The organism is Picosynechococcus sp. PCC 7002 (assembly GCF_963860125.1).
Taxonomy (GTDB): domain Bacteria; phylum Cyanobacteriota; class Cyanobacteriia; order Cyanobacteriales; family MRBY01; genus MRBY01.
Genome location: NZ_CAWLFA010000001.1, coordinates 2,865,573 through 2,922,746, shown reverse-complemented (window position 1 = coordinate 2,922,746; position 57,174 = coordinate 2,865,573). Strand labels below are relative to the sequence as shown.

The 57,174-nt window shown below is 50.5% G+C and carries 53 protein-coding genes, 3 tRNA genes and 3 rRNA genes (2 of these 59 running past the window's edge); 34 read left to right on the top strand and 25 right to left on the bottom strand.

Features of this window, described 5'->3' with window-relative positions:
* The 3 genes from AACQ84_RS14050 to AACQ84_RS14040 form a co-directional block, all read left to right on the top strand.
* A protein-coding gene (locus tag AACQ84_RS14050) for a hypothetical protein (RefSeq protein WP_143589408.1) crosses the window boundary here: on the top strand, positions 1-758 show its final stretch. The gene continues 1,360 nt to the left of window position 1, outside the view; the window shows 758 of its 2,118 coding nt (coding positions 1,361-2,118); its start codon lies beyond the left edge, outside the window; its stop codon occupies positions 756-758.
* Positions 759-1,125: 367 nt separating this feature from the next.
* Entirely contained in the window at positions 1,126-2,901 is a 1,776-nt protein-coding gene (gene ilvB, locus AACQ84_RS14045) for a biosynthetic-type acetolactate synthase large subunit (protein ID WP_012308384.1), read from the top strand.
* A gap of 114 nt (positions 2,902-3,015) precedes the next feature.
* Entirely contained in the window at positions 3,016-4,449 is a 1,434-nt protein-coding gene (locus tag AACQ84_RS14040; RefSeq protein WP_012308383.1) for an FAD-binding domain-containing protein, read from the top strand.
* Here AACQ84_RS14040 and AACQ84_RS14035 read toward each other — a convergent pair.
* Positions 4,446-5,228 (bottom strand): photosystem II S4 domain protein, encoded by a 783-nt coding sequence (locus AACQ84_RS14035; RefSeq protein WP_041444044.1) that lies wholly within the window; start codon positions 5,226-5,228, stop codon positions 4,446-4,448. The two genes, AACQ84_RS14040 and AACQ84_RS14035, sit on opposite strands and share 4 nt — an antisense overlap.
* Before the next feature lie 179 nt (positions 5,229-5,407).
* Here AACQ84_RS14035 and ftsY point away from each other — a divergent pair, with 179 nt between their 5' ends.
* Entirely contained in the window at positions 5,408-7,039 is a 1,632-nt protein-coding gene (gene ftsY, locus AACQ84_RS14030; RefSeq protein WP_012308380.1) for a signal recognition particle-docking protein FtsY, read from the top strand.
* A gap of 124 nt (positions 7,040-7,163) precedes the next feature.
* Here ftsY and AACQ84_RS14025 read toward each other — a convergent pair whose 3' ends face one another.
* A complete protein-coding gene (locus tag AACQ84_RS14025) occupies positions 7,164-7,508 on the bottom strand; it encodes a hypothetical protein (protein WP_012308379.1) in 345 nt (114 codons plus the stop codon).
* 40 nt (positions 7,509-7,548) lie between these two features.
* On the opposite strand from AACQ84_RS14025, the gene AACQ84_RS14020 reads away from it, so the two are divergent.
* Positions 7,549-8,466, top strand: coding sequence for a histone deacetylase family protein (locus tag AACQ84_RS14020; RefSeq protein WP_012308378.1), 918 nt, complete (start codon positions 7,549-7,551; stop codon positions 8,464-8,466).
* Here AACQ84_RS14020 and AACQ84_RS14015 read toward each other — a convergent pair.
* A complete protein-coding gene (locus tag AACQ84_RS14015; protein ID WP_012308377.1) occupies positions 8,460-9,599 on the bottom strand; it encodes an anhydro-N-acetylmuramic acid kinase in 1,140 nt (379 codons plus the stop codon). The genes AACQ84_RS14020 and AACQ84_RS14015 overlap by 7 nt on opposite strands.
* 140 nt (positions 9,600-9,739) lie before the next feature.
* Here AACQ84_RS14015 and AACQ84_RS14010 point away from each other — a divergent pair, with 140 nt between their 5' ends.
* The 7 genes from AACQ84_RS14010 (at position 9,740) to AACQ84_RS13980 (ending at position 17,546) form a co-directional block, all read left to right on the top strand.
* Positions 9,740-11,491: an ABC transporter ATP-binding protein gene (locus AACQ84_RS14010; RefSeq protein ID WP_012308376.1), complete on the top strand. Its 1,752-nt coding sequence runs from the start codon at positions 9,740-9,742 to the stop codon at positions 11,489-11,491.
* A gap of 410 nt (positions 11,492-11,901) precedes the next feature.
* Positions 11,902-13,391 (top strand): 16S ribosomal RNA (locus AACQ84_RS14005).
* A 121-nt stretch (positions 13,392-13,512) separates the two neighbouring features.
* Positions 13,513-13,586 (top strand) — tRNA-Ile (locus tag AACQ84_RS14000).
* A 39-nt stretch (positions 13,587-13,625) separates the two neighbouring features.
* Positions 13,626-13,701, top strand: a tRNA-Ala gene (locus AACQ84_RS13995).
* Positions 13,702-13,908: 207 nt separating this feature from the next.
* Positions 13,909-16,720: ribosomal RNA gene (locus AACQ84_RS13990) — 23S ribosomal RNA — on the top strand.
* A gap of 79 nt (positions 16,721-16,799) precedes the next feature.
* Positions 16,800-16,917 (top strand): 5S ribosomal RNA (rrf, locus tag AACQ84_RS13985).
* Together the 16S, 23S and 5S rRNA genes with 2 tRNA genes alongside form the textbook arrangement of a ribosomal RNA operon.
* A 191-nt stretch (positions 16,918-17,108) precedes the next feature.
* Entirely contained in the window at positions 17,109-17,546 is a 438-nt protein-coding gene (locus AACQ84_RS13980; RefSeq protein ID WP_012308375.1) for a PPC domain-containing protein, read from the top strand.
* Here the strand turns inward: AACQ84_RS13980 and cobS are convergent.
* A complete protein-coding gene (gene cobS / locus AACQ84_RS13975; protein ID WP_012308374.1) occupies positions 17,526-18,314 on the bottom strand; it encodes an adenosylcobinamide-GDP ribazoletransferase in 789 nt (262 codons plus the stop codon). The genes AACQ84_RS13980 and cobS overlap by 21 nt on opposite strands.
* A 306-nt stretch (positions 18,315-18,620) precedes the next feature.
* On the opposite strand from cobS, the gene AACQ84_RS13970 reads away from it, so the two are divergent.
* From AACQ84_RS13970 to AACQ84_RS13960, 3 genes are all read left to right on the top strand, one after another.
* The gene (locus AACQ84_RS13970; protein ID WP_012308373.1) at positions 18,621-19,076 is read left to right on the top strand and encodes a hypothetical protein; all 456 of its coding nucleotides are present in this window, start codon (positions 18,621-18,623) and stop codon (positions 19,074-19,076) included.
* Between the two features lie 81 nt (positions 19,077-19,157).
* The gene (gene tgt / locus AACQ84_RS13965) at positions 19,158-20,294 is read left to right on the top strand and encodes a tRNA guanosine(34) transglycosylase Tgt (protein ID WP_086459451.1); all 1,137 of its coding nucleotides are present in this window, start codon (positions 19,158-19,160) and stop codon (positions 20,292-20,294) included.
* Between the two features lie 26 nt (positions 20,295-20,320).
* Positions 20,321-20,458 (top strand): photosystem II reaction center protein K, encoded by a 138-nt coding sequence (locus AACQ84_RS13960; RefSeq protein WP_012308371.1) that lies wholly within the window; start codon positions 20,321-20,323, stop codon positions 20,456-20,458.
* Between the two features lie 100 nt (positions 20,459-20,558).
* Here the strand turns inward: AACQ84_RS13960 and AACQ84_RS13955 are convergent, their stop codons facing one another.
* Together AACQ84_RS13955 and AACQ84_RS13950 are read right to left on the bottom strand one after the other, a co-directional pair.
* Complete coding sequence (locus tag AACQ84_RS13955; protein WP_012308370.1) at positions 20,559-21,119, bottom strand: glutathione S-transferase family protein; 561 nt, start codon at positions 21,117-21,119, stop codon at positions 20,559-20,561.
* Positions 21,120-21,162: 43 nt separating this feature from the next.
* Positions 21,163-21,627: a hypothetical protein gene (locus AACQ84_RS13950; protein ID WP_012308369.1), complete on the bottom strand. Its 465-nt coding sequence runs from the start codon at positions 21,625-21,627 to the stop codon at positions 21,163-21,165.
* 203 nt (positions 21,628-21,830) lie between these two features.
* Between AACQ84_RS13950 and AACQ84_RS13945 the strand changes: the two genes are divergently transcribed.
* Together AACQ84_RS13945 and AACQ84_RS13940 are read left to right on the top strand one after the other, a co-directional pair.
* Positions 21,831-22,541: a hypothetical protein gene (locus AACQ84_RS13945; protein WP_012308368.1), complete on the top strand. Its 711-nt coding sequence runs from the start codon at positions 21,831-21,833 to the stop codon at positions 22,539-22,541.
* Between the two features lie 148 nt (positions 22,542-22,689).
* Positions 22,690-23,655: a tyrosine-type recombinase/integrase gene (locus AACQ84_RS13940; protein WP_012308367.1), complete on the top strand. Its 966-nt coding sequence runs from the start codon at positions 22,690-22,692 to the stop codon at positions 23,653-23,655.
* Positions 23,656-23,671: 16 nt separating this feature from the next.
* Here the strand turns inward: AACQ84_RS13940 and ald are convergent, their stop codons facing one another.
* Positions 23,672-24,760, bottom strand: a complete 1,089-nt coding sequence (ald, locus tag AACQ84_RS13935; RefSeq protein WP_012308366.1) for an alanine dehydrogenase — start codon at positions 24,758-24,760, stop codon at positions 23,672-23,674.
* A gap of 233 nt (positions 24,761-24,993) precedes the next feature.
* On the opposite strand from ald, the gene AACQ84_RS13930 reads away from it, so the two are divergent.
* The 5 genes from AACQ84_RS13930 to AACQ84_RS13910 all read left to right on the top strand — a co-directional run bounded on the left by AACQ84_RS13930 (position 24,994) and on the right by AACQ84_RS13910 (position 30,780).
* Positions 24,994-26,541 (top strand): bifunctional aminoglycoside phosphotransferase/ATP-binding protein, encoded by a 1,548-nt coding sequence (locus AACQ84_RS13930; protein ID WP_012308365.1) that lies wholly within the window; start codon positions 24,994-24,996, stop codon positions 26,539-26,541.
* A 183-nt stretch (positions 26,542-26,724) separates the two neighbouring features.
* Positions 26,725-26,925 carry a hypothetical protein gene (locus tag AACQ84_RS13925; protein WP_030008230.1) on the top strand — a complete coding sequence of 67 codons (201 nt, stop codon included), beginning with the start codon at positions 26,725-26,727 and terminating at the stop codon, positions 26,923-26,925.
* 111 nt (positions 26,926-27,036) lie between these two features.
* On the top strand, positions 27,037-27,561 hold the full coding sequence (locus tag AACQ84_RS13920) for a phycobiliprotein lyase (RefSeq protein WP_045442612.1): 525 nt from the start codon (positions 27,037-27,039) through the stop codon (positions 27,559-27,561).
* Between the two features lie 167 nt (positions 27,562-27,728).
* The gene (locus AACQ84_RS13915) at positions 27,729-29,093 is read left to right on the top strand and encodes an NAD-dependent succinate-semialdehyde dehydrogenase (RefSeq protein WP_012308363.1); all 1,365 of its coding nucleotides are present in this window, start codon (positions 27,729-27,731) and stop codon (positions 29,091-29,093) included.
* A gap of 49 nt (positions 29,094-29,142) precedes the next feature.
* Positions 29,143-30,780 carry an acetolactate synthase large subunit gene (locus AACQ84_RS13910; RefSeq protein ID WP_012308362.1) on the top strand — a complete coding sequence of 546 codons (1,638 nt, stop codon included), beginning with the start codon at positions 29,143-29,145 and terminating at the stop codon, positions 30,778-30,780.
* Here the strand turns inward: AACQ84_RS13910 and cobA are convergent.
* The gene (gene cobA / locus AACQ84_RS13905) at positions 30,763-31,533 is read right to left on the bottom strand and encodes a uroporphyrinogen-III C-methyltransferase (RefSeq protein ID WP_143589407.1); all 771 of its coding nucleotides are present in this window, start codon (positions 31,531-31,533) and stop codon (positions 30,763-30,765) included. The genes AACQ84_RS13910 and cobA overlap by 18 nt on opposite strands.
* A 248-nt stretch (positions 31,534-31,781) precedes the next feature.
* On the bottom strand, positions 31,782-31,922 hold the full coding sequence (locus AACQ84_RS13900; RefSeq protein ID WP_012308359.1) for a hypothetical protein: 141 nt from the start codon (positions 31,920-31,922) through the stop codon (positions 31,782-31,784).
* 178 nt (positions 31,923-32,100) lie between these two features.
* Between AACQ84_RS13900 and gshA the strand changes: the two genes are divergently transcribed.
* The 5 genes from gshA (at position 32,101) to AACQ84_RS13875 (ending at position 37,592) form a co-directional block, all read left to right on the top strand.
* Complete coding sequence (gene gshA, locus AACQ84_RS13895; RefSeq protein ID WP_012308358.1) at positions 32,101-33,246, top strand: glutamate--cysteine ligase; 1,146 nt, start codon at positions 32,101-32,103, stop codon at positions 33,244-33,246.
* 56 nt (positions 33,247-33,302) lie between these two features.
* Complete coding sequence (locus tag AACQ84_RS13890) at positions 33,303-33,758, top strand: tRNA (cytidine(34)-2'-O)-methyltransferase (RefSeq protein ID WP_012308357.1); 456 nt, start codon at positions 33,303-33,305, stop codon at positions 33,756-33,758.
* 749 nt (positions 33,759-34,507) lie between these two features.
* Complete coding sequence (locus tag AACQ84_RS13885; RefSeq protein WP_012308356.1) at positions 34,508-36,469, top strand: LysM peptidoglycan-binding domain-containing M23 family metallopeptidase; 1,962 nt, start codon at positions 34,508-34,510, stop codon at positions 36,467-36,469.
* A gap of 145 nt (positions 36,470-36,614) precedes the next feature.
* Complete coding sequence (locus AACQ84_RS13880) at positions 36,615-37,352, top strand: dienelactone hydrolase family protein (protein ID WP_012308355.1); 738 nt, start codon at positions 36,615-36,617, stop codon at positions 37,350-37,352.
* Between the two features lie 24 nt (positions 37,353-37,376).
* Positions 37,377-37,592 carry an RNA-binding S4 domain-containing protein gene (locus AACQ84_RS13875; protein WP_012308354.1) on the top strand — a complete coding sequence of 72 codons (216 nt, stop codon included), beginning with the start codon at positions 37,377-37,379 and terminating at the stop codon, positions 37,590-37,592.
* Positions 37,593-37,608: 16 nt separating this feature from the next.
* Here AACQ84_RS13875 and AACQ84_RS13870 read toward each other — a convergent pair whose 3' ends face one another.
* From AACQ84_RS13870 to AACQ84_RS13845, 6 genes are all read right to left on the bottom strand, one after another.
* A complete protein-coding gene (locus AACQ84_RS13870) occupies positions 37,609-38,853 on the bottom strand; it encodes a vWA domain-containing protein (RefSeq protein ID WP_012308353.1) in 1,245 nt (414 codons plus the stop codon).
* Between the two features lie 130 nt (positions 38,854-38,983).
* Complete coding sequence (locus AACQ84_RS13865) at positions 38,984-39,637, bottom strand: cupin domain-containing protein (RefSeq protein ID WP_012308352.1); 654 nt, start codon at positions 39,635-39,637, stop codon at positions 38,984-38,986.
* A gap of 4 nt (positions 39,638-39,641) precedes the next feature.
* Complete coding sequence (locus AACQ84_RS13860) at positions 39,642-40,853, bottom strand: M20 metallopeptidase family protein (protein WP_012308351.1); 1,212 nt, start codon at positions 40,851-40,853, stop codon at positions 39,642-39,644.
* Between the two features lie 92 nt (positions 40,854-40,945).
* A complete protein-coding gene (locus tag AACQ84_RS13855) occupies positions 40,946-41,233 on the bottom strand; it encodes a TMEM165/GDT1 family protein (RefSeq protein WP_030007751.1) in 288 nt (95 codons plus the stop codon).
* 79 nt (positions 41,234-41,312) lie between these two features.
* Positions 41,313-41,630 carry a TMEM165/GDT1 family protein gene (locus AACQ84_RS13850; RefSeq protein ID WP_012308349.1) on the bottom strand — a complete coding sequence of 106 codons (318 nt, stop codon included), beginning with the start codon at positions 41,628-41,630 and terminating at the stop codon, positions 41,313-41,315.
* Between the two features lie 89 nt (positions 41,631-41,719).
* Positions 41,720-41,944, bottom strand: coding sequence for a hypothetical protein (locus tag AACQ84_RS13845; protein WP_045442321.1), 225 nt, complete (start codon positions 41,942-41,944; stop codon positions 41,720-41,722).
* A 53-nt stretch (positions 41,945-41,997) separates the two neighbouring features.
* Here AACQ84_RS13845 and AACQ84_RS13840 point away from each other — a divergent pair, with 53 nt between their 5' ends.
* On the top strand, positions 41,998-43,041 hold the full coding sequence (locus tag AACQ84_RS13840; protein ID WP_012308348.1) for a fatty acid desaturase: 1,044 nt from the start codon (positions 41,998-42,000) through the stop codon (positions 43,039-43,041).
* A 205-nt stretch (positions 43,042-43,246) separates the two neighbouring features.
* Here the strand turns inward: AACQ84_RS13840 and AACQ84_RS13835 are convergent, their stop codons facing one another.
* Complete coding sequence (locus AACQ84_RS13835) at positions 43,247-44,701, bottom strand: ammonium transporter (RefSeq protein ID WP_012308346.1); 1,455 nt, start codon at positions 44,699-44,701, stop codon at positions 43,247-43,249.
* A gap of 296 nt (positions 44,702-44,997) precedes the next feature.
* On the opposite strand from AACQ84_RS13835, the gene AACQ84_RS13830 reads away from it, so the two are divergent.
* Positions 44,998-45,615 (top strand): response regulator, encoded by a 618-nt coding sequence (locus AACQ84_RS13830; RefSeq protein WP_041443677.1) that lies wholly within the window; start codon positions 44,998-45,000, stop codon positions 45,613-45,615.
* A gap of 63 nt (positions 45,616-45,678) precedes the next feature.
* Positions 45,679-46,164 carry a GNAT family N-acetyltransferase gene (locus AACQ84_RS13825; protein WP_012308344.1) on the top strand — a complete coding sequence of 162 codons (486 nt, stop codon included), beginning with the start codon at positions 45,679-45,681 and terminating at the stop codon, positions 46,162-46,164.
* A gap of 16 nt (positions 46,165-46,180) precedes the next feature.
* On the opposite strand, the gene AACQ84_RS13820 is transcribed toward AACQ84_RS13825, so the two are convergent.
* The 5 genes from AACQ84_RS13820 to AACQ84_RS13800 all read right to left on the bottom strand — a co-directional run bounded on the left by AACQ84_RS13820 (position 46,181) and on the right by AACQ84_RS13800 (position 49,460).
* The gene (locus AACQ84_RS13820; RefSeq protein ID WP_012308343.1) at positions 46,181-47,104 is read right to left on the bottom strand and encodes a hypothetical protein; all 924 of its coding nucleotides are present in this window, start codon (positions 47,102-47,104) and stop codon (positions 46,181-46,183) included.
* A 173-nt stretch (positions 47,105-47,277) separates the two neighbouring features.
* A complete protein-coding gene (locus AACQ84_RS13815) occupies positions 47,278-47,802 on the bottom strand; it encodes an NAD(P)H-quinone oxidoreductase subunit J (protein WP_012308342.1) in 525 nt (174 codons plus the stop codon).
* Positions 47,803-47,805: 3 nt separating this feature from the next.
* Positions 47,806-48,537, bottom strand: coding sequence for a photosynthetic/respiratory NAD(P)H-quinone oxidoreductase subunit K (gene ndhK, locus AACQ84_RS13810; RefSeq protein ID WP_012308341.1), 732 nt, complete (start codon positions 48,535-48,537; stop codon positions 47,806-47,808).
* The gene (gene ndhC, locus AACQ84_RS13805; protein WP_012308340.1) at positions 48,528-48,890 is read right to left on the bottom strand and encodes a photosynthetic/respiratory NAD(P)H-quinone oxidoreductase subunit C; all 363 of its coding nucleotides are present in this window, start codon (positions 48,888-48,890) and stop codon (positions 48,528-48,530) included. Before ndhC ends, ndhK begins: the two co-directional genes overlap by 10 nt.
* A 255-nt stretch (positions 48,891-49,145) precedes the next feature.
* Positions 49,146-49,460 carry a GIY-YIG nuclease family protein gene (locus tag AACQ84_RS13800; RefSeq protein WP_012308339.1) on the bottom strand — a complete coding sequence of 105 codons (315 nt, stop codon included), beginning with the start codon at positions 49,458-49,460 and terminating at the stop codon, positions 49,146-49,148.
* 401 nt (positions 49,461-49,861) lie between these two features.
* Between AACQ84_RS13800 and AACQ84_RS13795 the strand changes: the two genes are divergently transcribed.
* Positions 49,862-51,262, top strand: coding sequence for an ABC transporter substrate-binding protein (locus AACQ84_RS13795; RefSeq protein WP_012308337.1), 1,401 nt, complete (start codon positions 49,862-49,864; stop codon positions 51,260-51,262).
* Here the strand turns inward: AACQ84_RS13795 and selD are convergent.
* A complete protein-coding gene (selD, locus tag AACQ84_RS13790; protein ID WP_012308336.1) occupies positions 51,259-53,451 on the bottom strand; it encodes a selenide, water dikinase SelD in 2,193 nt (730 codons plus the stop codon). The genes AACQ84_RS13795 and selD overlap by 4 nt on opposite strands.
* Positions 53,452-53,560: 109 nt before the next feature.
* Between selD and AACQ84_RS13785 the strand changes: the two genes are divergently transcribed.
* Positions 53,561-54,010: a hypothetical protein gene (locus AACQ84_RS13785; protein ID WP_041443675.1), complete on the top strand. Its 450-nt coding sequence runs from the start codon at positions 53,561-53,563 to the stop codon at positions 54,008-54,010.
* Between the two features lie 56 nt (positions 54,011-54,066).
* A complete protein-coding gene (locus AACQ84_RS13780) occupies positions 54,067-54,564 on the top strand; it encodes a YchJ family protein (protein ID WP_041443673.1) in 498 nt (165 codons plus the stop codon).
* On the opposite strand, the gene mutY is transcribed toward AACQ84_RS13780, so the two are convergent.
* The 3 genes from mutY to AACQ84_RS13765 all read right to left on the bottom strand — a co-directional run bounded on the left by mutY (position 54,561) and on the right by AACQ84_RS13765 (position 56,849).
* Entirely contained in the window at positions 54,561-55,607 is a 1,047-nt protein-coding gene (gene mutY / locus AACQ84_RS13775; RefSeq protein WP_012308333.1) for an A/G-specific adenine glycosylase, read from the bottom strand. The two genes, AACQ84_RS13780 and mutY, sit on opposite strands and share 4 nt — an antisense overlap.
* 63 nt (positions 55,608-55,670) lie before the next feature.
* Positions 55,671-55,743, bottom strand: a tRNA-Glu gene (locus tag AACQ84_RS13770).
* Between the two features lie 116 nt (positions 55,744-55,859).
* Positions 55,860-56,849, bottom strand: coding sequence for a methyltransferase domain-containing protein (locus AACQ84_RS13765; RefSeq protein ID WP_012308332.1), 990 nt, complete (start codon positions 56,847-56,849; stop codon positions 55,860-55,862).
* A gap of 237 nt (positions 56,850-57,086) precedes the next feature.
* Here AACQ84_RS13765 and AACQ84_RS13760 point away from each other — a divergent pair, with 237 nt between their 5' ends.
* A protein-coding gene (locus AACQ84_RS13760) for a mechanosensitive ion channel family protein (RefSeq protein ID WP_041444038.1) crosses the window boundary here: on the top strand, positions 57,087-57,174 show its beginning. 1,010 nt of this gene lie beyond the right edge of the window; 88 of the gene's 1,098 nt are visible here — the first part of the coding sequence; its start codon is at positions 57,087-57,089; its stop codon lies beyond the right edge, outside the window.

Below are 57,174 nucleotides of genomic sequence, written 5' to 3'. Positions count from 1 at the left end.
GTTTCCAGCCCGACCCGGAGCGGCCCCAACTGCTCCCAGCAACGACGATGCCTAGGGGCGATCGCCTCGGTTATCAAACCACCCAGGCCTACGAAGCAATCCGCCAGTGGATCGAACAAACCCAGGCCACTCATAATGTCACCCCCCAGGGCATTTTGCAGACCCTGAACCAGGCGATTCAAACCTTTTATCTGCAAAAACTGGCCCCCAGCTACGGCCAACTGGCGACCCTGCGGGAACTCAGCGAGACCGCCCAGCACTTTTGGCAATGTGGCGATCGCCTAGAGCGCCAAAACACAATCACTGCCCAGCTTGCCGACCTGCTGCAACTAATCCAAGCAGAAACTATTACTGCGAATCCCCGTCCCCAGTACAACTTTAACCACCAGCCCCTCAATTCCATTACCCTCGCAACCATCTTTCAATACCGCTCCGCCCGTCGTCACCACTCCTATCAGTTTTGGCTAGATGCGGGCTCACGCCTCTGGGAAAAAGGCGGTGCCGCGACCCTGTTTGGCTATGGCGTTTTTCAACGCAGTTGGCAAGGGGAGCCTTGGTCTCTGGCAATAGAACAACAAGGCGATCGCCAACGGCTCCAAAATATTATCCAAGACCTCCTTGCCCGCACTGATACCCAAATTTATCTGTGCCACAGTGATTTTGGCACCAATGGCAGTGAACAGCTTGGCCCCCTCTATCCCCTCATTCAAGCCACCCAAGAATGCCTCCAATCCTCCCTTGAAGAAGATAGACGTTAGGCCGGAGGGTACCTTCTCCCCTGCGAGGGGAGTTAGAGGGGTGTCCCTTGAGGGAGGTGGCCGCCAGGCCGGAGGGTGCCATTCTCCCCTATGAGGGGAGCTAGATGGGTGTCATTCATGATTGTTCGCTGACATCCATGTAACAAACCCTTTACAGGGGATTGCTTCTCAAAAATAAGCTGATCTAAGTTAAAAGCAGCCTATGATACAGTATCTCGACAGTCTGCATGAATTCTTTTAAAATGTAGGCTTCAATACAACAAAACGCCAAAATAATCTATCCCCCTATCGGAAAAAATTATAGGGAAGCAGAGATCTTATTTCTGGTGTATTCTTCGTCCTTTAAGTTATTCCTTAGGTAACTCCCGTGGTTTCAACAACTTCCCCCGCAGCAACTGAGACTGCTGTCCGTTCAGAGGTTCGTTCCGGTGCATACATTTTGATCGATAGCCTCAAGCGCCATGGTGTCGAATACATTTTTGGCTATCCCGGTGGTGCGATCCTGCCCATCTACGATGCCCTACACCCAGTGGAAGAACGGGGAGAAATTAAGCACATCCTTGTGCGCCACGAACAGGGAGCTTCCCATGCCGCCGATGGCTATGCCCGCGCAACTGGCAAAGTGGGGGTTTGTTTTGGTACCTCTGGCCCTGGGGCAACAAACCTCGTCACAGGGATTGCCACAGCCCATATGGACTCAATTCCGATGGTGGTGATTACAGGCCAAGTCACCCGCGCGGCGATCGGTACAGATGCCTTCCAGGAGACAGATATTTTTGGCATTACCCTACCCGTAGTGAAACATTCCTACGTAGTGCGGGATCCGAAAGATATGGCCCGGATCGTTGCCGAAGCCTTTTACATTGCAAGCACAGGTCGGCCCGGCCCTGTATTAGTAGATGTCCCCAAGGATGTCGGTTTGGAACTGTGTGAATATATTCCCGTTGAACCCGGTGATGTGGATATCCCTGGTTACAAACCTCGCACCGAAGGAGATACCTCCAAAATTGGAGAAGCGGTACGTCTAATTTCTGAATCCCGCAAGCCATTACTTTACGTCGGGGGCGGTGCCATTACCTCTGGTGCCCACGCAGAAATTAAAGAATTAGCTGAACAGTTCCAAATTCCGGTGACTACAACCCTGATGGGCTTGGGCGCTTTTGATGAACATAATCCCCTCTCCGTGGGGATGTTAGGGATGCATGGTTCGGCCTATGCTAATTTCGCCGTGAGTGAATGTGATCTTTTGATTGCGGTGGGTGCCCGTTTCGATGACCGGGTGACTGGCAAATTAGACGAGTTTGCCTCGGAAGCGAAGGTGATTCACATCGATATCGATCCCGCTGAGGTGGGTAAAAATCGTTTACCGGAAGTCGCCATTGTTGGTGATGTGCGCCATGTGTTGATTGAAATGTTGCAACAGCTAGGCGGCAAGGGTTTACCCCTCGGTAATAAGCCCACGGAAGAATGGCTCAATAAAATTCAAGGTTGGAAAGAAAAACATCCTTTGGTCGCGCCTCGCTTTGCGGATTCGATCTCGCCCCAGTCGGTGATTGTGGAGTTAGACCGCCAGGCTCCCCATGCCTACTACACGACGGATGTGGGTCAACACCAGATGTGGGCGGCTCAGTTCTTGAAGAATGGTCCCCGCCGCTGGATTTCTAGTGCAGGCTTGGGCACTATGGGCTTTGGTCTCCCGGCGGCTCTAGGAGCAAAGGTGGCGATCGCCGACGAAGAGGTGATTTGTATCAGTGGCGATGCGAGCTTCCAGATGTGTTTACAGGAGCTGGCAACCCTGGCCCAATATCAAATTAAAGTGAAGACGGTGATCCTAAACAACGGCTGGCAGGGGATGGTGCGCCAGTGGCAGCAGAACTTCTACGGTCAGCGCTATTCTTCCTCCAATATGGAAGCGGGGATGCCGAACTTTGAGCTACTCGCCCAAGCCTTCGGAGTGAAGGGCATGGTGGTGGATCATCCGGATGATCTGTCGGGGGCGATCGCCGAAATGTTGGCCCATGATGGCCCTGTATTGTTGGACGTGCGGGTGAAAAAAGACGAAAACTGTTATCCGATGGTCATCCCCGGCAAGAGCAACGCCCACATGATGGGTTTACAAGAGTCCTCTGGAAAGGCTGAATAATTTTTTCCCAGTGAAATAATAAAGAGATAAATGCCAGGAGTCGGGCTTTGCCTTGCTCCTTTTTTGTGGCTCGATTAGGATATAAGCCGCAGCGAATGGGGCAATTTTTTAAGAATGGCTGAACTGGTTTTACATTGGCATCGGCGAGATTTGCGGCTACAGGATAATGTTGCCTTGGCAGAAGCACGGCAACAGTCGGCCAAGGTGGTCGGCATTTTCTGCCTCGATCCGGCCATTTTAGAAAAAGAAGATGTGGCTCCAGCGCGGGTGAAATATCTGTTAGCGTGCCTGGCAGAATTGGCAGAAAATTACCAAAAAGCGGGCAGTCAACTACTGATTTTCCAGGGGAATCCCTTAGAGGTCTTGCCCAAAGTTGCAGAATCTCTCAAAGTCCATACGGTCTACTGGAATCTGGACGTGGAACCCTATGCCCAACAGCGGGATCACCAGATGGCGATCGCCTTGCGTCAGGTAGGAGCCAAGATAGAAACCTTTTGGGATCAGCTCCTCCATGCACCAGGAAAGGTCTTCACCCAATCTAAAAAGCCCTACAGCGTGTATTCGCCGTTCTGGAAAAACTGGTCGCAAAAGTCGAAAGCCGCCCCCGTTACTGCCCTCAGAGATTGCCAAGGACTGAGTGATGCCGAACAGAAATTAGCGAAAGACCTAGGGGCGATCGCCTTACCGACCTTGGCTGATCTGGGCTTCAGTTGGGACAAACCGTTTACTGTACCTGTGGGGGAAACTGCCAGCCTGGGGCAATTAGATAGATTTACCGAGAATTTTATTGAGAAATACGATGGCGATCGCAACTTCCCGGCGACCGATGGCACCTCCCGCCTTAGTGCCGCGTTGAAATTTGGGGCGATCGGCATTCGGACGGTTTGGCAAGCCACAGAAACTGCCCTAAACCACTGCCGCAGTAAAGAAGCAGAAGCTGGCGTCATCACCTGGCAGCAGGAATTAGCCTGGCGAGAATTTTATCAACACTGTCTCTTTTTCTTTCCGGAACTTGCCCAGGGGCCATACCGGGAAGAGTTTAAAGACTTTCCTTGGGAAAATGACGAAGAAAAATTCCAGGCCTGGTGCGCTGGTCAAACGGGCTATCCGATTATTGATGCAGCGATGCGCCAACTTAATGAAACGGGCTGGATGCATAACCGCTGTCGGATGATTGTCGCCAGTTTTCTCACCAAGGATTTGATTATCGATTGGCGTTGGGGCGAAAAATATTTTATGCAAACCCTGGTTGATGGTGATCTTGCGGCGAATAATGGTGGTTGGCAGTGGAGTGCTTCCAGCGGCATGGATCCTAAACCCCTGCGAATTTTTAACCCTTATACCCAAGCGCAGAAATTTGACCCCGAAGCAGACTACATTCGCCACTGGCTACCAGAGCTCAGTGGTTTGGATACCCAGGTTTTACTCACGGGCCAAATTCCCCGTTTACTCTGTCAGCAACACGATTACCCAGAACCGATTGTGGAACACCGGGTACGCCAGCGGGAATTTAAGCGACTCTACAAATTAGTCAAAGACAAAGCCTAAACAAAACGGGTGAGATTAACGCGATAGCGTTCTTTTTTGGTCATGTTGATCTCGCCAACTTCGACGCGGCCTTTGCCCCTGAGGGAAATCAGATCACCCGCCTTGACGTTGTAGCTGCTTTGGGTAATGGTTTTCCAGTTGACTCGCACATTCCCGCTGGCGATCGCCTCGGCCATTTTTGTCCGGGACATCCCCAACCCTGCTGAACCAATGGCATCCAAACGGAGGGACGCTTCAACGGTGGTGAGTTCTTTCTTTTTCGGCGGGCGTACTTTTAATTCTTCGAGGGGGATCGACCGCGTTTTCACGGGAACAGAGCGCACCTGCACTAAAGAGGTTTCTAAAAACGAGACTAATTCAGGAATGACCAAGGTCTGGGCACCGCGATCGCCTAATACGAGAATGTCACCAACTTTGTCTCGCACGAGCCCGGTACCGAGGAGCGAACCCAAGAAATCCCGGTGGGTCGCCGTATCAAACAAAAAATTACCCGCAATGTCCAAGGCGGCAATTTCCACATGGCTGGCATCGAGGGGAATTTCTTCCCGGGCGATCGCCAACCGTTGCCGTTCCGCTTGGGGGTAGCCACCTCCGTGGACAACCTGGACTTCCGTGAGTTTGCCAAAAATTTCTAAGGCTTCGTAGAGTACCGGCGGCGAGAGAAAATCCGTCTGGACAATTTCCCAAGTGCGAATCGCCTGATCCGCTTGGTCGAGCAGCCGACTGAGTTCTGCACGGTTTTCAACGCCCTTGAGCAAATCATCCTTCGGTAAATTCATAGGCTGGGAAAAGGCGATCGCCAAATAACAAAATAGAATTTCTAGTGGGAAAACACCATCGCTCGATCATACCAAACCACCCCGTCACAAATGCCTAAACGGTCGGGAAACCCTCCGTTTACAAACCCCGATCAAGCCATAATAATGAAAACAGTTCATTTACTCTCCTAGGAATTTCTGTGGCTATCTTTGATTGGTTTCGGCGCAAGACAACTGACAAATCCCAAGACACCTCTGAACCAACCGTTACAGAAGAACAGGTGCCAGAATCCCCCACGGAGGAAGCTGCTGCCCCCGAACCTGAGACGCCATCAACCCCAGAAATTGACTATCTAAACTGGGCGAAATCCGCTTACAAAAATATCCAAGAAAAAAAGGGTATTGAAACAACGGAAGTACCTCAAACTGAGACCGCAGAACCCCAGGAGCCAGAACCAGAAGTTATTGCCGCCGAGACTGAACCAGAAACACCAGCCCCCGAACCCACGGCAACGGCCCTAGAAACTGCGCTAGAAACGGCTCCCGAAACCACCGAAGAGATCGCTCCTCAACCAGAAGCCCCAGCAGAAGCAACTCCTCCAGAACCAGAGAGTGAACCAGCCAAGATTGAAGCAACCGAAACCGTTACACCTGTTGCTCCAGAGCCAGCACCAGAAGTTATTGCGGCCGAAGCAGAGAGTGCCCCAGATAGCGAGACAGTAGCCACACCAGAACCGGAAACCACCCCAGCGACACCCGCTTGGATGAAAAAGTCCGACGGCCTCGAAAAGCTCAAAGAAACGGCGATCGATACCGAAGGGCTAGAGTTTGACGAAAATTTCCTCTGGTCTGCCAAGGTACTTGCGGATCAAGGCCGTGATGCCAGTGATATTTCCCTCGAAGAAATTGAATGGCTCAAAAAGCTCCGGGATGGTCTCGGTAAAACCCGTCGCAGCTTGGTCAATCAACTCAAGGCTGTAGTGGGTCAAGGGCCGCTCAATGATGAAGCCGTACTAGAAATTGAATCACTTCTGCTCCAGGCTGACGTGGGCATTGAGGCCACTGATTACATCATCGAAACCCTCCAGGAACGACTCCGCCAGGAAGCACTGCCCCCCGAAGCGGCGATCGCCTATCTCAAAGAAATCCTCCGGGACATCCTCGATAAACCCTTGGCGAAACTACCCAGCACCGAATTTGCTCCCGAAGCCGACAAGCTTAATGTCTGGATGCTCACTGGCGTCAACGGTGCCGGGAAAACCACCACCATCGGTAAACTGGCCCACCTTGCCAACCAATCGGGTTATCGCTGTGTCATTGCTGCTGCCGATACCTTCCGGGCCGCTGCTGTCGAACAGGTAAAAGTCTGGGGCGAAAGAACTGACACTCCTGTAATCGCCAACCCCGGTAAAAATACTGATCCCGCAGCGGTGGTTTTTGATGGTATTACCGCCGCCCAAGCGCGGCAGGCGCAAATTTTGCTGGTGGATACGGCTGGCCGCTTACAAAATAAGAAAAACTTGATGGATGAACTTGCGAAAATCCGGCGGATTGTCGATAAAAAAGCTCCCGATGCCCAGGTGGAATCCCTCTTAGTCCTAGATGCAACCCTCGGCCAAAATGGTCTACGGCAAGCCCAAGTTTTCTCAGAAGCGGCAAAACTCAGTGGCGTTGTCCTGACAAAACTAGATGGTACGGCCCGGGGTGGGGTAGCACTCGCCGTAAGTCAGCAACTCGGTTTACCAATTCGCTTTATCGGCGCTGGGGAAGGGATTGAAGATCTCCGGCCCTTCTCTAGTTATGAATTTGTTGAAGCGCTGCTGGATGGTTAGACTCCAGTAAAATCAAAAATCTTGAGAGGCGGCTATTTGCATTAAGCAACCGCCCTTTTTTGTGGCTTGTAGAATCCTTAGCTTTTGTCACAAAGGATTTAGGCAGATGAAAAATCCCAGTATGCTAAAGGTTAATTCGGCCAGTGCGCAGCAGTTGGTAACCGGAGGTCATGGAGGCGAGGGAAATAAAGAGTTGCCAGAGACTTACAGGGGTGAGAATCGCACGCCCCCCTGCAAAGATCAAAAGAATTGAGGCCCCAATCAAAATCCAACCCAAGACACGGTTATCTTTGGGGAGAGTGAAGAGGGAAACCACACCACCAGCTAAAGTCATCACCGCTAGATCCGCAGAAATACCGCGCCAAAAAGAGTAACGATAACCACCGGTCGTAAAGAAAATATTTTTACCCAAAAAATAAATGCCCAAGAGGACAAGACCAAGGCCGATCAATTTACCGAGAAATTTCATTGTTTTTTGTTCCTAGCAATGCTTTAGTGTAGCGAATACCATGATTCATCTGATTTATTCTGATCAATTTCTTGACCATGGCACGGGGCGTTCCCACCCAGAAAGCGCACGACGGTTAACGGCGATCGCCCAAGCCCTGAAAGCCGTCTCCTGGGCGAACCAAATTCAGTGGCACGAACCAACAGCGATCGCCTTTCGAGATCCTTTGCCCTGGGTGCGCCAATTGCATGACGACTACTATTTGAAAGAACTGCAAAAATTGGCAGAATCTGGCGGTGGCTATTGGGATCCGGATACTCCTGTTTCACCCCAAAGTTTTGACGTGGCACTTTTGGCGGTCAATGCTTGTTTAGATGGGGTGGATTTAGCGCTTCAAACCAAGGAGCCTGTATTTGCCTTGGTGCGGCCCCCCGGTCATCACGCCACCCGCAGCACAGGGATGGGATTTTGCCTGTTGGGAAATGTGGCGATCGCCGCCCATTATGCCTTGGGTTTAGCGGGCATTAAAAAAGTGGCGATCCTCGATTGGGATGTCCACCACGGCAACGGCACAGAATATTTAGTCGAGGAAAATCCCCAGATTATTTATTGTTCTCTCCATCAGGATCCGGCTTATCCGGGCACTGGCCAGGCTCACCATCATGGTCGCCACCAAAATATTTTAAATATTCCCCTCAAGCCAGGTGCAGATCGAAGGATCTATGTCCAAAAATTCCAGGACGTGGTTTTACCATACTTGCAAGAGTTTCAACCGGATCTGTTAATTGTCAGTGCGGGCTACGATGCCACCGCCAAAGATCCCTTAGCGGGAATGAATCTCCAGCCCCAGGATTACAAAGTTTTTAGCGAATTTTGCCAGCAGTTACCTTGTCCAATCCTGTTTGCCCTAGAAGGGGGCTATCATCTCCAAACCTTGGCAGAATCGGTGGTGGCCACCCTCGAACCCTTTGCTCAGTAAGGACAATGAATTTCTCCCAGCAGAACCGGACATGGCGCCCCCGTCACCTTCGGCAGATTTCCCGGAAATTCTTTGATGCGCCAGTAGGCTAATACCGCAAAGGCGATCGCCTCTTTGGCATCGTGGTTTAAACCCAGGTCGTCGGTACTTCTGACGGGAATCTGATTGCCGAACGCGGCCTGTAAACGTTTTCTAAGATAACTATTGCGGCAGCCACCCCCACAGAGAAAAATTTCATCGGGCAGCTGCGGTAAAAAGAGTTCATAGTTTCGCTGTACCGTTAAGGCTGTAAATTCTGTCAAACTCGCCAACCAATCCGCTTCTGAGAGTTGGAGATCCTGGGCGTCACGCCAGCATTGTTCGAGGAAATCGACACCAAAATATTCCCGACCCGTGGACTTGGGCGGTAGTTGTTCAATGAAAGGATCGGCTAGCCAGCGTTCTACCAAATCTAAATGAGGTGTCCCCTGGGATGCCCAAATGCCATCTTGATCGTAGGCTTGAGCACCGTTGGTTAATTTTTGAATCGCTAAATCTAGGAGTACATTGCCGGGGCCAGTATCCCAACCGATCACGTAATTTTCCCAATCGGTCTGGTTTTTGGGTGGTAAATAAGTAACATTGCCGATGCCCCCCAGGTTTTGAATACAGCGGTGTTTTGTTGGGTCAGCTAGAAGGTAAGCATCAACCTTCGGCACAAGCGGTGCGCCCTGTCCTCCGGCGGCAAGATCGGCCCGACGAAAATTACTGACTGTTTTAAGTTTGGTTTGTTGGGCGATCGCCTCACCACGCCCCAGTTGCCAACTCAAACCCAAGTTGCCGTTGGGGGGACGGTGGAAAATAGTTTGTCCGTGGGAGCCAATTAACTCAGCTTTACCGTAACGTTCCTGGAGTTGCCTCGCCGCAGTGGCAAAACTGTGGGCAATTTCGTCATCGAGGGCCGCAAATTCCAAGGCACTGAGTTTTTCTCCGGCACACACTGCGAGGATTTTTTCCCGGAGTTTAGACGGATAAGAATAGGTTGTAAAGCCGAGTAATTCAATCTCGATGGCGTCAGCTTCCCCTTGAATCTCCACCAGAGCCGCATCAATGCCATCTACCGAAGTGCCGCTCATTAAACCAATTACCCGCATAGATTCTTTCCCCCAAAAGGCGATCGCCACTTTATTATTACCCAACCTTTGAGATGCAGAAATTCTCCATTTCCATGAAGCGTTGGAATCGATCCGTCACAATAGAAGAATTGTCCATGTTTTAGAATCACACACCTGCTATGGCTGCTTCATCTCGCTTGCGCCGACTTCTGGCCTACCTCAAACCCTATCAACGGGACATTTGGCTGGGGATTGGCGCCCTTATCCTCGTTAATGGCCTGGGCGTTTATCTGCCGATTATCCTCAGTAATACAGTAGATTCGCTCCAAACAGATGTCGGTCTAGGCAATTTAACCCGTGCTGTTTTGTTAATGTTGCTCCTCGCCTCAGTCATGTGGGGCATCCGGATGCTCTCCCGCGTGGCGATTTTCGGTGTGGGTCGGCAAGTGGAGTTTGATCTAAAGCAAAAAATTTTCCAACATCTCCTCACCCTAGAGCCCGCATATTTTGCCAGTCAATCCTCCGGAGATTTAATCAACCGGGCCACCAGTGATGTGGATAATGTGCGCCGTCTCCTGGGTTTTTCCGTGCTGAGTTTAGCCAATACGGTGTTTGCCTACGCGATGACCTTACCAGTGATGTTGTCGCTCCATGGCAAGCTCAGTGTGATGGCGATCGCCGTTTATCCAGCCATGTTACTCACGGTACAACTGTTTAGTGGTCGCTTGCGGGACGAACAAAAAGAAGTCCAAGAGGAGCTTTCAGAGCTCAGTCAATTGATCCAAGAAGACATGAGTGGCATTTCTTTGATCAAAATCTATGCCCAGGAAGCCAACGAACGCCAAGCCTTTGACAAGCAAAATCAAAAGTTATTACAAGCCAATCTCGGCCTCGCCCGGATTCGGAATCTCCTCTTTCCAATTATTGAAGGAATTTCCTATATCAGCCTCTTAATCCTGTTGATCTTTGGGACGAGGGCTATTACCGCTGATGAACTGACGGTGGGGAATTTTATCGCCCTCATTTTATTGGTCGAACGATTGGTTGTACCCACAGCTTTATTGGGTTTCACGATTACCTCCTATCAACGGGGTGAGGTGAGTATTGATCGCATTGAAGCCATCCTCGACAATCAACCCCTCATCCAAGACCGCACCACTGCCCATCCTTTGGATCGTCACCAGGTCGAAGGCCAAATTGTTGCTAAGCATCTCTCTTTTACTTACCCCGGTGACAATCGTCCAGCCCTAGATGATCTCAACTTCACCATTAACCCCGGTGAAATTATTGCCATTGTGGGGTCTATTGGGGCAGGGAAATCGACCCTAGCCAATGCTTTGCCCCGTCTAATTGATATCGAACCCGGTCAATTATTCCTCGATGGGCAAGATCTCACTGATATTCGTCTCCAAGATTTACGCCAGGCGATCGCCTATGTTCCCCAAGAAAGCTTTCTCTTCAGCAGCCAAATCCGCGACAACATCGCCTATGGTTTACCCGGTAGTGACCAACCCGAAATTGAATCTTCCGCTCAACAGGCCCAAATTCACCACGAAATTCTGAACTTCCCAAGGCAATACAACACCCTTGTCGGTGAACGCGGCATCACCCTTTCCGGTGGACAACGCCAGCGTAGCTCCCTGGCCCGCGCGTTCATGATTGATGCCCCTGTCCTCATCCTCGATGATGCTCTATCTAGCGTCGATAACAAAACAGCCACCGAAATTCTCGACTACCTCTCCCACTCCCCACAAAACAAAACCGTCATCTTCATCACCCACCAGCTCTCCGCCGCCGCCAAAGGCGATCGCATTTTTGTCATGGATCACGGCAAAATCGTCCAAACTGGCATTCACGAAGAGCTGATTAACCAAGACGGACTATACAAACAACTCTGGGAACAAAACCAACTCGCTGAAATCCTCACCTAATCGAGAGCAAACGTAGGGAGGTGGTTGTCAAATCCAGATTGAGGGGCTTAAGAACTTGAAATTCCAAATTTTTCCAGCCGCCAAACCCCTTGCTCTGAGGGCACTTCAGGAGTTTCCTGTCCAAATACCGAAAAAACTTTCAAAAAAGGTGTTGACATCTCTGGGGAGTGTGGTTAATATAGTTAAGCGCGGTTGAGAGAGACGCACTGAACCGCCGCCCCGAACCGAGACAAAAGAATAGAATTTGAAAGTGACTATCCGCCCCCTTGTTTTAAACAAGATTATAACAAGTGAGCTGGTTGAGATTGAAACAATCGATACCAAGGAACTTAGTTAAGGATAAAGAGAGCCTTAAAAAAACATCTCTTGATAAAGGCGAATGAAAATTCCAAGGAATGAGTAAGGAGTCTAATATGGAGAGTTTGATCCTGGCTCAGGATGAACGCTGGCGGTATGCCTAACACATGCAAGTCGAACGAAGCCTTCGGGCTTAGTGGCGGACGGGTGAGTAACGCGTGAGAATCTGCCTTCAGGACGGGGACAACAGTTGGAAACGACTGCTAATACCCGATATGCCGAGAGGTGAAATCTTTTTTGGCCTGAAGATGAGCTCGCGTCTGATTAGCTAGTTGGTGGTGTAAGGGACCACCAAGGCGACGATCAGTAGCTGGTCTGAGAGGATGAGCAGCCACACTGGGACTGAGACACGGCCCAGACTCCTACGGGAGGCAGCAGTGGGGAATTTTCCGCAATGGGCGAAAGCCTGACGGAGCAATACCGCGTGAGGGAGGAAGGTCTTTGGATTGTAAACCTCTTTTCTCAAGGAAGAATAAATGACGGTACTTGAGGAATAAGCACCGGCTAACTCCGTGCCAGCAGCCGCGGTAATACGGAGGGTGCAAGCGTTATCCGGAATTATTGGGCGTAAAGAGTCCGTAGGTGGTCATGCAAGTCTGCTGTCAAAGCCCACAGCTTAACTGTGGATCGGCGGTGGAAACTGTGTGACTTGAGTACGGTAGGGGTAGAGGGAATTCCCAGTGTAGCGGTGAAATGCGTAGATATTGGGAAGAACACCGGTGGCGAAAGCGCTCTACTGGACCGTAACTGACACTGAGGGACGAAAGCTAAGGTAGCGAAAGGGATTAGATACCCCTGTAGTCTTAGCCGTAAACGATGGATACTAGGCGTTGTCTGTATCGACCCGGACAGTGCCGAAGCTAACGCGTTAAGTATCCCGCCTGGGGAGTACGCACGCAAGTGTGAAACTCAAAGGAATTGACGGGGGCCCGCACAAGCGGTGGAGTATGTGGTTTAATTCGATGCAACGCGAAGAACCTTACCAAGATTTGACATCCCGTGAATCTTGCAGAGATGCGAGAGTGCCTTCGGGAGCACGGAGACAGGTGGTGCATGGCTGTCGTCAGCTCGTGTCGTGAGATGTTGGGTTAAGTCCCGCAACGAGCGCAACCCTCGTCCTTAGTTGCCAGCATTAAGTTGGGCACTCTAGGGAGACTGCCGGGGACAACTCGGAGGAAGGTGGGGATGACGTCAAGTCATCATGCCCCTTACATTTTGGGCTACACACGTACTACAATGGTCGGGACAAAGGGCAGCAACCCCGCGAGGGCAAGCGAATCTCATCAAACCCGGCCTCAGTTCAGATTGCAGGCTGCAACTCGCCTGCATGAAGGAGGAATCGCTAGTAATCGCAGGTCAGCATACTGCGGTGAATCCGTTCCCGGGCCTTGTACACACCGCCCGTCACACCATGGAAGCTGGCAACGCCCGAAGTCGTTACTCTAACCGTTCGCGGAGGAGGGCGCCGAAGGCAGTGCTAGTGACTGGGGTGAAGTCGTAACAAGGTAGCCGTACCGGAAGGTGTGGCTGGATCACCTCCTTTTAGGGAGACCTAACCTACTGAAGTTTGAAAGCAATCAGCAAATAGAACGCAGTAAGGTCATCTCGAAGGTCGTGCGAGGGGGAGAAACGGGAGTCACTTTCAAATTTAGGTTCGTGGACATGGGCTATTAGCTCAGGTGGTTAGAGCGCACCCCTGATAAGGGTGAGGTCCCTGGTTCAAGTCCAGGATGGCCCACTTATCAACCGTTGATAATCATCAATTGTTGATATCAATGGGGGTATAGCTCAGTTGGTAGAGCGCCTGCTTTGCAAGCAGGATGTCAGCGGTTCGAGTCCGCTTACCTCCACCAAAACCACGAAATGATGAAACAAACTCAGCATCAACACCACAGTCTAAAAGAAAAGACAAAAGATGTTGTTGAATGCTGAAAGAAATTTCAGCAAAGCACCTTGAAAACTGCACAAAAAAATATTAGATAGTCGAAATAATAGCTAGGTAGGAAAGTACGAAAGTACAAACAATCCAAAAATAGCCAAGAGTCTGACCTCGAAAAAAAGGTCAAGCTACAAAGGGCTAACGGTGGATACCTAGGCACACAGAGGCGATGAAGGACGTGGTTACCGACGATATACTCCGGGGAGCTGGAAGCAAGCATTGAGCCGGAGGTTTCCGAATGGGGCAACCCTAAATACAGCCATCTGAATATATAGGATGGTATGAGCCAACTCAGCGAATTGAAACATCTTAGTAGCTGAAGGAAGAGAAAGAAAAATCGATTCCCTTAGTAGCGGCGAGCGAAGCGGGAAGAGCCTAAACCAACTGCTTAGGCGGTTGGGGTTGTGGGACAGTGATGTGGACTATAGAGGTTAGACGAAGTAGTTGAAAGCTACACCAAAGAAGGTGAAAGTCCTGTAGTCGAAAATCGAAGTAGCCTAACTGTATCCCGAGTAGGCCGGAGCACGTGAAATTCCGGTTGAATCAGCGAGGACCACCTCGTAAGGCTAAATACTACTGTGTGACCGATAGTGTAAAAGTACCGCGAGGGAAAGGTGAAAAGAACCCCGGGAGGGGAGTGAAATAGAACATGAAACCGTTAGCCTACAAGCAATGGGAGGACGATTTAACGTCTGACCGTGTGCCTGTTGAAGAATGAGCCGGCGACTTACAGGCTGTGGCAGGTTAAGGTGAAAAGCCGAAGCCAAAGTGAAAACGAGTCTGAAAAGGGCGTTAGTCACAGTTTGTAGACCCGAACCCGGGTGATCTAACCATGGCCAGGATGAAGCTTGGGTAATACCAAGTGGAGGTCCGAACCGACTTCTGTTGAAAAAGGAGCGGATGAGCTGTGGTTAGGGGTGAAATGCCAATCGAACCCGGAGCTAGCTGGTTCTCCCCGAAATGTGTTTAGGCGCAGCGGTTGGTTTCCTTGCATGGGGGTAAAGCACTGTTTCGCTGCGGGCTGCGAGAGCGGTACCAAAGTGAGACAAACTAAGAATACCATGTAAAATTCAGCCAGTAAGACGGTGGGGGATAAGCTTCATCGTCGAGAGGGAAACAGCCCAGACCGCCAGCTAAGGTCCCAAAATACTTGCTAAGTGATAAAGGAGGTGGGAGTGCATAGACAACCAGGAGGTTTGCCTAGAAGCAGCAATCCTTGAAAGAGTGCGTAATAGCTCACTGGTCAAGCGCTCCTGCGCCGAAAATGAACGGGGCTAAGCAAGTTACCGAAGCTGCGGACTCGAAAGAGTGGTAGGGGAGCGTTCTATATGGTGTGAAGCATTAGCGGTGAGCAGATGTGGACTGTATAGAAGTGAGAATGTCGGCTTAAGTAGCGAAAATATGTGTGAGAATCACATACCCCGAAACCCTAAGGGTTCCTCCGGAAGGCTCGTCCGCGGAGGGTTAGTCGGGACCTAAGGCGAGGCCGAAAGGCGTAGTCGATGGACATGAGGTTAATATTCCTCAACTCCTGTGTGGGAGCATAACTATGACGCATGAAAGATAGCTACACCCTGAATGGATTGGGAGGAGACTACGGTCTCCGCGTAGTAAAGGATAGTGCCTAGAAAAGCTAGTTATGTGTTGAAAGCACAGGACCCGTACCCGAAACCGACACAGGTAGGGTGGTAGAGTATACCGAGGGGCGCGAGGTAACTCTCTCTAAGGAACTCGGCAAAATTGCTCCGTAACTTTGGGAGAAGGAGTGCCAGCGAGAGCTGGTCGCAGTGAAGAGGCCCAGGCGACTGTTTACCAAAAACACAGGTCTCTGCAAACTCGTAAGAGGACGTATAGGGGCTGACGCCTGCCCAGTGCCGGAAGGTTAAGGAAGTTGGTTAGCTTAGGCGAAGCTGACGACCGAAGCCCCGGTGAACGGCGGCCGTAACTATAACGGTCCTAAGGTAGCGAAATTCCTTGTCGGGTAAGTTCCGACCCGCACGAAAGGCGTAACGATCTGGGCACTGTCTCGGAGAGAGGCTCGGCGAAATAGGATTGTCTGTGAAGATACGGACTACCTGCACCTGGACAGAAAGACCCTATGAAGCTTTACTGTAGCTTGGTATTGGGTTCGGGCTTTGTTTGCGCAGGATAGGTGGGAGACGTTGAGATTACTCTTGTGGGAGTAATGGAGTCACTGGTGAGATACCACTCTAACAAGGCTAGAATTCTAACTTTAAACCGTGAAGCCGGTGAAAGGACAGTATCAGGTGGGCAGTTTGACTGGGGCGGTCGCCTCCTAAATGATAACGGAGGCGCACAAAGGTTCCCTCAGGCTGGTTGGAAATCAGCCATCGAGTGCAAAAGCAGAAGGGAGCTTGACTGCGAGACCTACAAGTCAAGCAGGGACGAAAGTCGGTTTTAGTGATCCGACGGCGCTGCGTGGAAGGGCCGTCGCTCAACGGATAAAAGTTACTCTAGGGATAACAGGCTGATCTCCCCCAAGAGTTCACATCGACGGGGAGGTTTGGCACCTCGATGTCGGCTCATCGCAACCTGGGGCTGAAGTAGGTCCCAAGGGTTGGGCTGTTCGCCCATTAAAGCGGTACGTGAGCTGGGTTCAGAACGTCGTGAGACAGTTCGGTCCATATCCGGTGCAGGCGTAAGAGCATTGAGAGGAGTCTTCCTTAGTACGAGAGGACCGGGAAGGACGCACCGCTGGTGTACCTGTTATCGTGCCAACGGTAAACGCAGGGTAGCCAAGTGCGGAGCGGATAACCGCTGAAAGCATCTAAGTGGGAAGCCCACCTCAAGATGAGTGCTCTCATGGAGTTAATCCAGTAAGGTCACGGGAAGAACACCCGTTAATAGGCATTAGGTGGAAGTGTGGCAACATATGGAGCCGAGATGTCCTAACAGACCGAGGGCTTGTCCTTAAACAGATGGTTAGACTAAGTATTTCGATGAACTAATGAGTATTTTGTGCAGTCTTGAGGGTGTGAGACCACACCACTGCTTGGTGTTTCTAGCATAGTGGGACCACACTGATTCCATCCCGAACTCAGATGTGAAACGCTATAGCGGCGACGATACCTGTGGGGTAGCCTACCGGGAAAATAGCTCAATGCCAAGCTTCTCTCTTTTATGGAAAACTGAATATCTTATTCTTCAACTTTATATTCTAATCAAAGCTCTCAATCTACAGGTTGAGGGCTTTATTTTATTTTGCTTTCTTTCTCCTTTGTAGTGAGTGAAGTCCCATTCCGTTGCTTGGGTAGTGTTGTAGAGTATGAAGAGTAAGCCAATAAGTTGATAGGTATTTGAATGAATCGGATTTACTGGGGTTGTATATTCGGATTTTTTAGTGTTGTAGGGCTGGCAAATCAAGCGATCGCCAATGAGATGATGTATCGACCCCTTGGAATTCGCTCTGGTCAAGAGATTAACCAGCGGCTTTCGGATCAGGATATCCCCACGGGGGAAGGGGGGTTTGCTAGGGATTATGCGATTACTCTCCAAGAGGGCGATCAAGTCGCCATTGACTTGCTTTCGGACGATTTTGATACGATTGTGTTGCTGCTGGCGGCGGATGGTTCGACGATTGCGGAAAATGACGATGCCGCCGACGGTTCAACGAATTCATTACTATTTGTGCGCATTAACGAAACGGGACGCTATATTGTGCGGGTACGGGCCTTTGGGGAAACGGGAAATGGTGATTTTTCGCTCAAAGTAACGCGTCTACAGCCTATTCGCGAGTAAAACGATGCTGACGAGACAAGCGACTTCAGTCCATTCCACAGTGGCACCGTAGGTATCGCCTGCATGACCTTGGAATTTATGACCAAACCAAGTGCTGACAGCGATCGCCACTGCCATAAACCAAAGATTACTGAGCATAACACTCAACCATTGGCTAATCGGCAGGAAAAAGTAGCTCAAAAATATGAATAAGAGCATGGGGCAGATACTCCAGCATAAATCCGGATATAACTGGAACTGTTGCTTGTGGAATGCCCCTTTGCCTTCAGCTTTCAGGTAGGGATAAAAGGCGATCGCCACCACCTGAGACCATCGCCCCCAGGCCGGTATCAACACAAAAAAATACCAAGACTCTAATCCTAAACCTTCGAGGGCAGCGACCTTGAGCAACAGGATTAAGATCCCTGTCATCACCCCAAATGCACCAGAAACACTATCAGCCATCACCGTTAAACGGCGTTTCGGTTCCGTCACCGCTAAACCATCGGCCGCATCCATTGCCCCATCTAAATGTAAGCCTCCCGTCAAACCCAACCAAAAGGCAACTAAAATCGCACTTCTGAGTAAAGTGGGAACCTTTAAACTCTCTAAACCCCAAAAACTCCCCAGTAATATCCCCCCAATAATCAAGCCCACCCAAGGGCACCAACGGGCAATGCGAATAAAACTAGGCTGTACTCCCTTGGGCAGTGGTAACAGCGTGTAAAAAAGAATGGCCCCCAATAGCGATCGCCAAAGCTGTAGCAAGCCTGATAAAAAACGAACCATAAATTGATTGAGATGCTCAGAATTAGATAGATTGTGGGTTTTCAGATGTCAAAATTCAAACCTTAAGTTAAGATTATGGCGAGGCATTGGAAACCGTTAATAAACATCCTCCGCCATAACACCAAGACAATACTGTAAAACCACAGCCTTTGTCCTTGGGTGCTAGCTTTTGTACAAGTAAAATGACAATCGCATATAGGCTCATCCTGATGTGGTGGCGCTCATTTGCTTGCCATGTCTAGGCAGTGTTATGGATGATTTACCTTCAGTCTGTCATATTTTTTTGTTTACCCTTAGTCAATTCCCATGAGTCATCAATGTCATCCCACTTCCTTACCCGCTCCTTGTGTGGTTTCTACCGGTATTCTTGTCAATAAAAGTGACATGAAACGTCTACTCCAAGATCTCGCATGGGTCCGCTATTCCCATTACCTCGATGGCGAAGTGCAAAAACAGGGCGAAGGTTGGATTGTAGAAGTCTTTGATGATGAACAACAGGCTACTTTGGTGGTCAATCAGTCCTTATATCTAAATTTACATAGCTTCGATTACCTTGCCCTGAAACAGGCTGAAACCGATAAGACTTATTTTGAACTCGTGCAGGATAATCGTGTCTTACGTTTGGAGGTGGCAGAAAATCCCCAAACCAATCCTTTCAATACCAAAGCAGTTCCCGAAAGTACTTTAGAAGAGATGGTGACTCAGGTTTTATCGGCCCGCTGGGATGTCCACATGGATGACGATGAAAATTTCAATTTCTAGGTTCTGTTTCCTGAACTCGGTAGAATAAGCGGTGGCTTTTGCTGCCGTTTTTATTTTTTATTGATCTTCGGAACATCATCTGTGAGCCATTTTCATTTTTCGCTGCATAAGGAATGTCGCCATACGAATGCCCGAGTCGGCGTGTTTCATACCCCCCACGGAATTGTGGAAACACCCCGATTTATGCCTGTGGGTACCCTTGCGAATGTAAAAGGCATCACGCCGGATCATTTAGTCCAGGCCCAGGCCCAGATGGTTTTATCAAATACTTACCACCTCCACTTACAACCGGGAGAGGAGATTGTCCAGAAAGCCGGAGGACTGCATCGGTTTATGGCTTGGGAGGGGCCGATCCTCACGGATTCCGGGGGATTCCAGGTTTTTAGTCTCAGTGAAATGCGTAAGATTCGTGAGGAAGGGGTAGTTTTCCGTTCGCCGAAGGATGGACGTTTGATTGATATGACCCCGGAGCGGTCAATCCAGATTCAAAATGCCCTGGGTGCTGATGTGATCATGGCCTTTGATGAATGTCCACCAGGAGATGCGGGCCGGGAGGCAGTGGCGGCGGCAACAGCACGAACCTATCGTTGGCTAGAGCGATGTATTGAAGCCCATGAACGGGACGATCAAGCGTTGTTTGGGATTGTTCAGGGGGGCATTTTCTTAGATTTACGCTCCCAAGCGGTGACAGATTTAACGAAATTAGACCTACCGGGCTATGCCATCGGGGGCGTTAGTGTGGGGGAATCGCCGGAAAATATTCGTAAAGTGGTACAGCATACAGCGCCGCTCCTGCCGAAAAACAAGATTCGTTATTTGATGGGGGTGGGCACCTATCGGGAAATGGCCCAGGCGATCGCCGCGGGGATTGATGTGTTTGATTGTGTGATTCCGACGCGGTTGGGGCGTCATGGTGCGGCCCTGGTGCAAGGCGATCGCTGGAATTTAAAAAATGCCCAGTTTAAAGAAGATTTTCGCCCCTTGGATGAAACTTGTCCTTGTTATACCTGCCAGAATTTCACGCGGGCCTATTTGCACCATTTAATCAAAGCGAAAGAAATGTTAGCCTACATGCTACTTTCTTTACATAACGTTACAGAATTGATTCAATTTACCGTGAGAATTCGTGAATCAATCCTTAGCGATCGCTTCGTGGAAGAATTCGGCGAATGGCTAGAACCCGAACCAACTCATGCTAGGATTGACTGCAAACCATAAGAAAAATCAGTTCAACAAGGAAATATATGGAAGCGGCATTATTACTTGCGAAATTACCTGAGGCCTACTCAATTTTCGATCCCCTCGTGGATGTTTTGCCTCTAATTCCTTTGTTCTTCTTGCTGTTGGCATTTGTATGGCAAGCGGCAGTGGGCTTCAAATAAACACCATTTTTGAATTATTTAAAAAAGAAATTGATTAAGCATCCCCGCAAGGATGCTTTTTTGTTTTTTGCGACTAATTTGTAACTAAATGTAACGAGAATTAACCGCGATTCATAATTGCTTTTTGGAAAGCGGGGCGATCGCCCAATCGTTTTAAGTAGGCTTGTAGGGCTGGGTAGGCGCTGAGATCCACATCTTGAAACATTAAAGGAATGTAGGCGAGGATCGAACCGACGGCCACATCCGCTACCGTAAACGCTTCCCCTAAGAGAAAAGCCGTGTTTTGCAAAATATCATTTAGCGGCTGCAAGTAACGGGCCATAACTTCATTGCGATTTTCAGCCGGGGTGAGTCCCATGGCAAAGGTCGAGTTAGCAAATAACACCCATTGGTAGGCGATCGCCTTATCTGCCGGGGAAGGGCCGAGGTGACCAAATTTTTCTGCGAGGTAGAGCAAAATGGCACCGGATTCAAATAAAGTAACCTCGTCATCGCTTAGGACGGGCACTTTCCCAAAGGGATTTAAGGTAAGGAAATCCGGTTGTTTATGTTCGCCCGCCTGCATATCGAGAAGAACAAATTCATAGTCAGCACCGAGTTCTTCGAGGTACCAACGCACAATTGAGGCACGGCTACGCGCCCCACCGTAGAGTTTTAGCATAGTGTGAGTTTTGTTAGGCCAATAAATTCGTCTACAAATTCATTTAGAGAACTTTGTGGGTATGGGCATGTTGCTTCACATTGTCCTCTGTGTTGACGATATTAACCTGATTAAGGACGCGCTTTTTCGCGGTGGAATGGTTGAACTCCTGGTGGAGTGTCCCTAGGGGGATATGGCCCTGGGCTTCGGGGCGGCGTTTGTAGGTACGGGCGGCGGCGGCGGTGCGTTCTAAAAAGTCATCGGGAATTTGCAGGCGATCGCCTAGGGCTGTGGGTAAGGTGATTTGATCCGCTTGGATAACATCCCCAAGGGGCAGGGCTTGGGCAACTCGATAAGATGTGGGAATTCCTTTTAACAGTGCTTCGAGGGCCGCTGAGGGAATCGGTTCTAGGATAGAAACCGCCTGGGTTTCGCCCTCCTCCCGGACAAAACAACTGGCGACGCCAAAAACACAATAATCGTCACCCGCTAAATGATGGGTCTGAAAAAAATCTTGTAATGTAGGCATAAGAATTTTTACTTACTGAAACTAAATATAAAGATTGAATTTTCCGTTTTGATCCTAACGAGCTTTTGGGGCGTACGAGACAGAAAGAAAGGATTCTTTAATTGCAGCGAGTGATCTCTAATACCCAACCCTTACCTCTGACCATATCCAAGCCTGGGCCAGTATTCTAAGGTGAAACACAAAAAAGTCATGTCTTGATGGTAATGAATTTAAAATTAAACTTTTTTTGGGGATTTTGGCTGCTTTATGTGGGTTCTTTACTCCTTGCCCCTAGTCATTTCCCCTTCGGTGGAGAACCCCTATGGCAACTGCAACCTGAGACTTTGACAGAGGTGAAACAAGAATCGCTTAATTTCTTTTTTGTGCTGCCGATTTTAAATTATTTGGGTTGGCGATCGCCTTTGGCCCCGGTGCTCAATCCTGTAGATGAGGCCCTCTTTAATTTTGCTGTCGCCTGGATGTGGCTTTTTCTGCCAGTAATGGCGAGCGATCGCAAGGGTCAACATCTGCCATACCTCGCCTTCTGGGGTTGCGGGATGTTTCTTACCAATGTTTTTTTGCTGCCCTACATGGCACTCCGACGAGCCATTGCCCCTCAGCCTTTTTTACCTAAACCGTGGTTTACGCGCTTTTTTGCGTGGGTCGGAATCTGCGTCGGCATTATTGCCATTGGTTGGTTTGGTCTAGCTCGTCCTGAATTTGGTCTTCTCGGCGATCGCCTTGATTACTTTCTCTTGCGTCTGGGAGATAGCCGCCTCACCGTCGCCTTCATGGTGGATCTCCTTTGTTTTTGGTTTATCCAAATTTTCCTCATGGGTGATCTCACCGCCAAAGATAGCTTCTGGCAAACCCTACGTTTTGTGCCATTTTTTGGTGTGGCCTGTTGGTTGCTCTTTGACCACCGTTCTTCCTAAAACCTCTTTACTCAGCCCCAATTTGAACGCTTAAGTTGGGGTTGAGACCGCTAATCAATGCTTTTAAAACAAGCTATCGAAAACTGTGATTATCGTAAGCTAAACCGCTAAAATGTAGATTAAATCAAGATTTAAGCGATCGCCGATTATGGAAACATCTCTGGCTAGCCTTGGCCCTTTTTCCGTCCCTGCGGACAATCCGGACATCCTGAGCCAACTCCTTGAAAACCAAAAATCGCCCCACACCTGGCGAGCCTATAAAAAAGATATTCGTGATTTTTTTCGGTTTGTGGCCGATGCCAACGAACCCACACCGCTCCTGGTCGAAGCCTTTCTGAATCTGGAGCAACCCCAGGCCCTCGCCCTCGTCCTGCGCTACAAAAATCATCTACGGGATGTCCGCTGCCTCAAGGAAGCCACCATTAATCGTCGTCTTGCCGCCCTCAAAGCATTGGTTCGTTTGGCGAATCAGTTGGGGCAATGTCGCTATACCCTCGGTGGCATCAAAGGAGAAAAGGTCAGTCGCTATCGGGATACCACTGGGATTTCACAAACTGTTTATCGACAAATTTTAAAAATTCCTAACCAGAAGACCATTAAGGGCAAACGTGATTACGCTATTTTGAGATTGCTTTGGGATAATGCGCTGCGGCGTAATGAAATTGTCCAAACCAACTTAGAAGATTTAGACCTCGAACGGCGATCGCTCGCAATTTTAGGTAAGGGAAAAGGCCGCCAAAAACAATGGGTGACACTCTCTGCCGCAACGATTGCAGCTCTAAAGGCTTGGTTAGCTGTCCGCCCTGGATCTAAAAATAAAATTCAGCCACTATTTGTTGCCCTTGATCGCGCTCACCTGGGCCACCGTCTCACGGGGACAGCTATTTACCAGTTAGTCCGAAACACAGCCAAGGCCGCAGGCGTCACAAAATTATTATCACCCCACCGCATTCGTCACTCTGGGATTACGGCGGCCCTTGATGCGACTAATGGAGACGTGCGTAAGGTGCAAAAATTTTCTCGTCATGCCGACCTCAATACCTTGATGATTTATGATGACAACCGCAGGGATCTCCAAGGGGAAATTACAGATCTCTTGGCAAATCTGATTTAGCAATCCCCCGAAACATTTAGTCGGCTAAATCGGGAAAGACTTCTCGCACCGAAGGGTGGACTAAACGCCGCTCGGCAATATTTAATCCTTGGGCGATCGCCGGATTTTGTTTAATCGCTCCCAAACCTTGATTGGCCAGTTGGAGAACGTAGGGCAAAGTGCTGTTATTGAGGGCTTGGGTTGCTGTCCAGGGTACGGCCCCCGGCATATTGGGCACCCCAAAATGGACAACTCCTTCTTCGAGATAGGTGGGGGCACTGTGACTGGTGGGCCGCAGGGTTTCGATGCAGCCCCCTTGGTCTACAGCCACGTCAATAATGACAGAACCCCGTTTCATCTGTTTGACTGCGGCACGGGACACGAGAATTGGTGCACGTTTGCCCGGTAAAAGCACGGCCCCAATTACCAGATCGGCGAGGGGTAACCAGCGTTGAATTTGGGTCGGTGTGCTGTAGAGTAGCTCCACTCGGGAGCCAAATAGTGCTTCTAAATCACTGAGGCGATCGACGTTAATGTCGAGGATCTGTACCTGGGCCCCAAGACCCACGGCCATTTTTGCTGCTTCGGTGCCGACGGTCCCCCCACCAAGAATCATCACACGACCCGGCCCAACGCCAGGGACACCTCCGAGTAAAACGCCTCTGCCGCCCTGCTGTTTTTCGAGATAGCGCGCCCCAAACTGCACGGCCAAGCGCCCAGCGATAACACTCATCGGCGCAAGGAGTGGTAAATGACCTTTGCCGTCGGTGACCGTTTCGTAGGCGATCGCCGTCACGCCCGATCGCATTAAATTTTCTGTGAGCTGGCGATCAGCCGCTAAATGGAGATAGGTAAATAGGATTTGACCAGGGCGCAACGAGCCATATTCTGAGGGGAGCGGTTCTTTGACTTTAACGACCATGTCTTGTTCCCAGGCGATCGCCGCCGTAGAAACAATTTCGGCTCCGGCCTGTTGGTATTCCGCATCCGTAAATCCAGAACCGAGGCCCGCCCCCGTTTCAATCAAAATATGATGACCCGCACTGGCGAGGACTTGCACACTGCTCGGTGACAAACCAACCCGAAATTCTTGGTCTTTGATTTCCTTGGGGACACCGATTTTCATCCTCAACGCCTCTATGTTTTGTCTTGGGATCTGTGCTTTTCATTTAAGGACTTTTTTGAGGCCCTGTCAGCACCTACTCCCCAAACGACACAAATTCAACTTGAACCAAGCATTGCTTCATAAAAAGACTAAATTAACTTAGACAAAATAGTAGCGATTCAGACTCTGGGCAAAGGTAACCAGAGCAAGATGGCACAATAAACCTCAATATCTTCTACGGTGAAATTTTTTAGATGTCCCATTCGATCTCTGCCTTGATTGAAGCGCTACAACAGCCAGCGCTGTATCCCCACCCGACCCAGGAGGCGATCGCCTTAGTGCAAACCCATGTGTCCTACGTGTTTTTAACTGGGGACTATGCCTACAAACTAAAAAAAGCAGTTAATTTTGGCTTCCTGGATTTTTCGACTCTAGACAAACGTCAACATTTCTGCGAAGTAGAATTGGAGCTAAATCGTGCCCTGGCTGCTGACCTGTACCTAGAAGTGCTGCCCATTACCTATGACGGCCAAACCTACGCCTTTGACGGGGCGGGAGAAGTGGTGGAATATGCCGTGAAAATGCGTCAATTCCCCCAGGAAAATCTGTTGAGTGAGATGTTTACAGCAGGCACTCTTACCGAAGATCACATGGTGCAACTGGGAAAAGCTGTCGCTGATTTCCATCAACAGGCAACTACCAACGACTACATTCTGAGCTTTGGGGAAATTGCCAAAATCCGTCAGGCCATTGATGAAAACTACGCCCAAACGGCCAAATATATTGGCACCGTCCAGACCCAAGACCGCTTCGAGCAAACCAAACAATTTACAGATAATTTCTTTGCTAGCCGGGAGGAAATTTTTGCCAAACGCCGCCGCGAAGCAAAAATCAAAGAATGCCATGGCGATCTGCACCTGCGCAATATTTGTTTTTGGCAAGATCAGATTCAACTATTTGACCGCATCGAATTCAATGAGCCTTTCCGGTTCGTCGATACCATGTATGACGTGGCTTTTACGGTGATGGATTTAGATGCGCGGGGGGCCAGGGAGCTGGGGAATGCTTTTCTCAATACCTATGTCGAACGTACTGGAGATTGGGAAGGACTCCAGGTTTTACCCCTCTACCTGAGTCGCCAGGCCTATGTGCGGGCGAAAGTGACTTCATTTCTTTTGGATGATCCGGCGATCGCCCCTGAAGCAAAAATCCAGGCTGCGGCGATCGCATCAGATTACTACGATCTAGCTTGGCGCTATACCCAACGCCCCCAGGGAAAAGTGATTGTGATGTGTGGTTTATCCGGTGCTGGCAAATCAACGGTGGCCCGGGCGGCAGCTCGCCAATGGAATGGAATTCAACTGCGCTCCGATGCTGTGCGTAAACATTTAGCAGGCTTATCTTTAGAAGCAAAAGGCGATGACCGCCTCTACAGTGAAGCGATGAATGAACAAACCTATGCTCGCCTACAAGAGCTTGGTTTACTGTTGGCAAAACAGGGTTTTACGGTCATCCTCGATGCCAAATATGACAAACTTGTCTATCGTAAAAATGTGATTAAAGTCTGTGCTGACCAGGGTATCCCCTTAGAAATTTTCCACTGTCAGGCACCGTTGCCAATTTTGGCCCAGCGGTTAACGACCCGCACCAACGATATTTCTGATGCGACAGCAGATCTGCTCACGAGCCAACAGGAACATTTTGAATCCTTTATCCTAGAGGAACATCCCCTGGTTAAAAACCTGGATACCACCCAGACTCCCGCCGCAATTATGGCCCAACTGGCTGAGGAACCTGTTTAAGTCAAAGCAACTGCTGAGAGAAAGGAAAAGGCGATCGCCCACTTGGGTTGAAATATTACGAAAAGTTAACACTTCCGCATATTTCTCTCTCACCCCGTAACAAATCCCACGGAAACCCTGGGTTATTTCCCCAAAATAATAGTCATAAATACTCATTGACTATTGCGAGTAAGGAGTAAAACCATGCAAACAGCAGGACAAATGACCTGGAGTCCCAACGGTGGCGCATCGGAAGGGGTACTACATCTTAGGTTGAAAGCCTTTGATCCCTGGCGTCCCTATACGGAGTTTCCGGAATTTTACAAACCCGATTTTCCGTCCACCTCTGCGGGGTACGCCACCTTTCTTTCCCTCATTCGCAATCAGTGGCAGTACGTGAAGTAGGGCCGCGCCTGGGTAAGGCGATCGCCCTTGCCTTGCCCAGGATTACAAGAAAATGTAACAATATATAAACTAAGCATTGACATTTGCCGCAGCTCTCGAAGCTCTTCGCCCATGAATTTACTTGCGACTTCGCCCAGTGCCAGCACCGCCTTTTTTCAGCGCTCTGCCGGTCGGTGGCATTCCCAGCGCCGCTACTACACCCTCAACAGTGACCAGGAACCCCTGGAGGCCATTTCGGCAATCGAAGTCGTCTTTTTACCCGCCGAGCATCCCCACCTCAAACCCTTGGCGATCGCCCACCACCTTTCCCCTGATCAGGCCTTTCAATGTGGGGCGAAAGTTACTTGGGAAAGCACTTATACTAATGTGCAGCGCAAACCCCTAAAGGGAGAGACGATCTTTGGAATTCGGGATCAGTTGATGTACCGCGACCGTGGTTTTTCGACAACAGCCCCGATTGTGGCCGAATTTGAATTGATTCAACCCCACGTGATGCGACTTCAGACTGCCTACGACGGCGCCAGTTTTGAAGAAGAAATTAAATTTGTTGGGGATAAACACCGCACACGCCAAACTATTACTTCCCGTGCGGGACAGGAATTGATGATCGCGCAGTATTTAGAAACGCGTCTTTAGTAATCCTAAATTTGTCGTTTTAAAAAATCTCCCTTGCATAAAAATATCCGTGTCGGGTGTATGTCACGGATTGTTTAGGTTTATCGGTATCGCTAAAAATTGCAAAAATTCCCGCTTACACTGAGAAGAGTGGAGGCCTCAAGCCCGCAGCGGCAAAGGAGAGAGTTATGGCGATCGCCACGATCAATCCCACGACCGGAGAAATATGTCAGCGTTTTAAAGCCCTGACCCCAGCAGAAATTGACGCAAAATTAGCCAAGGCCCAGGAAGCATTTCAAGCATATCGGCGCACCAGCTTTAGCCAACGGCGACAGTGGCTCGAAAATGCAGCGGCCATCCTCGAACGGGATACCAGTAAGTTTGCGGAGATTATGACCACTGAGATGGGAAAAACCCATCAAAGTGCGATCGCCGAAGCCGAAAAATCTGCTTTAGTCTGTCGCTACTATGCCGAACATGGTGAACAGTTTTTGGCCAACGAATACACAGAAACCCAGGCCACAGAAAGTTATGTGTGCTATCAGCCCTTGGGCATTCTGCTCGCGGTGATGCCGTGGAATTTTCCCTTCTGGCAAGTTTTCCGTTTTGCCGCCCCAGCATTAATGGCCGGGAATGTGGCGGTGTTAAAACATGCGTCCAATGTGCCCCAGTGCGCCCTGGCGGTGGAAGCGATTTTAGAGGCGGCAGGATTTCCGGAAGGGGTGTTTCAAACCTTGTTAATTGGCGCGTCCCAGGTGGAGCAGGTGATTAAAGATCCCCGGGTGAAGGCCGCCACCTTAACAGGGAGCGAACCAGCGGGGGCAAGTTTAGCCAGTCTGGCGGGCCAGGAAATTAAACCGACGCTGTTGGAACTGGGTGGCAGTGATCCCTTTGTGGTCTTTCCGTCGGCGGATCTCGATGAAGCAGTCGAGGTCGGTACTGTAGCCCGTACGATGAACAATGGTCAATCTTGTATTGCGGCGAAACGATTTATTCTCCACGAGGCGATCGCCGCCGAATTTCTCGAAAAACTCCACCTCAAATTTGCCAGTCTCAAGATTGGCGATCCCATGGCACCGGAGACGGATATCGGCCCCTTGGCAACGGAGGGCATCTTGCAGGATATCAGCCGCCAAGTGGATCAAGCGGTGGCTGCTGGGGCCAAAATTTTATTGGGCGGGCGACCCCTAGACCGCGCCGGTTATTTTTATCCGCCGACCATTTTGACGGAGATTCCCCCAGGGGCGAAGATTCTCCAGGAGGAACTGTTTGCGCCGGTGGCGATGGTCTTTACGGTTAAAGATCTCGATCAGGCGATCGCCCTCGCCAATGATATTCCCTTTGGTTTAGGAGCCAGCGCCTGGACAAATGATCCGGCAGAACAACAACGCTTTATTCAAGAGCTTGACGCTGGGGCCGTTTTTATCAATGGCATGGTGAAATCTGACCCCCGCCTCCCCTTTGGTGGGACGAAACGCTCTGGTTATGGGCGAGAATTGGGCCTCGCTGGGATTCGCACCTTTGTGAATGCCAAAACGGTGTGGCTGAAATAACCCCCCGACTTTATCCCAACGATTTTGGTGCCTGAGGAGGCGATCGTCCGTGAATACTGCAGAATTATTGATCCGATGTCTAGAAAATGAAGGGGTGGAGTATATTTTTGGGCTGCCGGGGGAAGAAAATCTCCATATCCTCGAAGCCCTTAAGGAGTCTCCCATCCGCTTTATCACCGTCCGCCATGAACAGGGTGCCGCTTTTATGGCCGATGTGTATGGTCGTTTAACCGGGAAAGCAGGGGTTTGTCTGTCTACCCTGGGGCCTGGGGCTACCAATCTAATGACTGGGGTTGCCGATGCGAACCTCGATGGGGCGCCCCTGATTGCGATTACAGGGCAGGTGGGTACCGACCGCATGCACATTGAATCCCACCAATATCTTGATCTGGTGGCGATGTTTGCCCCCGTCACCAAGTGGAATAAACAAATTGTCCGACCGAACACGACCCCGGAGGTGGTACGTCGTGCCTTTAAAATTGCCCAGCAGGAAAAACCAGGGGCAGTACACATCGATCTCCCTGAAAATATTGCGGCGATGCCCGTAGAAGGTCAGCCCCTCCAGCGGGATGGTCGTGAAAAAATCTATGCTTCAAGCCGGAGTTTAAACCGGGCTGCCGAGGCGATCGCCCATGCCAAGAGTCCTTTAATTCTGGTGGGTAATGGCATTATTCGCGCCGATGCCGCCGAAGCCCTCACCGATTTTGCCACCCAGTTGAATATTCCCGTAGTCAACACCTTTATGGGCAAAGGGGCAATTCCCTACACCCATCCCCTGTCCCTGTGGACGGTAGGACTCCAACAGCGGGATTTTGTCACCTGTGCCTTTGAACAGAGCGATTTGGTGATTGCAGTGGGCTACGATCTGATCGAATATTCCCCCAAACGCTGGAACCCAGAGGGAACGACCCCAATTATCCACATTGGTGAAGTGGCCGCCGAAATTGATAGTAGTTATATTCCCCTCACAGAAGTTGTCGGCGACATTGGCGATGCCTTAAATGAAATTCGTAAACGCACAGACCGTGAGGGCAAAACCGCGCCAAAATTTCTCAATGTCCGGGCTGAGATTCGGGAGGACTATGAACGCCACGGCACCGACGCTAGTTTTCCGGTCAAACCCCAAAAAATCATCTACGATCTCCGCCAAGTGATGGCCCCAGAGGACATCGTCATTTCTGATGTGGGGGCCCACAAAATGTGGATGGCCCGCCATTACCATTGCGATCGCCCCAATACTTGCCTGATTTCCAATGGATTTGCGGCGATGGGCATTGCGATTCCCGGTGCTGTAGCAGCCAAATTAGTCTACCCAGAAAAAAATGTCGTGGCTGTCACAGGGGACGGGGGATTTATGATGAACTGCCAGGAGCTCGAAACGGCCCTGCGCATTGGGGCGAACTTTGTCACCCTAATTTTCAATGATGGTGGCTATGGTTTGATCGGTTGGAAACAGATTAACCAGTTCGGTGCACCAGCCTTTGTGGAGTTTGGCAATCCCGATTTTGTGCAGTTTGCCGAAAGTATGGGCCTCAAGGGTTATCGGATTACCGCCGCCGCCGACCTTGTGCCGACCTTAAAAGAAGCCCTAGCCCAGGATGTACCAGCGGTGATCGATTGCCCCGTGGACTACAGTGAGAATGTGAAATTCTCCCAAAAATCAGGGGATTTAATCTGCCGTATGTAACAGGGTGTCGTACTGGGGATGGAGTTCTACCACGCGACCCACAATGGCGATCGCCGGCGCAGAAAAGCCCGTTGTTTCGACTTTTTGGACAATGTCCCCAAGATTACCCAGAAGTTCTTCTTGATCCGGGCGCGTTCCCCAACGAATCAGGGCGATGGGGGTATCTGTGGTTAAGCCCCCTGCGAGGAGCTGGGGAATAATTTGGGGCAGATTGTGGATCCCCATGTAGATCACGAGGGTCTCGGAACCCTGGGCGATCGCCTGCCAATTGACCTGGGGTCGATACTTGCCAGCGGCCTCATGGCCTGTGACAAAGGTTGCCGAACAACTATAGCCACGGCTGGTGAGGGGAATGCCACAGTAGGCGGGAGCGGCAATGCCAGAGGTAATGCCTGGGACAATTTCGACAGGAATATTTGCAGCTTGGAGATCGGCCATTTCTTCGCCGCCCCGCCCAAAAACAAACGGATCGCCCCCTTTCAAGCGCACCACAATGGCAAATTCCTGGGCTTTTTCGATCAAAATTTTTGTGGTTTCTTCCTGGGGGAGTGAATGTCTGCCCCGGCGTTTCCCCGCATGGATCCGTTCGGCCTGGGGATTGATCATCGCCAAAATTGGCTCACTGACCAAGGCATCATAAACAACCACATCAGCCATTTCGAGGAGGGTTTTGCCCTTTAGGGTAAAGAGGCCAGGATCACCGGGGCCTGCCCCAACAAGGTAAACTTTGCCGACTGGAGTGCTAGGGGTCATGGAATTTGCCATGGAGGAGGGGTTCAGGGAGAAAATAAATTTAAGGGAAATGGCTGAGGAGCCTTAAGGTATCCCAGATTAACACGGGCAATTTTTTTTTCTGTATCTTTGGTTGCCCTTTCTAAAGAAATACTTAATCTTTCCCTTGACAAGGCGATCACCCCTTTCGTTTTCCGCCAAAAAATCCCTAAAAATCTAAAAATTAAGGAGCCATGGCCCCAATGAAAAACCATGACGCCCCATTTACCCTAGGCTCGCTCCTGCTTCTGGGGATTAGACCGGATTTGCTGGAGCAATAGTTCCAATTCCGCTTGGATCGAGAGATATTTTACCCGGGTATCTAGGGGTAGTGTATTAGCGGCTTTATCCTGGACTGTACATTGACTCATGGTTTGATCTAAAGCAATTTTAAAATGGCATTTATTAAGAGAATGAGTATATTAACTTAAAATTCCCCACCGTCAGGGAGAAATTTTCGCACAAGGAAAGAGAAGGGCAGCATAAAATAGTGTATTGCTGGATAATCTGCATGATTCATCCCCCATTGCCAGGATTTGAGGATACATTTTGCTGCTATCAAAAGGTTTAGAGATTGAAATCTACACAGGCACCCCCACCGGAGAAATTATCGGCCTCTCCGATCAAGTGGTAAAGGCCCTCGAAGGCTTTGTGCGGGAACCCGATAATCGCAATGTCGAATACACCACGCCCCCTTGTTGCAGCTATGAAAGTTTGCTCTGTGCAATTTTGCAGCCCCGACTGCAACTGCGTCAGTTTTTGAAAACCCTGGGGAACTACACCCTCATTCCTGGCAGTACCCTCTCTCTCGGTGATGCGAGTCGCTTTTTTCGCTCGGATCCCCAAAATCCCTACCATGCCTATATTGAACAGACCTATGGCACCGATGTGGTGACGGCCAGTGTCCACATTAATATTGGCATTGAGGATCCAGAAATTTTGATGCGGGCCTGTCGGTTAATGCGCCTCGAAGCCCCGTTAATCCTGGCGCTAAGTGCGGCCTCGCCGTTTCTAGATGGTCGCGTGACGGGTTCCCATTCCCGCCGCTGGCAAGTGTTCCCGAAAACCCCGGCCCAGGTGCCCCTATTTACCAGCCATCAACATTTTATTGATTGGACTAATGAGCAACTCCGCCTGGGGACGATGCAAAATGTCCGACATTTGTGGTCTTCGGTGCGTCCCAATGGCGATCGCCGCCCTTATTCCCTGAATCGTTTGGAATTGAGAATTTGTGATTTGGTGATCCATCCCCTGCAATTGCTGGCCATTGTCGCCTTCGTCGAAGCAAGAATTCAACAGCTTTTGGCCCAGCCCCACCTCGACCCCCTCAAATCGAGTCAGTTAAACCCAGCCCACCTCTTGGAAATTACCGATGCCAATGAGCAACTGGCGGCCCAATCTAGCCTAGAGGCGACCCTCTATCACTGGCGCACAGGCCAGCCGATTCAAGCGGTGGATTGGATCCAAGAAATTTATACAGAAGTCTATCCCTTTGCGAAACAGGCGGGATTTGCTTGTTTTCTCAGCCCCTTGCAAAAGTTACTCCGGGAGGGGAATCAGGCTCAACAATGGCTCCAGGCCCATCGTCAAGGTCAACCTTTAGAGATGATTATCCAAAAGGCGATCGCCGAAGCCGAAACCCTCGATCAAGAATTAGCCCAATATTTGTGCGAACCCGCTGCCCTTGTGGCCTAGGTGCTTGAATGGGTATCTTTAACTGTCTGTAAGACTTTTTTTATTAATCTGCGCCGATGCCCCAACTGGTTCTTGTTCACCCCCAAATTCCCCCCAATACAGGTAATATTGCCCGCACCTGTGCGGCGACCGATACGGAATTACACCTCGTCGGCCCCCTAGGTTTTGAAATTGGCGATCGCCACCTAAAACGCGCCGGCCTAGATTACTGGCCCCATGTCAAACTTTCTTTTTATCCCGACCTTGAGCATTTCCTCCAGGCCCAGGCCACCAGAGGGGGGCGTCTCCTGGGCTACAGCGTCCGGGGCACGAGCCAATACACAGAATTCACCTACCAAGATGATGACTGGTTGCTATTTGGTAGCGAAACCCAAGGCCTCCCCGCAGAACTGCTCCAACGCTGCGATGCAACCCTAACTATTCCTATCAATAAGACCCATGTTCGGAGCCTTAATCTTTCCGTGAGTGCAGCGGTGGGTCTCTTTGAAGTGCGGCGTCAATTAGGGCTTTAGTTTTCCCCGATAAGATATTTCTATCACCGCCCCCCCGTAGTGCGCCGAAAACATTAACAGATCTCCCCTGAATCGGTGGAGATTTTATTCTTTTAAAACAAAAATACTATCGCTAAATGTGCACTTAGAAAGCCTAAAAAGCTTATGCAATAGGTGTCTGGGCTAGAGAAGCTGTCAAAACCGAAAAAATATGCTAGGCGATCGCCAGTGGGGAAAAGTGCAACTAAATATTAACTGAAATCACCCTTGTTCTGTATCCTGGACTACCCATTGATCCCAGTGTTTTTCCCCCAGAAAAATCAAAATATATCAACCCAGACTTGTTAAAAAGAAGAAACCAGGGTAACCTTTCCTAGACATTCACCAAATGTCCAATTCAAGTGATCTCAATCACGAGAAGTCGGTAGAATTGTTACTTCAATTGTTTCAGTTGAAGCAGAATGAAACCACTGCTCGACACAAGTAGGAGGTTGTTTTTGAAGGACGTATCCCAAAAGCACCGCATTGTATCCCCTGAAGGTACTGCAGCTTTGGCAACGTCGGTAAAGTCGAACCAAGCGTCTGTTTTCCCATCAGCCTGCTCCCCCTGGAGTCTTGTTGGTTTTCTGGAAAACGTGCCTCACTTCTCACATTTTTTGTCTTCCCATTGAGGGCTACAAAAAATTTCACCGATTTCGGTGTTAACCACGGAAGTAACGGCTTTGCCCAATTCACGAACAGACCGTCTTTTTTCCCAAGGAGAAACATTTATGATTCCTGCTCCAGTTACTTTAGCAACGGCTCCGGAGGTCGAATCCCCCCAACTCGTCGCTGCTGTAAGTTCAAATTCTGTCAGTAGGGTTGAGCCTGAACTACCCGCCATCAAGCACATTGTTGCTGAAGCTGATACGTTTTGGTCCATTGCTCAACGGTATGGCGTGGCCCCTGAGGCGATCGCCACCTTAAACGATCTCACTGTCGAAAGTACTCTAGTGGTTGGGCAAGCACTAAAAATTCCGGCCCCTTCCCAACAACCGATCGCCCGTTATGAGATTGACTCTCCGGCGATCGCCCCCAGCGAGCAACCCACGCTCCCCAAGCCCAGCGTCGAAGTTGCCGCCCTTGAGCTTCCTTCCCAAGCCCTCATGGATGCCGATTCTGCCCGCCTTGAGGCCGACGCACCTACCGCTACATTACGCGCCGAACAGGACAAACTCGTCGAAAGTATTCAAGCCCTAAAAAGCCAGCCTGTGGAAAAGGTGATTTTTGAGGCCAAAACAGAGGCGCCTCAACCCGAAACCTTGGTTAGCTCCACTGCTTTGACTCCCCAGGCACCCACCGCTGCCCCCAAGGGCGTTGTCACGATTCCTGTACCGAAACCCCAGGACTTCAGTGCGCCCACGGCCAAAGCGGAACCCACACCGGAAACCTTAATCGCTAATAATGCGGTTTCTAGCCCCCAGCGTTTACCGGAACCCCCCCAGCTCCAATCTCCTACCCCTGAATTGGTATTGGAAGCGAAAAAAGAAGAAAAAGCAGAACAGGCCCGCTCTGTCACCCTGACTGTTCCGCCAGCCCAGAGCAATGCCTCGACGCCTCTGGTGCGCCCCCAGGAAAAGGCCGCTACTCCAGCAGCCCCAGCGGAAGTATTGGTTGCAGCAAACACCAACGCCGTGCCCAAAACCCATGTGGTTCGTCCCGGGGAAACTTTATATGCGATCGCCCGTCGTTATGGCATCTCAGGGCGTGAATTGATTGCCGCTAATAAGCTGCTCAATCCCAACGTAATCTACGTCAACCAAAAGCTAGCGATTCCGGCTCGCGCCCAGCAACCCCAGCCCCAGAAAGAATTTGTGGCCCTTGTTCCCCAAATGGAGGTAACCCAAGGCGTGAATCGTAATAGTGCAACCCTAGCGAATGCCGTTTCTCTGCCGCAGCCCAAATTACAGGCAGAAACTGGTTCTGTAACCGCACCGGACAGCGACCGAATCACCACGGAAGCCGCCGTAGAAAAGCTTAAAACTGACATCGCGCGGCTACGTCGGGAATATCAACAGCAATCAACGCCCATTGCCCTCAAGGTTCCGGCTCCCAATGTCGAATTCACCAGCAATGAGCGCGCTGTGGCACCGGCACCGGTAGTTAACCCAGAATGGCAAGGACAACCTGAGCCTTCCGCTACGGCCCCCCGCACCGTGGAAGTGCCCGAAGCACCCCAGGAAATTGCAGCGGCTTCTCCTGGCAACGTCGCCAACTACAACGCGCTTCTGCGTCTCTCTGTTGGTGAAACCGTGAGCCCGGATCTGCCTCCCCTGGCCTCTCCCGATGAATATTTACCGGGCGCTGAAATCTTCAATGGTTATATTTGGCCGGCGAAAGGAACCTTTACCTCTGGTTATGGCCCCCGCTGGGGTCGGATGCACCGGGGGATTGATATCGCTGCCCCCACAGGCACGCCCATTTTTGCAGCGGCCAATGGTGAAGTGATTACGGCTGGCTGGAACTCTGGTGGTTATGGCAACCTCGTCAAGATCCGCCACGGTGATGGCAGTGTCACGCTATATGCCCACAATAGCCGGATCATGGTACGCAAAGGCCAACAGGTCAAGCAAGGCCAACAAATTGCAGCCATGGGGAGCACTGGTTTTAGCACGGGCCCACACCTCCATTTTGAGATTCATCCGAAGGGTCAGGGAGCAGTTAACCCGATGGCCTTCTTGCCGAAGCGTTAGGGCAAAATATTTAACTTTTAAGTTCAATACATTGATTTAAGAGAGGGAGTCTTTCCCTCTTTTTTTGTGGCCATGGGCAAAGCAATCTCGCAGGGAACACCTTCTAAAATGGGAACAATGAAGTTATTTATCCAGTGTTTTTGTGATGTCTCCACTCCAAACAGAAACGGTTCAAATTCCCAATGGCGATCTGCAGATTGCGGCTTACTTGAGCTATCCAGTTAGTGCGGAACCCTTGCCCGCTGTGATTGTGGTGCAGGAAATTTTTGGGGTTAATGGCCACATTCGTGATGTCACTGACCGCATTGCCCGCTTGGGTTATGTGGCGATCGCCCCGGCAATTTATCAACGGTTGGCCCCAGGATTTGAAACAGGGTACACTCCAGAAGACGTGAAAGTCGGACGGCAATACAAAGAACAGACTAAGGCCACAGAACTGCTTAGTGATCTCCAGGCAACCATTGATTATCTTTACGGTCGTCCCCAGGTGAAGCCCACGGGAGTCGGTAGCATTGGGTTTTGCTTTGGCGGCCACGTGACCTATCTGGGAGCGACTCTGCCGGAGATTAAGGCAACAGCGTCTTTTTATGGTGCTGGGATTACCACCTGGTGTCCCGGGGAAGCAACCCAGACAACCCTGGACTATACCTCTGAAATCCAAGGCAAACTCTACGGTTTCTTTGGGATGGCCGATGCGTCGATTCCGGCGGCTCAAGTAGATCAGATCGAGACGGCTTTAAAAACGCACCAAGTTGAGCACAAGATTTTTCGCTATGAAGGGGCAGGCCATGGCTTCTTTTGCGATCGCCGTGCCAGTTACAATGAACAGGCCGCCCAAGCAGCATGGCAAGAGGTACAGACTCTCTTTGCTGAAACCCTCTAAATTTTTTATTTTTGTCTAACTCCGATGACCCAGATGCCGACCGACGACCCCACAATTCAGCTTGATCAATTTCTGAAAATTATGAACCTTGTGGCGACGGGGGGCCAGGCCAAAATGGTCATCCAGGGGGGCTTCGTGGAGGTCAATGGAGAAACAGAAACCCGCCGCAAACGGAAATTACGCCACGGGGATTTGGTCAGTTTTGAAGGGACAACGCTCCAAGTTGAATTTGACGAGTAGGGTGGTTTCCTAAAGCTCAAGGTTGAATCATTGTTTTTGCGGCGATGCGGGTGCGTTTGCGATCGCCTTCGGAGAGGTCTTGGCCCCCTTGGAGTTGGGTCGCATTTTGCTGGAGGACAGTGGCCGCATTGGTATCACCCAGTTGAATCGCCGTTTTTGCTGCCGTTTGGAGGAGGGTTGCGGCTCCTTGGCGATCGCCTACCTTGAGCTTGTCTTCGGCCAGTTGGGTTTGTCGGTATTTAGCAAGGGCGAGAATCGATTGCTGCACCACCGGATTCGGGGCTGGTTGATAGTTTTCTTGGACGTCTACGGTGATCGGAATCGCTTCTGAGATGAGCCGAGTTTGGCCCGTGGCCGGGTCATCGTAGCGGACTTGGGCCTGGGCGATGGCTTGGTGGCCGGGGGGCAGTTGGTCGATGTAGAGATTGGCCAAAATGATCCGGGGCGCTTCGGTTAAGAGATCCCCAAGGCGGACACCGTAAAAATCGCCCTCTTTGACCACGGGCAACTCGATGGTTTCTGGGGCTACCTGGGCGAGGGGTTTGAGGTCTGCCAAGCGACTACCGGGAGAAAGTTGCAAAAGCAGTTGAGCATTGGTTAAACCAACCGATTGGGCGCGCTGGAGGAGTCGTTCAAATTCGGTGAGGGCCTGATTGGGGGTTTCAATATAAGCCAAGCTGCCATTGGCCGCATCAGCAATTTTTTCGAGGACATCCTGGTTCCAATTTTCGCCAAAACCGAGACTATTGAGGGTGACGCCATGTTCGGCAGCAACGGCGGCAATTTCCAAGCAGCGGCCATTATCGCCATGTTCATTTTCGCCATCGGTGAGCATAAACACCTGGGCGGCGCGTTTACCGGGACTACTGGCCAGCTCCTGTAACCCAAGCTTGATGCCATCGTCGATACAGGTGCCCCCGGCGGCCTCAAGGCGATCAATCTGGGCTTTGATGTGGGCTTTGTCCGTGACATCTTGGTTGGGGACAATCACCTTTGCTTTGTGATCAAAGGCAATCACCGAGAGGCGATCGCCTTCCCGCAGTTGGTCAACCAGTTGTATTGCGGCTTCTTTAACGGTGCGGAGGGGTTGCCCAGCCATTGAACCACTGTGATCGAGCACTAAACAAAGATTGAGCGGCAGGGTGGCGTCTTGGAAATCACTGGCGATCGCCCCAATGGAGAAGGAGAGTTGCCGTTGACTTTGGGCCTGGGTGGCATCCAAATGGGCATCACTAAGGAGCGCTTGCAGTCCGACTTTCATAGGCTGACGTTTTAGCTAAGTAAAAGAATTTATGGGGGGCGATCACTGCGCCATTTCAGCATAACCTTTCTTCCCTGGAGCAGTGGCTCAGGTCACGATTTTTGTAACGTTTAACAGTCCAATACTGAAGTCAACCGAGGTGTCCTGTTTTCACGTAAATAATGCAACCTTCTTGACTGAAGGGAGTATGAATACTATCGGCGGGATTACGTAACCAGGTGCCTGCCGGGTAGCTGCCCTGGTCATCCTCAAAGGTGCCTTCTAGGACAAAGATTTCCTCACCACCCCAATGGCGATGGGTTTGGAAATAAGTGCCCGGCTCCCAGCGCACTAGGGCAACATTTTCCCCCTGAAAATTATGCAATGGCAGCACCGATAACCCTTTGACTAAGCCAGGCATCCAGGCTTGTTCCTGAGTATTCACCTGCACGAAAGTTTGATCCGCCGGATCCATTTGCCAGAGTTTCACAAAAATGGTGCAGCCCGTTTTGCTGTGGGGACGGTGGCTAGAACCGACGGGATTACGCACATAGGTGCCGGGAGGATATTCCCCATGTTCATCGGCGAAAGTACCTTCCAGGACGAAAAATTCTTCGCCGCCGCCGTGGGTATGTTCTGCAAAATAGCTGTCGGGGGCATAGCGCACCAAGGAGGTGGCACGAGCGACTTCGGCCCCATCCCGATCTAACATCCGTCGTTCGACCCCAGCCATGGGTGAGGCTTGCCAGGGTAAAGCATTGGTATCGAGGACAACCCGTTCTTGTAAATCGGCGTGGAGTTGCATGGGCTTAGGCGAGGTATTTTTCGACACAACGGACAAACATTTCCACCCCCATAGCCAAGGCTGTTTCATCAAAGTTAAAGCGGGGATGGTGATGGGGATAGGCCAGATCAAAGTAGGGATTGGCTGAACCAAGGAAGAAGTAACAACCGGGCACTTCCCGCAGGAAAAAGGACATATCTTCGCTGCCCATGGTTTGACATTCGGGCATCACCCCTAGGGGGGTTTCGATGGTTGCTTCGGCGACGGAACGCACCAACTCAGCCATGGCGGGATCGTTGATCGTCGGTGGGTAAAGATGTACGTGGTCTAATTTGTAGCTGGCCCCATAGCTTTGGCAAATGCCGCTGACGATGGTTTCGAGGCGATCGCCAATGGTTTTTTCCAGTTGGGGATTAAAGTAGCGGATGGTGCCCTTGAGATCTGCATAATCGGCGATCACATTCATCGCGTGGCCCGCTTTAAATTCGCCCACCGTAACTACTGCTGCATCGAGGGGATTCACAATACGGGACACAAGGGTTTGCAGTGCACCGACAATTTGCGCCCCAACCACAATCGCATCGACAGTCTGGTGGGGGAGAGCACCATGGCCCCCTTTCCCCTGTACCCGCAGGTCAAAGCTTTCAACCGCCGCCATCAATGCCCCTGGTCGTACCCCCACCGTACCCAGGGGAAGATTATTCCACAGGTGCAGGCCAATAATCGCATCCACATCGGGGTTGTGAAGCACCCCAGCTTGGATCATTGGTTTTGCGCCACCGGGACTTTCTTCAGCGGGTTGGAAAATAATTTTCACAGCCCCCCGGAAACTGTCACGGTTTTCCTGGAGGTATTTGGCTGTCCCCAAGGCGATCGCCACATGGCCATCGTGACCACAGGCGTGCATTACTCCCGGATGCTGGGAACGGTAATCCACCTCATTTTCCTCTTGGATCGGTAGGGCGTCCATATCGGCGCGAATGCCCAGCACTTTACCCTTTTGGTGACCTTCGATGAGGGCGACAATGCCGGTTTCAGCGATGCCCGTTTGGTGGGGGATGCCCCATGCCGTGAGCTTATGGGCAATAAATTCTGCTGTCAGATTTTCTCGAAATGCCAGTTCCGGTTTCTGGTGGATCTGGCGACGCCACTGGACAATTTCTGATTGGAGCGCTTGGATCGTGGGACGAATCCGGTGTTTGTGGAGAACGGCATCTAAGCTAACGGTGGCAACCATGGGAAACCCAACGCAAGGGCGTAAAAATCTGCCCTTCTAGTGTAGAAGATTCTTTTTTCTCCCGTCGATCTGCGGACTGGGGAAATAGAGGCCTAATCTTCGTCTGCTGGGGTCGGATGCCACAGTAACCGTACGGCGAGGGTCGCAAAACCGATGGCCGCTAGACCCTTGAGAATCTGGGCAGGGATAAACGCAGCGAAAGCTCCCCCAGCAATGACACCCAAAAGACTGGTGGTAATTAGGGCTGTCACGGAGCCAAAAAATACGGCAATGGGTGATTTGGAACTGCCCCCTAAGGCGATCGCCGCCAGTTGACTCTTGTCACCAATCTCCGCCAAGAAGACGGTAATAAAAGTGAGACTTAGTAATTGCCAATCGATATCTACCATGGGTGAGAAAACTGTTTTATCGGTGAATCACGTTAATCAAAAACCAGAAACGGTTCCCTGGGAAAAGGCATTAGGCTGCCAGCATATCCACAATCAGAAGACCCGCAATCACGAGCAGCAGCACGCCAACAAACATATCCAAAATATCGGGGGCCAGCTTCCGGGCGAGCCAATAGCCAATGATTACCCCCAGTAAGCTCGTACTGACCAGGGCAAGGGCGGCCCCCAGAAAGACCACCCAAGGAGAAGCCGCTTGGGCCGAAATCAAGAGGGTGGCTAACTGGGTTTTATCCCCCATTTCTGCAATGAAAATCGTCAAAAAAGTGGAGCCGAAAACAGTCCAAATACTCCAGGGTCTTTCCTGTTTGGGGGGGTGACTGGCCGTCATATTACTTGGGGAAAATCTCGCTTAAAACCATGGCTTAGTTTATCAGGTATGTTTCGTGAATATGAAACAAAAGTGAAAGTCTAGGGAAGCTAAAGGGGATGGTTCGGCGGACTTTTCTCAGGATCGGTGGGGGAATTATGAGGCGATCGCCCCAGGGCAAAAATGAGCGTTGGCGTCCCTCCCAAAAGGCCCCAACCCAACCAACGCCGGAAGCTGTAACCCTTGCGCCAAGAAACCAATGCCGCCATCACCCCCATCAAACAATGGAGACTCGCCAAGAGCCAGACCCGGTAATCGAAAAAAAACGCTTGCATAGTGATCGTGGTATAACCTTTAGAAACCATGTTACATTTCGCAAACAATATCAATGACATCAGTTACTGTGCGCCCTAGTGCCACAACTCTTTTAGAAAAGCATCCAAATCTACGGCTCCGGGATATCCTCGATACATTGCCCCGTTCCGTCTACGAAATAAATCCGCTAAAAGCTTGGTCTAGGGTGCTGTTAAGTGTGGCGGCGGTGGTGGGTTGTTATGCCCTCTTGGCGATCGCCCCTTGGTATTTACTTTTACCCGTTTGGTTTTTAACTGGAACTACCCTAACGGGTTTTTTTGTGATTGGCCATGATTGCGGCCACCGCTCCTTTTCCCGCAAAAATTGGGTCAATAATTTAGTCGGTCACCTTGCCTTTTTGCCTTTAATCTATCCTTTCCATAGCTGGCGCATTCTCCATAATCATCACCATCGCTACACCAACAATATGGATGAGGACAATGCCTGGGCTCCCTTTACCCCTGAGCTATACGATGACTCTCCGGCGTTTATCAAAGCTGTTTACCGGGCGATCCGGGGCAAACTGTGGTGGCTCGCTTCGGTGATTCACCAACTGAAACTCCACTTCAATTGGTTCGCCTTTGAAGGAAAACAACGGGAACAAGTTCGTTTTTCTGCCCTATTTGTGATTATTGCTGGGGCGATCGCCTTTCCGGTGATGTTCTACACCCTCGGCGTTTGGGGCGTTGTAAAATTCTGGCTGATGCCTTGGCTTGGCTATCATTTCTGGATGAGCACCTTTACCCTCGTGCACCACACCGTACCGGAAATTCCCTTTAGCTACCGGGACAAATGGAATGAGGCGATCGCCCAACTGTCTGGAACTGTCCATTGCGACTATCCCAAGTGGGTTGAAGTCCTTTGCCACGACATCAATGTCCATGTGCCCCACCACCTTTCTACAGGGATTCCCTCCTACAATCTCCGTAAAGCCTACGCCAGCATCAAGCAAAATTGGGGTGAATATCTCTACGAAACCAAATTTTCTTGGGAGTTGATGAAAGCGATCACCGAGCAATGTCACCTCTATGACGCTGAGCACAATTACATTTCCTTTGCGCAACATCAAAAACGCTAATTTCAGTAAAACAATTTTTTAAAAAACGAAAATATTGCCGACTGAGCTTTTGTTTCGACACCCTAAAACCTAGGGTGTTTTTTATGTAAAAAAAATCCCCTCTAAAGGAGATTTTGTTGGTTATGCTAAAGAGCCTCCTAACATTCTCCCTGGAGGGAGGTGCCGAAGGCGGCGGGTGAGTCCCTAAGGAAAGGAGGTGCTGAGATTATTCCCGGAAGAAGCGGTGGTACGCTTCCATACCATGTTCACCAATATCGAGACCTTCTAGTTCCTCTTCTTTGCTCACCCGGAGGCCCATACTCAGTTCTAGGACTAACCAGATGGCAAAGCTAAAGCCAGCGGTAAACATACCAACCACGACAACACCAATAAATTGACTGAGCAGTTGGGCAACACCACCCCCGAATAATAATCCGGCGCTGGGGCCAGCATCGGCGGCGTACCAAGGGTAAATATCACCCCCCACACTGAATAAGCCCACGGCCAGGGTGCCCCAAATACCACAGACGAGATGTACCGAGAGAGCACCAACGGGGTCATCAAAGCGTAAACCCTCGAAGGTCAGCACCGAAAAAACCACGATCACCCCGGCGATCGCCCCGATCACGATGGCCGAAGGAACATTCACATAGGCACAGGCGGCAGTAATCCCCACCAACCCAGCCAGGACACCGTTAATGATCATCGAAAGGTCTGGTTTCCCAAATTGAATCCAGGAGGTAATGGTCGCGGCGATCGCCCCAGCGGCAGCAGCCATATTGGTCGTAACGATGATGTGGCTAATGGCATCGGGATCAGCGGCCATCGTGGAACCTGGGTTAAACCCAAACCAACCCAACCAGAGGATTAATCCCCCTAAAGTGGCGGTACTCATGTTGTGACCCGGAATGGCATTGATGCGATCGCCAGCAAATTTTTCGAGGCGTGGCCCCAAGAGGATCACCCCCATCAAAGCAGCCCAACCGCCCACCGAATGTACCACCGTTGATCCGGCAAAATCATAGAACCCGAGGGTCGCTAACCAACCGCCCCCCCAAACCCAGTGGCCGGTAATACCATAGGAAAATCCCACTAAGAACAGGCTAAAAATCACGAAAGAAGCAAACTTAATCCGTTCCGCCACGGCCCCAGAAACGATGGTGGCCGCCGTTCCCGCAAAGGCCAATTGGAAGAAAAACTTGGTGTAAAGGGGAATCCCCGCCCAGCTTAGGGACGAAAAAATCCCACTGTAGGCCGAACCTGTGAGGGGACTATTATCTGCCCCAGTAAGAAAAAAGCCATTCCAGCCTAAAACGGCATTGCCATCGCCAAACATCAGGGCAAAACCGATCGCCCAAAAAGCAAGACTCGAAAGGGCAAAGACAATTAGGTTTTTCGCCAAAATATTGACGGTATTTTTCGCCCGACAAAAGCCGCTTTCTAACATTGCAAACCCCGCATTCATAAAGAACACGAGCATCGCCGCGAAAACCACCCAGAGGGTATCTAGGGTGACCTGAACGGCTGGGGGAATTTCACCAAGGCTCCCTTGGGCGATCGCCACCCCCTGCCAAAGGAGCGGTAACATACAGGCCAAAAGCAATAAGCGGCCCTGGCGGCGAAATGGGTAGCTAAGCCGAGGGGAAAGCCCCCGAAACCACGAATCAAATGAAAAAGTCATAGCAAAATAAAAATGAAGAACCCATAATTATGGTCCATGAGTGTATTGCCGTAATAATCTTGTATTACGTCATTAAAGCCGCGCAAAATGTAGCTTTCGTCACTAAGAAAAAAATTTATACTCCTTAAGATGAACCTTGGACTCAAGGATAATTTTTAATGAGCTGTATCTCCCCAGGGGATGTTGTTACCCACCAAGCCCTCAGCGGCCGTTGAGTCATATCCGTTGCATCACTTGGGTTTCTACCCTGTGGCGATCGCCCCTCCGCACACCCCTATGGATATTCATAAAAACCAATGCTGATGAACATTGCCGATAAAATCGTGATTCTCCATCAAGCGGAGTTGCAGGGGAACATCTGGGAAAAAATCCTCCATTCCCAAGGGCTACAGTCTGTGATCTTGCCCTTCAGCGTTGATCTGCAGGGAGAGCTCCTGGATTTGGCGGCGGCCCAACAATCTTTACCCAACTTGATTTTATTAGAGCAACAACTACCCAGCTTTGATACGGCGAAATTTTGCCAGTGGATGCAAAGCTTTGAGCAACCGATTCCAGTGATTTTAATTGCGGCCCAAACCCGTAAGGTGGCCCCGGCAGATCGAGAAACGGCGATCGCCAATGGAGCAGCGGATCTTTTACCTCAATTTGATCTCAATAGCATTGCGATCGAAGCCGTCAGTGGCCTCAAAACCGTCGCCAAGGTACTGGGAAATATCAACATCGTCAACAATACCCTCGTCACCTGCATCATGGAACTGAAACGGGAGCTAGAAGCGGGTCAAGAATTTCCCGTTGCTCCCCCTGCCGTGTCTTCAAATACACCTGAACTAAAACCGCCCACGCCGACTGTTGCCTCACCACCACCGGAAGCCCCTGCCCCCAAAACCCGTAAATATCGAGGCCGCGATTATTAAGCTCCAGAGCGATCAATAAAAACCATGGCATAATAGCTTCGCCTCAGGTTAAGGCTTTGCACCATGGATCAAGTTTGGCGAGATAAATTTTGGGTACGGGATTGGCAACCAGGCGATCGCGCCGATGCGGCCAAGGTCATTGAACAGGTTTTAAAAGAGTACGGTTTACCCTGGGAACCGGAAGGAGCCGACGAGGAATTATTTAATATCGAAACCTATTATTGGCAGCAGGGTGGTGAATTTTGGGTTATCGAGCAGGCCGGAACCATTGTCGGCACCGCCGCCTACTACCCCATTCCCAAAGGCAACAAGGCCGTCGAAATCCGTAAAATGTATCTTCTGCCTGAAGTGCGGGGCCAGGGTTTAGGAAAATATCTCCTGGAGGAACTCGAAAAGGCGATCGCCAACCGGGGCTTTGCAGAAATCTGGATCGAAACTGTCACTGTTCTCAAGGAAGCGGTTCAACTCTATGAAAGCCAAGGCTATCAACCGATTACCGATGTCGAAACCGCCCGCTGTGACCTCGCTTATATTAAATATTTACCGTGAGTTTTTCCCAGAAAAATTACTTGATTTCTCCTGCTGTTAAATAATTTGCTTCTTCTAGGAAGTCTTTGAGGGCTGCGGGGAAAGAATCATAGGTCAACAAGCCTCCTTCACAATTGCCCTGATCGTCAAAATTGCCCCGGCATTCTTCGAGGCCCCAATCACTGATTCTGTCGTAGCGATTGAGCATTAAATTCCAGCCCGCTTGGGTTTCACCGAGGATGGCCTTTGTCGCCACATAGCCCGCCAGCATCCCATTCACTTCATAGCCTTCTGTTTCTGCATTTTGAATCGCGGCCCACATCGCTTGGAGTCGTTCCCGGTGGAGGGGGTAAAACCGTTCTTCTTGGGAGACATCCTGTAAAGTTAAACCGTCTAGCTGCCAAACTTGCACGGGCGGAAAACTGCCAGCATAGCTGCTGTAGCGATAGAGAAACCGATTATCACTGGTGACATATTCATAAATACCATTGCCATCGGGATCTTCGACGGGAATTGGCCCCCCATCAAAGGCCCCTAAATCGACCACTTCCCAGGTATTGTTGTCGGGATTGTGGGTAAAAATTTGCACCATGGCACAGCAATGGGCACCACCGGAATATTGGGAAAAAATCACCTCTGGGAAGTCATTATTAGGATCCATCTCCGCGATTTGCACCAGGCTGTACATCATAAAGGAACTGTCTTCTGTCCGCCGTAACACTTCTCGCTCATCCACCTGAATAGTCAAGGTCGGAACATAGTTGCTCCAGCCCTCTGGATTGGTTTGTTCGGCATAGCTGAGATTCGCCGTTACTCCCTGGCTGGTAATACTTCCAGAGTGATCGGGGGTTTCGTAATCAAATTCTAGAGTTGCGACCTCGGCCTGGGCACTATTGCTGAAGCCTAGGGGAAAAAGTGCTGTGCTAATAAAAAAAGTGGCGATCGCCTTTTTGATACCCATTGCTATCTCTAAATTCTCAGGAGTTTTCTTTCAAATGGTAGGCAACGCCGTTGGGCCACTGACCCAAAAGTTCAGAAAATGTTGTAGTCTCCCCCAAGCTACAAAATAAAAAAACACCCCCATCTAGGAGGTGCCACAACAAATTCCAAGCCGTCAATGCTGTTCGGTAGACCTTAATAAGCGTCCTGGAGTTCGTAAAAATCAGGGGAAACATAGTCTTTCCGCAGCGGCCAGCCGATCCAATCTTCCGGCATCAAAATCCGCTTTAGATTGGGGTGTCCTTCATAGACAATGCCGTACATGTCATAGCTTTCCCGCTCTTGCCAGTCGGCCCCTTTCCAAATCCAATACACCGAAGGTACCACTGGATTTTCTCTCGGTAGAAATACCTTAACGCGGACTTCTTCTGGGTCAGTCACGTTGTCTCCGACCTTCAGCAAATGGTAGAAACTCACCAATTCTTTGCCTGGCCCCAAATCATAGGCCCCTTGACATTGGAGATAATTAAACCCAAAGGCATAGAGGGCAGTGCAGAGGGGAATTAGGAGATCAGCATCGACTTTAATAATCTCGATACCAGAGTGATCTCGCTCTAAGGATTCGTGGCTAAAACCGTTTTCTGTCAACAATTGGGAGACAGCACCCGCCTCAACAATGGCGGCTTCTTCGGGGGTGGGGTTTTGATTTTCTTCTGCCATCGCTTAGGCCTCCTCTCTTTGTTTCGCGGTCAGCAGTGCAGGGGGAACAGGCATTCCCATCGCTTCGGTGAGTTCTTTCGGCGGGTTGTTCCAGGTATCCATGCCCAAATATTTCCCGGTGAGAATTGGCTCTACCACTTTCATGCTGTGGGCGGTGCTGTAGTAGCGGTGGGTCTGTTCTGTTTTTAAAGACCGTTCTTGAATGGTTTCGTTAGAAACTTTTTTGCGCAATTTGATAATGGCATCAATGATGGCTTCTGGTCTGGGGGGACAACCGGGAATATACAGATCCACCGGAATCAGCTTATCAACACCCCGGACAGCGGTGGTGGAGTCGCTACTGAACATCCCGCCGGTGATCGTGCAAGCACCCATAGCAATTACATATTTTGGTTCGGGCATTTCTTCATAAAGGCGCACCAAGGCCGGGGCCATTTTCATGGTGACGGTACCAGCGACCAAAATTAGATCTGCTTGACGAGGACTAGAACGGGGCACGAGGCCAAAACGGTCGAAGTCAAAGCGGGAGCCAAGGAGGGCGGCAAATTCGATAAAACAGCAGGCTGTCCCGTACAGAAGCGGCCACAGACTAGAGAGGCGCGCCCAGTTGTAGAGGTCATCAACGGTGGTGAGGATGACATTCTCCGAGAGATCTTGGGTGACCTGCGATCGCCCCATGGGGTTGAGCAGTTTTTCGGTTTGCTGTTGTTCAAAGGATGTCGGATTCATGACCATTCAAGGGCTCCTTTTCTCCAGGCGTACACAAGGGCAATCACGAGGATTGCGATAAAAATGAGGGCTTCAACAAAGGCAAGGAGGCCGAGTTGGTTAAAGGCCACCGCCCATGGGTAAAGGAAAACGGTTTCCACGTCGAAGACAACGAACACCAAGGCGAACATATAGTAGCGGATATTAAATTGAATCCACGCGCCGCCGATGGGTTCCATCCCTGATTCGTAGGTGGTTTTGCGTTCAGGCCCACCCCCTTTAGGGCGCAGCAGTTTCGATGCGGTGAGGGCAAGGATCGGGACTAGGCTACTGACGATGAGAAAGCCTAGGAAATATTCATAGCCGGAGAGGACAAACACTGGTGTTGTAATACCTCGCAGTTTTTTGACTTGGAATTTTTATGTCCTATCCAGTATAAAACCTATCCCGGCGGGATCATAGGTAGATGCTCCTAATCAATGACATAAGTGAGAGTTGAGGATTGGAACGCTCTTGCACTGGAGGCGATCGCCTTTACTGGCTAAGCGGAGCCAAAACCAGCGACCGGGCTTCGACAATGCTCAGCCCTCATTAATTTGTCAGCCCTCATTAATTTGTCAGCCCTCATTAATTTGTCAGCCCTCGCTAATTCTTCGTTTTTGGTAATGCGACTCGTTTTGACATTCCGCCAAAACATGAAGACGATCCCAATCGCTATTCATCAAAGCTAACTTTTTCGCCCGACTCCAACCCTGCACCTGCTTCTCCCGATAAAAAGCATTTGCCACATGATCATAATATTCCGCATAAACCAATTTAACAGGCAAACGTTTCTTCGTATGATTAGCCCCCTGCCCATTTTGATGCTGCCATAAACGCCGCTCTAAATCCTTCGTACTACCCGTATAAAACGATCCATCGGCACATTCCAAAATATACATGTGGGGCATAGTTGACTCCTTGTTGTCAAAAGATCGGGCTTCGACTTCGCTCAACCCTCATCTGTCTTAAAAGCTGGTTGAGCGAAGCCGAAACCAGCTATCCCATGACCTACGCAAAGCCGAAACCAGCGACAAACCCAACATCGACCTAATACTAGCCAAAATTTTCGCACTCTTTTGGTCAAGCTCCGCGATCGCCTTTAAAGTCTCCTCTGGTTTGCGTAATGGTTCTTCCTCCGGTGCATTGGAATTTTTGCCGACAGATCAAACGATTCCAGATCAACTGGATAAGAGGCAAAAAGACGTCATTCAAGAAGATTTATGGTTTCTTCGGCTATGAAGCAACGTTTTGAGGGAATTTTTCGGCACAATCACAGTAGAGGCATTCGGTAGTAGAGGAGAAAAAAGCCATGGCGAAAAAGAATGATACGGCGGCATTGTTGGGAGCCTTGGTGATCACCTTGGGGTTATTGGGCGCTGGTGGCTGGTGGTTTCTCCAACAAAATCAATCTCTCCAGTTGCCGACTTCCCTGGGAGATGTAATTGGCCAGGGGGAAACCGCAAATCGCCTTAGTCGAGGGGAAAGGTTACTGCTCCAAGGCGATCGCCAACCGGACAAAGAACAGGGAATTGCGGCCTATGGAACAGGAGATTTCCCGGAAGCAATTCGGCTCTTTCAAGCTTCTCTCCAGGCGAGCCCCAACGATCCTGAAACTTTGATTTATCTGAATAACGCCAAAATCCGCCAGCAAACTGCCAATCCCCAGGCGATCGCCGTAGTGGTCTCTTTACCAGTGGATACCGATACAAGCGGCGCGAAGGAAATTTTGCGGGGTGTGGCCCAGGCCCAAAAGGAAGCCCTTGATGGGGGTCGTGGATTTTTGGTGGTACTTGCTGATGATGATGGGGATCCGGCGATCGCCGCTGAGGTGGCCCAAGCCCTCGCGGATCAAGCGGACATTTTGGGGGTGGTGGGTCATTTTAGTAGTGATACCAGTTTGGCGGCGGCCCAAATCTATGAGGCCGAGAACCTGGTGATGATTTCCCCCACGAGTACGGCGGTGTCCCTCTCCACGGCAGGGGATTATATTTTTCGGACGGTGCCCAGCGATCGCTTCACGGGGACAGCCCTGGCCAACTATCTTTTAGAGCGTCTGAATCAGCGGCAGGTAGTGGTGTTTTTTAACAGTACCAGTGGCTATAGTAATTCCCTCAAGGACAGCCTCACCACAGAACTCTTTACCCGTGGTGGCACCGTGGTGGCCGAGGTGGATGTGAGTCCAGGGGGATTTAATGGTGCCCAAGCTCTCACGGACGCGAAAAATAAAGGGGTAACGGCGATCGCCCTCGTCACCGATACCCCGACCCTCAACCAAGCGCTCCAGATCATCCAGGTGAATGAAAATCAGTTGCCTATTGTCGCTGGGGATAGTCTCTACAAGCCAGAAACCCTACAAATTGGTGGGCGCGATGCCGTGGATATGGTGGTGGCGATTCCTTGGCACATTTTGAACCATACCAATGGCACCTTTCCTCAGGTGTCCCGCGCTCTGTGGGGGGGTGATGTGAACTGGCGCACAGCCCTGAGTTACGATGCGGCGATCGCCTTGATGACCGGGATTCAACAAAGTTCCACACCAGATCGTCAAAATCTGCAACAAACCCTCGCCAGTCCGAATTTTTCGGCGTTGGGGGCCGCCCAAACGATCCAATTCTTGCCGTCGGGCGATCGCAATCAGGCGCTGGAAATGGTGACGGTGCAACCAGGGGAACGGTCGGGCTTTGGCTATGATTTTGTCCCGGTTCCCTAGGTAATCAAGATTGAGTAAGGCCGCTGTTCCGCCAGAATGTGGCCAATCACAACGCTGTGGGGATAGCCCTCGGCTCGCAGCGCTTGGAGACAAGCCTGGGCTTTTTCCGGGGCGATCGCCCCTAACAGGCCACCGGAGGTTTGGGGATCAAAGATCAATTCATATTCTGGCCGTTCCCGTTGGGCCATGGTGACCTGGATAAATTGTTCAGCGGTATGGTTCTGGGGCGCGAGGGAGCTGGTCAAGCCCCGTTGCAGAGTCTCGATGGCACCTTCTAGGATCGGTAACTGGTCGAGGTGGAGTGCCGCGCTGAAACCCTTGGGTTGTAGCATTTCCAGTAGATGACCCGCCAGTCCAAACCCGGTTACATCAGTACAGGCAGTGGCCCCATGGCTTCGTAAAATCTCCGCCGCTGTTTTATTGGACTGCACCATGGTGGCGATCGCCCCGTCAATCCAATGCCCTTTTGTTTTTCCTTGCATCTCTGCGGCGAAAAGGGTTCCTGTCCCCAAAGGTTTCGTTAAAATCAGCAGTTGATCTCGTGCTAACTCCGTCTTGCGCCAAATTGCGTCTTTTTGCAACAGACCATTGCAGGTTAACCCTAAACCTAATTGATCCGCTTCATTGGTATGGCCGCCAATTAAAGCAATGTCGTCCAGATTTAAAATTTCGACAACCCCTGCGAGCAATTGTTGCAACATTCCCTGCTGCACCGTTGCTGGCCCGTGGGGCAAGGTGGCCAGGACAAGAACGCTGTGGGGTTTGGCTCCCATTCCATAGAGATCGCTGAGGCAATGGTGGGTGACGATTTTTCCTAGTAAAAAGGGGTCGTTGAGGAGGCTCGGAAAATAATCAATGGTTTGGACGAGGAGTTGATCCCTGGGAATTTGGATAATCGCCGCATCATCGGGCTGCTCCAGGCCCACAACCACATCGGCATGGGTAGGTAAAGTTAAGCTGTTTAAGCTGCTCGCTAAGATATTTTTGCCGACCTTGGCACCGCAACCAGCACAATACATTTTGAGTTGTTCTGCCGACGGGGATTGGGTAGCCTGAGACATTTGGGGCAGGTCAGAAAATTGCGCCATAAATTTGCGGTCGATGCGGTCTTTCCAGTGCCACAACAGAGGCGATCGCCAACTCAATTTTCCCCAGGTTGCAAAGGCCTGTTTGTCCCCTGTACCAATGAGGGCGAGATAACGTTTTTGGGGATGATAGGCTTCTAATGTTTCGCCCAGGATGGCCCGCTGTATATTTCGCAGTAGTGGTTTCCCTTGGCGTACGGCAAATACCCCTGCTTTGGGTCGTGGCTCGTCGCGCATCGTGGCAATATCGCCAGCCGCAAACACAAAGGGATGGGAAGGCGATCGCAGGGTTTGATCTACGAGCACAAAGCCTTGATCATCGGTTTGGAGGCCGCTCTCTTTTAGCCAAGGGGGAGCCGCTGCCTGGGTCACCCAGATCACTTTACCCATCAACGTTAAGTCTGACTGACATCGCAAGCCCGTGGTCGTTACTTCAACAACCGTTTCCCGGAGGTGAACTTGAATACCCCGTTGTCGCAGTAGTCGGAGGGCCTGGCGACTAACCCCAGAATTTTGATTAGTGCCCATGAGTTGCTGGCCCCGGTGGACGAGGTGCAACTCTAATAATTCGGGCGAAGCTAAACGTTGGCTGAGGGCATGGTGAATATTAAAGGCGAGTTCTGTTCCCCCAGCACCGCCCCCCACAATAATGATTTCCTGCTTCTGGTTGGGGTTTTGGGTCGCCATTTTTAGAATCTTTTCCCAGGCGGCTAAAAATTGGGGGACGGGTTTGGCGGCGATCGCATAGGCTTTTACCCCAGGGATCGTTTCTGTTGCCGGGGTACTGCCAATATCTAACGAGAGATAGTCAAAGCGGACAGGGGGGCGATTTTGGCAATGGATGAGTTTTTCGTTGAGGTCGAGACCAATTACTTTATCTTTCAAAAAGTCTGCCTGGGCAAAATGGGCCAAGCGCCGTAAATCGATGTGGGTTTCTTCGTAGTCATAAAAGCCCGCTACATAGCCCGGCAACATCCCAGAATAGGGCGTATAGGTGACATCACTGATCAGAGTTAAGCGCGCCTTGGCTCGCGACTGCATACCCCACATTTTCAGGGCGATCGCATGGCTATGACCTCCTCCAACGAAAACAACATCACTCATGTTCTTATTCTCAAACACCGAAAATGACGATAAAAAGGCTGCTTGCTACCCTACCGCAAGCCAAGGTCAGAACGCTTAAAATCATTAAAAATCACCGCCATTGACCCCCATGACAACTTCTTCTCGTTTTTCTGCTGCCGAACGCATTGCTTCTTTAAAAACGGCGATCGCCGGTGGTGTGACTGCCGGATTGCTGAGCTTCGGACTTTTGCTACTCCATCGTTTTGTTGGTTCTGAAGGATTGCCCCTAAATTTTGGTGGCGGCCTTAGCACTCTCACCTTGCTGGTTAATCTGGGTACTTCCGCCTTATCCGGTGCCTTGTTTGCCCTGACTTACCGTTATGCGGTGCGCACCGATGATAATCCCCAATTGAATGCTGGGGTGATTGCGGCGTTTGCCCTGGTGCGGGGGGTAGCCCTGGTGGATGCGGGATCGGCGATCGCCCAAAAGGGTTGGCCCTTTATGGCGGCCTGTGGCGAAAATTTTGTGGTCTTTGGTTTGACGGCTTTGGCGTTGAATTTCGGGAGGCAACAGGGCTGGCTTACACCATTTAAATAAACTTTTAGAATTCGGTAGCTCGGTAAAATAAGACCGTTCTTTCCCATTGTTTGCCTGTGTTAATTTCTGGCGATCGCCCTAGCCGTCTTTGTCCCTGCGGCAGTCAAAAGCCTTTGGCCCAATGTTGTGCCCCTTATCTTCAAGGTCAACTGGCTGCCCCCACCGCCGAAGCCCTGATGCAATCGCGCTACACCGCCTACTGTTTTCGGGATGTGGATTACCTGCTGAAGACGGAACATCCCAGCCGCCATACTGCCAATAGTCGCCAATTGATTACGGCAACGGCGAATAGCGTTTCTTGGTTGAGTTTAACTGTTCTCGCGACGGCAGCGGGCCAACCCCAGGACGAAACGGGCATGGTGGAATTTGTCGCCGTTTACCAGAAAGGAAAAACCGTGGGGCAACTCCACGAGCGATCGCAATTCATTAAAGAAAAAGGCCGCTGGTTTTACCTCGAAGGGGACATTCTGCCGCCCCTACAACCGAAGAAAAATGAACCCTGCTGGTGTAACAGTGGCAAAAAATTTAAACAATGCCACGGCAAGAAACGCTAAAGGGGCAAGCTTAGTTGAGGATCTTGCAACTGTTCAATGATTTTCAAATGGGCTTTTGAGAAAGGATAATTCTTGAGGCTTTGGAGCGAGACCCAGCCTGCCCCCGATAAATTTACCCGATAAATTTGCGGTTCCACCTGGATTTTAAAGTGGGTGTAGGCATGGAAAACCGTGTTTAAACGGCGTTCGTATTGCGCCCCTGGAAATAAATCCGTGAGTAAGGGCTGAATATTGCCTTCCTGGTTCGGAAATTCCCACAAGCCTCCCAAAAGTCCGTCCTGGGGCCGCTGTTGAATAAAAACTTGATTCTCCAGATTAAAGGCGATCGCCGCTACTATTTTTTTCGTGGGAATTTGTTTTTTTGGGGCCTTGCGAGGGAAATCCGTCGGTTGATGCTTGAGATAGGCAGTGCAATGGTTTTGCCAAGGACAGCGGGGGCAATCCGGGTTTTTCACCATGCAGAGGGTCGCCCCCAAATCCATCAAGGCTTGGTTAAAATCCCTGGGATTTTCTGGATCGAGCAAGGTCTCTGAAACATCCCATAGTTCATTCAACGCTTTAGCAGGCGGCACCTCTAGGGCGATGAGCCGCGCCAAAACCCGTTTCACATTGCCATCGAGGATTGCTAACGGTAAATTGCGAGCCGAACTGAGAATGCCTCCAGCCGTCGTCCGCCCGATTCCCTTGAGGCACAGCATCTTGTCTAAATCTTTAGGAAACTGCCCTGCAAAATCCGTCACCACCTGTTGCGCGGCCTGGTGAAGATTCCGCGCCCGGGCGTAATATCCCAACCCTTCCCACTGCTTTAAAACAGCCTGTAAATCCGCTGCGGCTAGGGCTTCCACCGTCGGGAACTGTGCTAACCACCGTTCGTAATAGGGAATCACCGTTTTTACCTGGGTTTGCTGGAGCATAATCTCCGAAACCCAGACCCGATAAATATCCGGTTCGTTGCGCCAGGGTAATGTACGGCCCGCCTGCTGATACCAATCCAAAAGCGATCGCCGCATTTCCGCTAAGATTTCTGCTGTCCAGATGGCCACAATTCAACAATGCCTCAATGCAAAAAGAGCCCCAGCCGAAACTGAAGCTCTTTTTTTGTTTAGTACCCCCAAGGGAATTCGAATCCCTGTCGCCTCCGTGAAAGGGAGGTGTCCTAGGCCACTAGACGATGGGGGCTTGCGGACTGAGCAGAAGCGCTTTTGTTTGTTTCGCTTGCGACTCACAGTTATACAATCTAACTGAAGAATTTTGAGATGTCAACCCTTTTCCCAAAACTTTTTGGAGGGATTCATCTAGCGGGAAATAGCCTGCTGGGTTGTCCGATTTTTAGTTACTGGGTTGCCCTCGCCCCGCACCGCTTGAAACATCCCAAACCGACACAGGCCCGTACCAAAGGCTAGGCGCATGAGCAGAATGGTCGGAATTTCTCGTACTGACTTGATAAAACCGGGTAGACCGTATTGCAGCCAACCCCAGGGCCGAATTGCTCCTACCCAAATTGTGTGTAACCAGGAAGGAAGGGTTTCTTGGCTCCAATCAGCGTTAATCACTTGATCTTGAACAAGACCTGTCTCCTCTAGCAGTTCCGAAAAGCCTTCGATGCTCGAAAACTTCGGGTGAGCCCATTGGTCAAGGAGTTGAGTCATCACGGGTTTTTCCCACCAATTGAGGGGAATTTGGCGATCGTCCCGTTGGTTCCAGTCGGCGACAACTAATTTTCCGCCGGGCTTCAGTACCCGGAGCAGTTCCTGGGCAAAAATCGCCTTATCGGGCATATGGGGGCCAGCTTCTACAGACCAAACTACATCGAAACTGCCATCGGCGAAGGATAAATTCATCGCATCATCAACGGCAAATTTGGCAGTCAATCCTGGGGGCGTAAGTTGGGTTGCCCGCTCCACTTGCTTGGGACTGATGGTGATCCCAGTTACGTCAAAGCCATAGTCTCGCGCGAGGATGCGGCTACTGCCACCGATGCCACAGCCCACATCCAGCACTTTGGTTCCAGGGGGTAATTGATCCAAGCCGCCCCAGCGCACCATCTCATGGACAAAATCAGCCTTAGCTTTGAGGAAATTTTTCGCCCTCGGTGGGTTGCCATAGTGACCAAGGTGAATGTGTTCGCCCCAGTAATATTCAAGGATGCCGTCCTCTGTCCATTCGTCGTAGGAGTCGGCGACGGTGTCGGCAGATTGGTAACGGCGGGCTGTCAGCAGATAGCTAATGAGGGCGATCGCCAAAATTGTGGCACTAATCCCCAGGGCAAGGAGCAAGATATTCATGGGTTGAGTTTGCGTGAACTGCGGCAAAAAGGGCTCAAATTATCCTAACTGATCCGCGCCGGGAGGCTGGCGATCGCCTTTTTTAAAGATTTGGAAATCAAAAAATCTTCCCTGGGGAAGATTGCTTTTACATCGTTGACCAGAAGCAGATTCTATATATTTTTGTTAAGTTGGACGGGCATCTATGCAAAATATTCACTTTTTTTGATTTTTACGCAGCTTCAAGCATCTTTTTTTATGAATTTAGATTTTCTTACCCGAAGTATTTTGGGGAATACCCTCGCTGCCTATGCCATGGCGATCGTCGTGCTGGTGGTGGGCTTTC

Bases quoted from the DNA above. Each gene is read 5' to 3' on its own strand.
- AACQ84_RS13880 (WP_012308355.1), top strand. From the start codon at position 36,615: ATGTCTCCACTCCAAACAGAAACGGTTCAAATTCCCAATGGCGATCTG.
- selD (WP_012308336.1), bottom strand. From the start codon at position 53,451: ATGAGTGATGTTGTTTTCGTTGGAGGAGGTCATAGCCATGCGATCGCC.
- AACQ84_RS13795 (WP_012308337.1), top strand. From the start codon at position 49,862: ATGGCGAAAAAGAATGATACGGCGGCATTGTTGGGAGCCTTGGTGATC.
- AACQ84_RS13885 (WP_012308356.1), top strand. From the start codon at position 34,508: ATGATTCCTGCTCCAGTTACTTTAGCAACGGCTCCGGAGGTCGAATCC.
- AACQ84_RS13890 (WP_012308357.1), top strand. From the start codon at position 33,303: ATGCCCCAACTGGTTCTTGTTCACCCCCAAATTCCCCCCAATACAGGT.
- AACQ84_RS14040 (WP_012308383.1), top strand. From the start codon at position 3,016: ATGGCTGAACTGGTTTTACATTGGCATCGGCGAGATTTGCGGCTACAG.
- AACQ84_RS13960 (WP_012308371.1), top strand. From the start codon at position 20,321: ATGGAAGCGGCATTATTACTTGCGAAATTACCTGAGGCCTACTCAATT.
- AACQ84_RS13785 (WP_041443675.1), top strand. From the start codon at position 53,561: ATGACAACTTCTTCTCGTTTTTCTGCTGCCGAACGCATTGCTTCTTTA.
- AACQ84_RS13930 (WP_012308365.1), top strand. From the start codon at position 24,994: ATGTCCCATTCGATCTCTGCCTTGATTGAAGCGCTACAACAGCCAGCG.
- AACQ84_RS13875 (WP_012308354.1), top strand. From the start codon at position 37,377: ATGACCCAGATGCCGACCGACGACCCCACAATTCAGCTTGATCAATTT.
- AACQ84_RS13765 (WP_012308332.1), bottom strand. From the start codon at position 56,849: ATGAATATCTTGCTCCTTGCCCTGGGGATTAGTGCCACAATTTTGGCG.
- AACQ84_RS13920 (WP_045442612.1), top strand. From the start codon at position 27,037: ATGAATTTACTTGCGACTTCGCCCAGTGCCAGCACCGCCTTTTTTCAG.
- AACQ84_RS13830 (WP_041443677.1), top strand. From the start codon at position 44,998: ATGCTGATGAACATTGCCGATAAAATCGTGATTCTCCATCAAGCGGAG.
- AACQ84_RS13970 (WP_012308373.1), top strand. From the start codon at position 18,621: ATGAGTCATCAATGTCATCCCACTTCCTTACCCGCTCCTTGTGTGGTT.
- cobS (WP_012308374.1), bottom strand. From the start codon at position 18,314: ATGGTTCGTTTTTTATCAGGCTTGCTACAGCTTTGGCGATCGCTATTG.
- AACQ84_RS13950 (WP_012308369.1), bottom strand. From the start codon at position 21,627: ATGCCTACATTACAAGATTTTTTTCAGACCCATCATTTAGCGGGTGAC.
- AACQ84_RS13900 (WP_012308359.1), bottom strand. From the start codon at position 31,922: ATGAGTCAATGTACAGTCCAGGATAAAGCCGCTAATACACTACCCCTA.
- AACQ84_RS13840 (WP_012308348.1), top strand. From the start codon at position 41,998: ATGACATCAGTTACTGTGCGCCCTAGTGCCACAACTCTTTTAGAAAAG.
- AACQ84_RS14025 (WP_012308379.1), bottom strand. From the start codon at position 7,508: ATGAAATTTCTCGGTAAATTGATCGGCCTTGGTCTTGTCCTCTTGGGC.
- AACQ84_RS13870 (WP_012308353.1), bottom strand. From the start codon at position 38,853: ATGAAAGTCGGACTGCAAGCGCTCCTTAGTGATGCCCATTTGGATGCC.
- AACQ84_RS13955 (WP_012308370.1), bottom strand. From the start codon at position 21,119: ATGCTAAAACTCTACGGTGGGGCGCGTAGCCGTGCCTCAATTGTGCGT.
- AACQ84_RS13815 (WP_012308342.1), bottom strand. From the start codon at position 47,802: ATGGCAGAAGAAAATCAAAACCCCACCCCCGAAGAAGCCGCCATTGTT.
- AACQ84_RS13820 (WP_012308343.1), bottom strand. From the start codon at position 47,104: ATGGGTATCAAAAAGGCGATCGCCACTTTTTTTATTAGCACAGCACTT.
- ald (WP_012308366.1), bottom strand. From the start codon at position 24,760: ATGAAAATCGGTGTCCCCAAGGAAATCAAAGACCAAGAATTTCGGGTT.
- ndhK (WP_012308341.1), bottom strand. From the start codon at position 48,537: ATGGTCATGAATCCGACATCCTTTGAACAACAGCAAACCGAAAAACTG.
- cobA (WP_143589407.1), bottom strand. From the start codon at position 31,533: ATGACCCCTAGCACTCCAGTCGGCAAAGTTTACCTTGTTGGGGCAGGC.
- AACQ84_RS13915 (WP_012308363.1), top strand. From the start codon at position 27,729: ATGGCGATCGCCACGATCAATCCCACGACCGGAGAAATATGTCAGCGT.
- AACQ84_RS14020 (WP_012308378.1), top strand. From the start codon at position 7,549: ATGATTCATCTGATTTATTCTGATCAATTTCTTGACCATGGCACGGGG.
- AACQ84_RS13945 (WP_012308368.1), top strand. From the start codon at position 21,831: ATGAATTTAAAATTAAACTTTTTTTGGGGATTTTGGCTGCTTTATGTG.
- AACQ84_RS13845 (WP_045442321.1), bottom strand. From the start codon at position 41,944: ATGCAAGCGTTTTTTTTCGATTACCGGGTCTGGCTCTTGGCGAGTCTC.
- AACQ84_RS14015 (WP_012308377.1), bottom strand. From the start codon at position 9,599: ATGCGGGTAATTGGTTTAATGAGCGGCACTTCGGTAGATGGCATTGAT.
- AACQ84_RS13800 (WP_012308339.1), bottom strand. From the start codon at position 49,460: ATGCCCCACATGTATATTTTGGAATGTGCCGATGGATCGTTTTATACG.
- AACQ84_RS13925 (WP_030008230.1), top strand. From the start codon at position 26,725: ATGCAAACAGCAGGACAAATGACCTGGAGTCCCAACGGTGGCGCATCG.
- AACQ84_RS13850 (WP_012308349.1), bottom strand. From the start codon at position 41,630: ATGACGGCCAGTCACCCCCCCAAACAGGAAAGACCCTGGAGTATTTGG.
- AACQ84_RS13865 (WP_012308352.1), bottom strand. From the start codon at position 39,637: ATGCAACTCCACGCCGATTTACAAGAACGGGTTGTCCTCGATACCAAT.
- AACQ84_RS13825 (WP_012308344.1), top strand. From the start codon at position 45,679: ATGGATCAAGTTTGGCGAGATAAATTTTGGGTACGGGATTGGCAACCA.
- AACQ84_RS14035 (WP_041444044.1), bottom strand. From the start codon at position 5,228: ATGAATTTACCGAAGGATGATTTGCTCAAGGGCGTTGAAAACCGTGCA.
- AACQ84_RS13940 (WP_012308367.1), top strand. From the start codon at position 22,690: ATGGAAACATCTCTGGCTAGCCTTGGCCCTTTTTCCGTCCCTGCGGAC.
- AACQ84_RS13835 (WP_012308346.1), bottom strand. From the start codon at position 44,701: ATGACTTTTTCATTTGATTCGTGGTTTCGGGGGCTTTCCCCTCGGCTT.
- AACQ84_RS14010 (WP_012308376.1), top strand. From the start codon at position 9,740: ATGGCTGCTTCATCTCGCTTGCGCCGACTTCTGGCCTACCTCAAACCC.
- AACQ84_RS13980 (WP_012308375.1), top strand. From the start codon at position 17,109: ATGAATCGGATTTACTGGGGTTGTATATTCGGATTTTTTAGTGTTGTA.
- AACQ84_RS13860 (WP_012308351.1), bottom strand. From the start codon at position 40,853: ATGGTTGCCACCGTTAGCTTAGATGCCGTTCTCCACAAACACCGGATT.